This window comes from Nocardia sp. NPDC024068 (assembly GCF_040638875.1).
GTDB lineage: Bacteria > Actinomycetota > Actinomycetes > Mycobacteriales > Mycobacteriaceae > Nocardia.
In genome coordinates this window covers 367,301-424,971 of sequence record NZ_JBEZYU010000001.1, presented here as the reverse complement: position 1 = coordinate 424,971, position 57,671 = coordinate 367,301, and the positions used below count along the sequence as shown (strand labels likewise).

The following is a 57,671-nucleotide window of genomic DNA, read 5'->3' as shown; positions in this document are numbered from 1 at the left end:
TGCGCGCCGCTTTCCTACGCAGGCGTGAGCGCCGCGTTCATCCCTGAACTGCAAGGAGGCACGAAATGAGCTGCGTGGTCCCCGATCGAGAGGCCACCGATGCCGCTCTGGGGCTCGCGGTCCGCGCGCCCTCGGTCCACAACACCCAGCCCTGGCTGTGGCGGACCACGCCGGCCGGGATCCAGCTGTTCGCCGATACCGCTCGCCACCTCCCCGCCACCGACCCCCACCGGCGCTCGCTGGTCGTCAGCTGCGGTGCCACGTTGCACCATATGCGGGTAGCGCTGGCCGCGATGGGCTGGGCGAGCACCGTCGAATACTTCCCGGACCCCGCCGATTCGACGCATCTCGCCACGATCGTCACCACCCGGCGACCGCCCACCGACGACGATATCGAGATGGCCGGGGCCATCCTGCTGCGCCATACGGACCGCCGGCACTACATTGCCCGCCCGATCCCGGTCGGGCATATCCGCACCATGGCGTCCCGGGTGGCCGCCTGCGGCGCCGCGGTTCGTCAGGTGCCCGAGCAATTCCTGCCACGGCTGGCGATACCGATGCGCAGATCCGCCGCCCAGCATGCCACCGACCGGGCCTACCAGGACGAGATCGCCCGCTGGAGCGGTCCGGACCGCAGATACGACGGCGTACCGTCCCGCAACGCACCCGCACCCTTCCCCGCGGGGGAGATCCCGGTGCGGACCTTCGCGGAACCGGCCCTACGCGACCCGAGCGATCACCCCGACGCCGCCCAATGGCTGGTGGTCGGCACCGCCCACGACGACCGGCTCGCCCAGTTGCGCGCCGGGGAAGCGGTCAGCGCGCTGCTACTGACCGCCACCGGTCTGGGCCTGGCCACCAGCCTGCAGACCGAACCTCTCGGCCTGCCCGATTCGCGGAAGGAGATCCGCACCGGCCTGCTCCACGACTGCGCCCACCCGCAGGCCATGGTCCGGGTCGGCTGGAGCCCGCCCACTGCCGCCCCGCTCGCCGAGACACCCCGGCGGCCCGTCGCGGAAATCCTCGAAGTCTGACCGTTGCCGAGCGGTCGGCGCTGTCGGGCAAAGACCGGCCCGGTTCAGTAACCGCGCTCGGGCTCGACCAACGCCAGCAACGGCTGCCCAGCGGCGAAACGGGCCACATTCTCCGCCACATGGTCGGCGAGGAATCCGGTCAGCCCGGTCCCCGGATTGGCCAGGTGTGGTGTGATGAGCGCATTGGGCAGGGTCCAGAGCGGATGGCCCTCGGGGAGAGGCTCCGGATCCGTCACATCCAGCGCCGCCCCGCCGATCGTGCCTGCCCGCAGCGCGGCCACCAGGGCATCGGTATCGATCAGCGATCCACGGGCGATGTTCACCACCCACGCCGTCGATTTCATCGCCGCCAGCGCCCCGGCATCCACCAGCCGCGCGGTTTCCGCCGTGGCCGGCGCCGCCACCACGAAATGATCCGCGCGCGACCAGAGCTCGGCGGTCCGATCCGCGGTCACCGTCTCCGCCACACCCGGGACCGGCGTACCCGACCTGGTCACCGCCAGCACATCGGCGCCGAACGCGGTGAGCAGCGGAATCATCGCCCGCCCGATACCGCCACAGCCGATGATCGCCACCGTGGCGCCGTACAGCGTCCCCACCGCCGGATCGAACTCCGCCTTCCGCCAGGACGTCGCCCGCGCCTGCCCCGGCAGCGCCCGTACACCCGCCAGCAGCAGCAGCACCGCGTGCTCGGCCACATTCCGCGCATAGGCCCCCGCCGCCGACGTCCACACCCGCCGCTCGTCCACGATCCCCGCCGCGAACCACCGCTCGATCCCGGCGCTCGGCAACTGCACCCACCGGACCGCATCCGGCAGCCGCTCCGGAAACGTATCCGGCCCGTTGCCCCACACCACCGCTTCCGCCTGTTCGAGCGGCACCAGCACCCCACCCCCGCGTTCGATACCCCGCGCCAGGGTCGCGTCATGTGACGGGCCGAGATGGATCAGAGGCGCTGCGGTGTCGGGCACAGTTCATTCCTATCGCGAATTCGGAAACGGCGTGCGCACGCCGTGCTGTCATCGGCCGCGGACCCCGTCGTCCACGACCGCATTATCTCTTTGTCGGCCGGTGGCCGCCGGATCAGGCCGACACCGCGGCACGCGCTCCCGCAACCGCCCCACCGTCGACCAGCAGATCCACTCCGCTGATGAAACTCGCCGCCGGCCCGAGCAGGAAGGCCGCCGCGTCCGCGATATCGTCCGGAGTCCCGAGCCGCCCGGTACCCGACCGCTCCACCAGCGCCCGCATCCCCGCGCCGGATTCACCCGCCAGCTCCGCGCGCCCCATCGGCGTAGAGATGACCCCCGGGCTGATCGAATTGATCCGCGCCCCGCGTCGCCCCCACATTCCCGCCGCCGCCTGCACCCGCGCGATATTCCCGCGCTTCGCCAGCGCGTAGGCATGCCCCGGAGGCGCATCGCGGTCGAGGAACGGCAGCGACAACAGCTCCCCGGCCGGCGTCCCCGCCAGCGCCGCCACCTGATCGTCCGGCAACGGCGCCAGATGCGCCGCCATACTCGCGATCACCACCCCCGCCCCACCCTCGGCCACGACCTCCCCGAACGCGTCCAGCACCAGCGCGGTCCCCAGCAGATCGATCTCCAGCACCGCATCGGTCGCCGCCTGCGTCGGAGACACACCCGCGGTATGCGCGACCTGCGTGACCCGCCCCAGCCCCGCCGCGGTCTCGGCAAGTGCCCCCACCGACCCGGCATCGGAGACATCGACCTGCCGCCCTGTCACGTCGTGCCCTTCCCCCGTCAGCACCTCGACCACCGAATCCAGATTGGCCTTGTCGAAATCCGCGACCAGCAGCCGCCGCCCACCCCCGATACGGCGAGCGATCGCCCGCCCCATACCGCCGACCCCGATAACCACCGCCACATCGCGTCCCACCGGGCACTCCTCACCACATCGGTCACCTTGCGCAACATAATCTACCGACCGGTCGACCGGTCGAGGCCGGAACGCCGGACAGGGACCATCGGCCGATTGAATATCCGCAGGTCGACCCCGCGATTTTGCCCCGGTGGCACGATCCGATACTCTTGCTGAGCACACCGGTCCGGGTGGCGGAATGGCAGACGCGCTAGCTTGAGGTGCTAGTGCCCTTTATCGGGCGTGGGGGTTCAAGTCCCCCTCCGGACACATATTTCCCTCTTTCTACCTGCTGCTATGCGGTGTGAGCATCAATTGTTCGAACCATATGTGCAGGTCAGCGGCGTGGGGGTTCAAGTCGGGTTCAGTTGAGACAGTCCTGAGAACAAATTCGCGTGTGTGTCCTTTCGCGGCGGCCAACCCACCTCGCGGCGCTGCCGTTGCCGGAAACCTGAGTCCGCGCCCCGCATCGGGACGAGATGCGGGCGTTCTCGCTGGTTGTGGGGTATTTCGTTGGGAGGCCGGGCGAACGGCAGCATGTAGAGCGTGACCAGTGGGGTGGGGCGACGAATCGACCGCGGCATCGTCGGGATCGGGGAGCCGATGCCCGACTGTGAATCCGTGGGCTTGCGAGCTGGATACCCGGCTCGGGCGTCGGCACCCAGAGCGCCATATCGACCGGCGTGCTGGCCTGGTGTGCTCGATGCTGCGGCCGTCCACTCTGAGTGGCGTCTGCTGTCGGTTTTGGTTCGAAAGATGCTGAGCCACAAGCATTGTCCTGCAATATGTCGGGTCGGGGCGATACTGTTCAGGCATCACCTGTAGCAGGGAGGGGTGATCCTGATGCTCGTCATCGCCAACAGGCCCAATTCCGGAACCGAATCGCGTGTCTTCGGTTGTTTGAAGGGGTGGGCGGGGGAGTTCAAGCTCCTGGTATCGCGATCACCAACGCTTATGTTGCCGGTCAAGAGGTCGATCTGATCGTCGTTACCCCGTTCACCGCGATCGCGATCGAGATCAAAGGCACTGCGCCAGGGGTTCCCGGCGACGGTGTGCTGATCTGTACGTCGAACAGCCGATGGCAGGTTCCCGGCCATGTTGGTGACTCGGTCCATGTTCGCGCCAACGACACAACCCTCTACGGCCAGGCCCGCGACGGCGCGTTGAACTTGAAGCACGTGGTCAGCCGGGTGGGCAGCGCCGTGTATGTCCCGGGACTGGTGGTGGTCGTTCCTCCGCGGGGTTCGGCGATGCGGCTCGATAAGAAATCGGCGCCTGACGGCTGCAACGTGCTGCCGTGCGAGGACCATAATCCGCTGCGGGCGTGGTTCCACAGAGCCCACCGCTCCGGCGGCATCGCCTGGCCCGCGAAACAGGCCTGTGCACCACCGTCGCCGAACTGGCAGCAGAAGGATTCCCTGGCCAGGTTTGCTGTTCCCCGCAGACGATCATCCAGTCGATAACATCGACGAGGGCAACAATCCCGGAACGACTCGTAGGGAGTCCAATCCTGACGAATCGGTGTCCGCGATCGCGCGTCTGCTCGGGATCTCGCGCACCACGCTCTACAAATACCTGCCGGAGCTGACCGCTGTTGAGGAGTAGTGCTGCGGGCAGCGGCCGGGCGCAAGACGACGGAGACAGGGGTGTCCCATCAGCGGCTGGGTTCGGTCGCTGATCATTACTCGGTGAGTTCGATGTCGGGCAGGTGCCATGTCTTGTCGACAAAGGCTTTCTCCGGGCCGAAGAAACGCATCAGGATCTCGAAGGGTCGGCCCGGCGCGGTGGGGATCCAGTTGCCGCTCCCGGCGGCAGGCTCGGCCGGACCGAATGCGAGGGTGACCGAGCCGTCGGTGTTCGTCTGTAGCCCGGTGGTGTGTGAGGAGCGGCTCGACCAGGGTTGCTCACGGATCAGGGCGTGGGTGTCACGGTCGTATGCGGTCGCTGACCAGTACAAGCGAACCGGCACATGCGGCGGCACGGTCAGCCGGTAGGTGTGTGAGCCATCCAGGACGTGGCCGGTGTTGTCACGGGTGGACATGAGGTAGAACTGCCCGGCGCCCAGGTGCTTGACGCTGGAGAACGCCCACGCGTAGGCGGCGGCGCGCGCGTCGAGCGGGTAGCTATCGGGGTCTGCGTAATGCGTAGCGGTCGACTGCACCAACTGTGTCGATGCCGGTAACGCCCACTGGGTTCCGGGGAAATAGGGTTGGGCGAAGAACGCCTCGTAGAGCGCGTCGGTCCATGCTTTGGCCTGCTGGGCAGCGGAATCGAGGATCTCGCGGGTGTCGACGTCGGGTGTGAACGTCGTTCCCTTGGCGATTCCGAGCGTGCTCAGCACGTCGATCATGGCCTTGTCCCTGCTCAACCACGGTTCGTCTTGCACGAACCGGTTCAGCGAATCGAAGAAGCCGCTGTGATATGGGATGGTGGAATCGAATAATGCCCCGGCCGCGTCGTGATAGGTCGTAGGGGGAGGGTCTGCGATCGCGGAGAGTGGATAGACCATGATGCGTCGCGCATAGTCCAGCGCTGTCGCCAGATCCTGCTCTGTGCCCCCGGCCAGGTTCGAACGCAGCAGCGCGTAGCCGCCGAAAGTTTCGCTGGGCAACGCGATACAGTCCGCGGGCAAGCGATCGCCGTAGCCGGGTGGTAGGTACACGTACTTGCCACCTCGGCCTTCGTCTACCCCCGCCGGGCCCACGTCTTCCAGCGGTACCTGCCACGCATCCATGGCGGTGCCGGTGATCGATCCGCCCTCGGCCGGCGGGATCTCCAAGACCACCGGGCCGCCCGAGGTATTGATGAAGGGCATCAGATAGATCGCGTCGGGGTTCGGAGTCAGGGTCTGATTCTTCCAGTCCAGCAGCGTGGACCAGTACACGATCTGATTGTCCCGAGAACCCAGCGAGCGCGCCGCATACCGCATCAGCTCGTAGTTGACCGCGGGCATTGCCCAGATGACGGCCGCGAAGCCACGTTGTTGCACCACGTGGGACCAATGGCGTGCCAGATCCCGAGCAGAGATATCACTGACCATTTCGCGCTCCCCTACCTGGCTCGCCTGGGTTTACCGGCCGGTATTTCGACAGCGATCCCGCGCCGCTCTGGTGCGATAGTGACGGGAAGGCAGTGCGGGTTCATCACCCGACTCGGGTGAACCCAGTCCCCGGCGTACCCCCACCGTGAGCGAGATGCGCCTACCCACCCGTCACACACGCGAAGTCTTCCCGGTGTGTCCATCGGGGTGCGCCCTCTCGTGTCGTCTCCCCGGCCGAGGTCAGTACCGCACACCGCGCGTGTCGTCGACATCACCCGCCGGGGGTGAGCGTTCGATGTGTGGATCGGGCCTTCGTGTGGGGAGGGGCGTTGTTGCCTGCGTATTGTCGAGTGCTTAACCAGGGTTTACATAACACTTCGGAGAGGTGCGAGATGCCGAGTCCCCGGGTGGCGGTGCGGAGGCGGCCGAAAGACCGGAAAGCGCAGATCGTCGAGGCGGCGCGCACGCTGATTGTCGAGCGCGGGTTCCGGAATGTGTCGATGGCCGAGATCGCCGAGGAGGTGGGGATCACGGCGGGCGCTCTGTATCGGCACTTCTCGAACAAGGCCGTGCTGCTCGCCGCGGTGATCGCGTCGAGTTTCGACGATGTGACGCCCCCGTCCGACCCGGCGGAGTCGCTGGCCGCTGTGGTGGCGCAAACCTGCATGTACGTGGCGGGCCGACCGGATGTCGGGGCCCTGTGGTGGCGGGAGGCGCGGAACCTCTCCGATGAGGCGGCAGAGGATCTGCGGGCCCGCCTACATACGCTGAACCAGCGCTACGCCGATCTCGTACGGCACGAGCGTCCGTCGCTGCAGGAGTCCGGCGCCCAGAAATTGGCGTGGGGTGTGCAGTCGATCGTCGCTTCGCCGGGCTTCCATTCGTCCAGGCTGCCACTGCCGGAATTCGCGACTCTGCTGACCGAGATGTGCCTGGCGGTCTGCGCAGCGGAGGTATCCCTGCCGCGCATCGTTGCGGAGCGGCGAGCGTCCCGGTTGTCTCCGGTGTCCAGACGGGAGCATCTACTCGCCTGCGCGGTTGTCCTGTTCGATGTGAAGGGTTACGAGGCAACAGGTTTGGATGATATCGGCGCTGCGGCCGGGGTGTCGGGGCCGAACCTGTACAGCTACTTCGACAACAAAGCCGATATCTTGCAGGCCGCGCTCGACCGGGCGACCAATGCCCTGTGGTTGCTCCTGCACGGGGTACTGCGGGAGAACGACGACCCTCGGTCGGCCCTGGCCGCCCTGGTGCGAGGCTACACCCGCATGGCGGTGGAAAAAACGCTCCTGACCTCGTTGTTGCTGTCGGAACCGGTCATGCTTACCGATAACGCTCGCGCTCGCCAGCGTGAATACGTCGCGGAATGGACGGCCCTGCTGCGGGCGGCGCGTCCCGAGTTGGCGAAGACCCCGGCCCGGATCCGTGTCCACACCGCGCTCGGTCTGATCCACACCATGGCACGAATCGAACAGCTGCGGGCCGATGCTGCGCTCCTGGACGACCTGACGGCGATGGCGTCCGCAGTCTTGTTCTCGACCTGACCTGGGCTGTTGGGTCGTTTCGGGTGCCCTCTTCCCAAATAAGTAAATAGTCGTTAAGGTGACAGCCATCACCTGATCGAAGAGGATGGCAATGACCAACGATGTTCTCGTAGCCGGTGTAGGAATGGTTCCCTTCACGAAACCGGGTAAAAGTGCTAGTTACGCCGATATGGGCGAGGCTGCGGCACGTGCCGCGCTGACCGATGCCGGGCTCGAATATTCGGGCGTCCAGCAGGCCTATGTCGGATATGTATATGGCGATTCAACTTCTGGGCAGGCGGCGCTGTACGGGCTCGGTCAGAGCGGCATCCCGATCATCAATGTCAACAACAACTGCTCGACCGGCTCGTCGGCACTCTGGCTGGCCAGACAGGCGGTCGCGAGCGGTACCGTGGACTGCGCGCTCGCCCTGGGTTTCGAGCAGATGGTTCCGGGTGCGCTGGGGTCGGTGTTCACCGATCGTCCTGGTGCGATGGCGCGGCAGGAGGCGGCTCGCGACGAGCTGCAAAGCGTGGATCCGCATTCGCCCATGGCGGCGCAGTTCTTCGGCGGCGGTGGTCAGGCCTATGTCGATGAATACGGGATCGACCCGGCTGTGTTCGCGGAGATCTCGGTGAAGGCGCGTCAGCATGCCGCGAACAACCCGAACGCAGTATTCCGCGACCTCGTCACCGTCGAGGAAGTACTCGCTTCCCCGAAGATCTACGGCCCGCTCACTCGGCTGCAGTGCTGCCCGCCCACCTGTGGCGCCGCCGCAGCGGTGGTGTGCAGCCCGGAGTTCGCCGCGAAACACGGCTTGAACGCCGAGGTCGCGATCCGCGCCCAGAGCCTGACCACCGATACGCCCAGTACCTTCGAGTCCAAGGACATGCGCAAGGTCATCGGCTACGACATGGCAGTGGCCGCGGCGAACAACGTGTACGAGGCGGCCGGTATCGGTCCCGAGGACATCCGCGTGGTCGAACTGCACGACTGCTTCACCACCAACGAGTTCCTCACCTACGAATCGCTGGGCCTGACTCCCGTCGGCACGGCCGAGAAATTCATTCGCGACGGTGACAACACCTACGGCGGACGAGTAGTCACCAACCCCTCGGGTGGCCTGCTCTCCAAGGGGCATCCGCTGGGCGCGACCGGTCTGGCGCAATGCGCGGAACTGGTGTGGCAGTTGCGCGGCCGGGCCGGCGCACGCCAGGTCGAGGGTGTGGAGGTCGCTCTGCAGCACAATCTCGGACTCGGCGGCGCCTGTGTCGTCACCCTCTACCAGAAGGTGGATGCCCGATGAGTGCGGATCGTTGCGTGATCGGCCGCGAATTCCCTCCGGTGTCGCTGCTGATCGACCGCAGCCGACTGCGGAATTTCGCCGAGGCCACCGGCCAGCTCGACCCGGTCTACACCGATGTCGATGCCGCGAAACAGGCCGGGCACCGTGACCTGCCGGTGCCTCCGACCTTTCTGTTCGGTATCGAACTCGAAGCGCCGGACCCGTTCGCCTATCTCGGCGAGCTCGGTATCGACCTGCGCACCATCCTGCACGGCGAACAGCAGTTCGACTATCACCGGATGGCCTATGCCGGAGACGTATTGACCGCAGCATCCACGATCGTCGACCACTATGAGAAAAAGGGCGGTCTGCTCGAGTTCCTGGTCCGGGAAACCACTGTCACCGACCAGGACGGCGCCACTGTCGCGGCGATGCGCAACGTACTCGTCGTGCAGAACCGGCCGGGAAAGGACGCGTGATGACGTCTTTCACCCCCACCGTCGGCAGCGAATTGCCGCATCTGCGTATCGAACCCATCTCGCGCACCTCCCTTGCGCTGTTCGCGGGCGCGTCGGGTGACCACAACCCGATCCACATCGATATCGACATCGCGAAAAGTGCTGGGCTGGAAGATGTTTTCGCACACGGCATGCTGTCGATGGCCTATCTCGGCAGGCTGCTGACCGATCTGGTTCCGCAGCAGCGACTGCGCTCCTACAAGGTACGGTTCGCCTCTGTCACCCCGGTGTACGGGCAGCCCACCTGTACCGGCGCCGTCACCGCCGTCGAGGAAAAGGGCGGCGAGCGACTGGCCGCCCTCGATCTGAAGGTCGCACTCGCCGACGGCACCGTCACCCTCCTCGGCGAGGCAGTCGTCGCGCTCGACTGACCGTACCGAAACCGCCGCGGAAATACTGCCACCACCGTCTGTCCCGATTCTGGGGCCGTCGGCGGTGGCGCATGCCCGCATTTCTCTTCTCGAAAAGGAATACCGATCACCATGGGCAAGCTCGAAGGCAAGACAGCGATCGTCAGCGGATCCGGACGCGGCATCGGCCGCTCGATCGCACTCACACTCGCACGTGAAGGTGCCAATGTCGTGGTCAACGATCTCGACCCGGACCCCGCCCGCGCCGTGGTCGACGAGATCACCGCCGCCGGCGGCAATGCCGTCATCTGCGCGGGCAATGTCACCGCGGCCGATTTCGGTGAGCGGTTCGTCGGGACCGCGACCGAATCGTTCGGCGGCCTCGACATCATCGTCAACAATGCGGGCTACACCTGGGACACCGTCATCCAGAAGATGGGTGACGATCAGTGGGACGCGATCCTCGATGTGCATCTGAAGGCGCCGTTCCGGATCCTGCGCGCGGCCCAGCCGGTGATCGGCAAGGCGGCCAAGGCGGAGAAGGAAGCCGGTATCCGGGTGCACCGCAAGGTCGTCAATATCTCCTCGGTCGCCGGTCTCTACGGCAACGCCGGTCAGGTGAACTACTCGTCGGCGAAGTCGGGCATCATCGGCATGACCCGGACACTGGCCAAGGAGTGGGGCCGCTACAACGTCAACGTCAACGCTGTCGCGTTCGGGTTCATCGAAACCCGGTTGACCGAGGTCGCCGCCGATGGTGACGGAACCATCGATATCGAGGGCCGCGAGATCAAAGTAGGCGTCAATCCCCAGGTGCTGGCCGCGGCCAGGGCGATGATCCCGCTGGGCCGGCCGGGCACCCCCGATGAGGCCGCGGGCTCGGTCGTGATGCTGACCTACCCCGAATCCGACTACGTCAGCGGCCAGATCATCGTCACCGGCGGCGGCTACGAAGCATAGGAACGACAACAATGCCCTCCACCACCTACACCTCGGCATGGCGCGATGCCGACACCGCCGCGCTGGGCGATCTCGCAGATAAGTTCTTCGCGCGTGAAATCACCCCGTACCGGGAAAAATGGGAACAGCAGCACTACATCGACCGCGATCTCTGGAACAAGGCCGGGGAGCTGGGGCTGCTGTGCTGTTCCATTCCGGAGCAATACGGCGGTGGCGGCGGAACATTCGCCCACGACCTCGCCGTCATCGAAGCGCAGAGCCGCGCCCTGGACAGCGGATTCGGCAATACCGTGCACAGCGGAATCGTGGCGCACTACATCCTGGCCTACGGCACCGAAGAACAGCGCCGCCGCTGGCTGCCGAGGATGGCCGTCGGTGCGGCCGTCGCCGCGGTCGCTATGACCGAACCGGGTGCGGGGTCGGATCTGAAGAACATCAAGACCACCGCACTGCGTGACGGCGACCACTATGTGCTCAACGGCGCGAAGACCTTCATCTCCAACGGTTCACAGGCCGACCTCATCGTGGTGGTCGCGAAAACCGACCCGTCCGCCGGGGCGAAGGGCATATCACTGCTGGTCGTCGAGACCGCCGACTGCGCGGGATTCACGCGCGGCCGGATCCTGGACAAGGTGGGCCAGCCCGGCGCGGACACCTCCGAACTGTCCTTCCAGGATGTGCGAGTACCCGCCGGCAACCTTCTCGGCGGTATCGAAGGGCGTGGCTTCAGCCAGTTGATGACACAGCTGGCACAAGAGCGATTGTTGATCGGGGTCGCGGCGGTCACGATGATGGAAGCGGCCGTTGCCGAGACTGTCGCCTACACGAAGTCGCGCAATGCGTTCGGCCGGTCGATCTTCGACTTCCAGAACACCCGATTCGTCCTCGCGGAGTGCCGGACCGTGGCCCACGCTGCCCGGGTTTTCATCGACTCGTGCATCGAGCGGCATCTGGCGGGCAACCTCGACACCACGACCGCGGCGATGGCGAAGTGGTGGCTCACCGAGCAGCAATGCCAGGTGGTCGACCGGTGTGTGCAGCTGTTCGGCGGCTACGGATACATGCGCGAATACCCGATCGCCCGCATGTATGCCGACGCGCGGGTCCAGAAGATCTACGGCGGCTCCAACGAAATCATGAAAGACCTCATCGCGCGGGCGCTCTGACACGCCTTGCTGGAACGGAGATTCGAATGAGCACACCCGCGGTGATCCGATGTGGCTCACAGATTCGCACACATACCGAGATACGGGACCGCGCAGCGCGATTGGCCGCCGCGCTGGCCGAGCTGGGATTGGGATATGAGGACCGCTACGCGATCGTGATGCGCAACGAGATCGGCTTCGTCGAGGCGACCCTCGCCGGTGCCGCCCTCGGTGCGATCCCGGTTCCGGTGAACTGGCACTGGACAGGCGACGACCTCGCCTACCTCCTCACCGACAGCGACAGCAGAATCGTGCTGGCGCACACCGATCTGCTCCCCGCGGTGGAAGCGGTACTACCCCCCGGCGCCACGATCGTGGAAGCACCGGTGCCACAGACCCTGGCCGAAGCGTACGGGTTCCATCGCCCTGCGCTCACCACCCGATACGCCGATACCGACGAATTGATCGGCTCCCACGAGCCCCATACCGGCACAGTCCCGTCGCCGCCGCTGAGTGTCATCTACACCTCCGGTACGACGGGCAGGCCCAAGGGGATTCTCCGGCAACCGGTTGCGCCGCAGGACACTGCCCGGCTGGGCGAACTGGTGGTCGCCGGACTGGGCGTCGGCACCGCAAGATCGACACTGGTCGCCGCACCGCTCTATCACACGGCCCCCAATATCCACGTGATGTTCACATTCGCGATGGGGATCGACGTGGAAATCATGCCGCGATTCCACGCCGAAGGCCTGCTACGAGTCGTACAGGACAGAAAGATCGAGCACCTGCAGGCCGTACCCACGATGTTCCACCGGCTACTGAAGCTGCCCGCGCATATCAGGGAAAGCTACGACATCTCGTCGCTGACCGGGATAGTCCACGCGGCCGCGCCGTGTCCACCCGAGGTGAAACGCGCGATCATCGAGTGGTTCGGGCCCATCGTCCACGAGTACTACGGCGGATCGGAGACCGGCGCCGCCGTCCTGTGCGACAGCGCCCAATGGCTCGCACACCCCGGCACCGTCGGCCGAGCACTGGGAGACTCGGAGGTGCGGATCCTGGGTACCGACGGCCGCGAACTGCCACCCGGGACTCCGGGCGATATCTATATCAAACCGTTCTCCATCTGGCCCGACTTCACTTATCTGGGCAACGACGCCGAACGCCGGGCGATCGAAAAGGACGGCTTCCTCACCGTCGGCGACATCGGATACCTGGACGAGGAGGGCTTCCTGTATCTCAGCGACCGACGCAACGACATGGTGATCTCCGGGGGCGTCAACATCTACCCGGCGGAGATCGAATCGTGCCTGCACGGCCTCGAGGGTGTCGCCGATGTCGCGGTGTTCGGGATACCGGACCCGGAATTCGGCGAGGCATTGGCGGCGCATGTCCAGTTGGCTCCGGGAGCCACCCTGGGAGTCGAGGCCATCCGCGCGCATGTGGCACATCATCTCGCCAAGTACAAGGTCCCCAAAGTCGTCGTCCTCGAAGGCGCACTGCCACGCGAGGACACCGGCAAACTGTTCAAACGCGAACTGAAAGCCCCGTACTGGGGGTCCCGCGCCGACGCCTGACGTGGCAGTGGAACCGCGCGCCTACGGCGTCGGCTCCTCATCACGCTCGACCGGCCCGCGGAACTCGACACACCCACCAGCCAGGATCACCCCGCCGACCGCGACATTCAGCGGTCGCGAACACCGGCCGCTGCCGTAAGCACGTCCTGATTCGCCCGTGAACTGGTTCAGCGATCCCGGCTCGTCTACGAAACTCCGAGGTAACCACCATGGCCCCAACCCACATCCGTCGCGAGGACCCAGCCCCCGGGGTGGCCCGAATCGTGCTGGCCCGACCGCAGACCCGCAACGCCCAGAGCCCTGAGCTGCTCTACCAACTGGACGCCGCGTTCGCCGAGGCCACCACGGACAACCGCGTCAAAGTCATCGTTCTGGCCGCCGACGGACCCGACTTCTCCTCGGGCCACGACCTGAAGGCAGGCTTCGAACTACCGTGCGCCCCGGTCGCGACCATGCAGGCCGGACTCGGCGCCCCGGGCGCCGAGGGCCACTACGCCTTCGAATGCGAGGCCTTCCTCGGACTGTGCAAACGCTGGCGCGATATTCCGAAACCCACCATCGCCCAGGCCCAGGGCCGCACCATCGCCGGCGGTCTCATGCTGCTGTGGCCGATGGACATCATCGTCGCAGCACAGGACGCGACCTTCTCCGACCCAGTCACCGCGTTCGGCGTCAACGGTGTCGAATACTTCACCCACGCCTGGGAACTCGGCGCACGGAAGGCCAAAGAAATCCTGTACACGGGCCGAGCGCTGAGCGCCGCGGAGGCGCGAGAGGTCGGGATGGTCAACCACGTGGTCGAGGCCGCGGCGCTGGAGGAATTCACCACCGAACTGGCCGTGACCGTCGCCGGCCGCCCGGAGTTCGGACTGCGACTCGCCAAGGAGAGCGTGAACCGCAGCCTCGACGCCCAGGGGCAGTCCACCGCAATGGACTCGGCCATCGCTCTGCACAACCTCGGACACGCCAACAACCTCGCCAGGTACGGCCAAATTCTCGACCCCACCGGCGCCGAAATCATCCGGGCCGGCGCGGCGCCCCGACAGGTTCGGGACCGATGACCGGCCCGCTCGGCGGACTGCGGGTGGTCGAACTCGCCGGTGTCGGCCCCGGACCACACGCCTGCATCCCGCCGACGTGACTCGCGACGAACGCCGCACCCGCACCGACATTGCCGGTATCGCTGCCGAACACGACGCGACCGTGCGTGCACGGCACGTCGTTCGAGCCGATTCGAAGAACGCGGACAACGGCTCGAGGTAATCGCCGCTCATCAGCGGTCGGCGTGAGCTCGGGCGTATCCTCCGCGACGACGACTGGCGACCATCGCAGGGTGGGGACAGACGGTCCGCAACCCGCGACAGTTCGGTTTTCTCACCCGGCGATGATGACGGGGCGGTGGACTATCTCGTTAAAGGCTCCTCTCTGGTCGTCGAGGCTTGACACAGAGAGGAGCCCTTAAATCCGCAGTCCCCGTGACTTGTGGGCCGTTCGGCTCGTTTCCGGGGCGGTGGATTCGGAAGCCGCAGGCGATCCACCGGTACGGCACCGCGATCCCGATCGCGGCGCCACCGCCGTGGCCGGTGTGGACGGCGATGTGTTCGGACAGGGGTGTGGAGCCGGTCTCGGACGGAACCGACGATCGTCGGAGAACGATCGGCCCGTGGCACCGGGGCCACCGGAGAACGGGGTCCACCCGAAAGAGGCGTCGGCCCGCCCACCCAGGCTCAGAACGCCGTTTGCAGCTCGCGTTATCATCACGCGACGACGAGAACCTGCTGTTGGTGGAGCGCGTGGGCGTAGTGTTCGATTCCCCCTCCGGACACAACTACTCTTTCGTGTCACGCGCTCTACCTGCGGTTATGTATGCGGGTAGAGGGAAGCGTTGAGTTGGATGGAAGCAAAACTGCAGGTAGGGGCTTGTGGGGGTTCGATTCGGGCTAATCTGAGCGAATGCTGAGAAATCGGCAGGTTGGCGTAGCGAATCGCCTTCGCCGTATCGCGGTGTTCCCCAGGCTCTGGAGGATATCGGTGGAGGCACCGTCATTGGGGTATTTCCTCGCCTCCTGCCACTCCGCTCAGAAGGTGGCGTCACGCGGCACAGCGAACAGACAGATACTCCTCGGTCGACTAACGCCCGCTTGCCGCAAAGCAGCAGGAGATCAGGGAAAATCCAGGTCATCGTTCCGGAGGATCCGCCCGAACTCAACCCAGCCGCTGCTCGGGCTTTGTTGCATCTGATCCAAGAAGTCGCGAGGAGGTCGGAATAGCCCCGACTTCACTGGACAAGTACAAGAAATGTGCAGCGCTGGAGAATCTTTCGTTATGCACAGCAGATTCGTCACCTGGGCCTCGACGCGCCGATGTTGCGCGGCTGTCGGCGTTCATCCGCTCCCACCTCGGTCTCGAAGGGCCTCAGCTTTGTGCCGGCCGATTTCACTGGGCGGCGCCGGCTCCCGAGACGCCTTCTACTTCCGGGTCCGCTGCGGGGCTCCGCCTCCGTAGTAGTCCGCGGTTGTGCCCGGCGAGTTCGGCGAAGGGTTCGGAGTTTGGACCAGTTCTCGTAGTCGCCGATCATTATCAGGCAGCGGCGGGCGCGGCCCTGGTCGGCAATCCCCGCACCGTGGACATGATCCGTAACCGGAGACCATCTCGATCTCCCGATCATGTGTCGCACGGCGGAATCCACCAACCGCGCTACGCCGCCGTTGATCTTCTTCCCGGGTGTCCAAGCGCCGATCCGAACACAGCTCCGCCGGGGTGATCGCTCACCACAACGTGCTGATGCTTTGGATGATCTGCTCGATTCGATCCGGCGTTGCTCGCGCTGTCGGCATGGTCACCGCGATGGCGGCTCGTCGGCTGTCCGGGGACGGTGGAAGAGCGCGAGCGACGCTCGAAACTCCTTCGTCGTACTCCTCCCAGGTCCTTGCGAGCCCGTCCGCCCGAACAGTCGTGAGATGTTCGAGAAGTTCCGGCCATGTCCCCACGGATGCGGCGGTCCTGCGTTCGTAGGGGCCGGGGCCCATCACTGCCTGCAGTTCTGATAGTCCCAACTCGGCGAGCAGGGCCTTGCCTGCGGCCACCGTGTGGGCGTGCGCACGTGTTCCAACCGGTGTACTGACATTGAGCGACCGGCCTCCGGGGAGGCTCTCGACGTAGAGGACGTCGGCGCCGTCCAGCACCGCCATGTTGATGTCCTCCTCGAACTCGTCGCGGAGTATCTGCATCCATCGGCGTTCCGTATCGCCTGACACGGGGACCAGGACCTTGCTCAGTTGACGGAGTGTCGGCCCCAGTAACAGCCGGCGCCCGGATTCTTCACGTTCGAGAAACCCTTCGTCGCACAGTGCTCGGCACAGGCGGCCGATCGTCGGTAGCGGCACACCGAGCCGCGCCGACATCGCAGCCTGCGTAATCCCGTCCGCACCGTCCTCGAAGAGCCTGAGGATCCGCAGTCCGCGGACCAGGGTGCGTGAGCCGGCGTCGCCGTCTCTGGTCGGTGTCATGTATCCCCCTCGGGTTCCAATGCCTGAGAAGCCTCCAAAAACTTTCACTACATGAAAGCACTTTCTTCTGTTGACAGCAACCTTGTTCGGCGCTTACCGTTGGGCGCATTGCCGCTGGTGACTCACACCACAGCACTCACAGGCGACTGGTTTGCCGATCTCATACGAATTCCAGGAGGTGAAATGACATATCGCGAATTCTGGTCGTACTACCAGTCCGACCTGCTCCGCCAGATGGGTGAGCACTTTGCGGTCGTTGCTATCGCGGCAGGGATTGCCGCCGTTCTCGGCATCGCCATGTCGATGGCCGTGTACCGCCGAGATGGAGTCTCGGAGTTACTCATCCGAATCACCAGCACAATGCTGACGATCCCGTCCTTGGCGCTGTACGTGCTATTACTCGGAATCACAGGGCTCGGATGGTCGCCGGTGCTGGTAGCCCTTACGATCTACGCCCTCTGCCCGATCGTTCAGAACACGATCGTAGGGCTGCGTGGCGTGGACCCGGCCGCGATCGAGGCCGCCACCGGAATCGGGATGCTGCGGTGGCAGACTCTCGCCCGCGTCGAGATTCCCCTGGCGTGGCCGCTGATCCTGACGGGAATCCGTATCGCCGCGGCCTTGCTGGTCAGCACTGCGGCGATCGGCGCGGTAGTACTCGGCCCGGGTCTCGGCAACGCCATCTACGCGGGCCTCAACCGTATCGGTTCACCCGTCGCTCTCTACTTCGCGCTTTCCGGCCTCGTCGGTGCCGCAATCGTAGGCCTTCTACTGAGCGGAGCCTTCTCAATTATTCAGAAACTGACCGTATCGCGAGGAATCCGTGGCTGAAGCAATCGAACTCAAGAACATCACCAAGCAATACCCCGGCCATGGGAAGCATGTGGTCAAGGATTTGAACCTCGATATTTCTCGCGGCGAGATCGTCATGCTCATCGGTCCCTCGGGATGCGGTAAGACGACAACATTGAAAATGATGAACCGATTGATCGAACCGACCTCGGGCAGCATTTTTGTCAACGGAGCGGACGTCACCACCACCGACCCCACCGAACTGCGGCGAAGTATCGGGTATGTGATCCAGCAGGTGGGCCTGTTTCCCCACCTGCGGGTCGGCGAGAACGTCTCCGCCGTACTGCGCCTGCTGAAATGGCCGAAAAACCGGATCACGCAGCGCGTCGACGAGATGCTGGATCTGGTCGGTCTCGACCCGTCCCTCTACCGCGACCGCTTCCCCAAGGAGCTCTCCGGAGGGCAGAAACAACGCGTCGGTGTGGCTCGTGCACTAGCGGCGGATCCGTTGATCCTGTTGATGGACGAACCTTTCGGAGCAGTCGATCCCATCACCCGCAGCCACCTCCAGGCCGAGCTGCTCAGGCTGCAACGGGAAATCCAGAAGACCATCGTTTGCGTCACCCACGACATCGACGAAGCCGTACTGCTCGGTGACAAGATCGCCGTATTCGGCACCAGCGCGCGGATCGAACAGTATGCGGCTCCCGCCGAGCTACTGTCACAGCCTGCCAATGAATTCGTGGAGAACTTCATCGGAGGCTCCAACAGCATCCGGGTCCTGTCGCTGCTGCCGGTCACGCCCGACCAACTTCGCCCCGGGCGCACCGTCGATGCCGGCTCCAACACCGGTCAGCACGGTGTTCTCGACGAGGACGCGATTGCGCTCGACAACGGCCGGCCCGCGGGCTGGGTGTTCGGCTCGCGCGGAGACCGCGAGATCACCACCACTGAAACGATCCCACTGGCGACTCGGCCGACGTATGCGGACGCGCTGGACCTGATCATGAAAACCGGCGAACCCGGCGCCATATTCACCCATGCGGACGGTGCCTACGCCGGCATCCTCGAACTGGGGCAGGTGCACGCGGCGATCGCGACGACGCTCGAACCGGCACCCATGATGGACGCTGCCTCATGACGACCATGGCGGCGGCGGCCCCACACCGGCTCGATAAACACCGAAAGGGCGGTCAACGGGCGCGCGGCGCGCGCCCCACCCTCGGCCAGGTGCTGGTCACACCCACGGTCCTCGCGGGTGTGCTGGCGATGCTCTACCTGTGGGTGCAACATCGGGGGCTCGACTCCGTGGAAGCACGGGCACTCAGTCCGGCCAGTCTCATTCAGGCAGTTACGCGGCACCTTCTTCTTGTCGGTGTCTCTACCTTCCTCGTTGTCGGCCTCGCAATTCCGCTCGGAGTGGTCCTGACCCGCAAGGCCGCCGTTAAGTTCCGGCCGGCGGTGACCGGGGTCGCCGTGATCGGCCAGTCATTGCCCAGCTTCGGCCTGGTAGTGGTCTGCGTCCTGCTGTTCGGCATCGACATAAAATTCGTCATCCTCGCCCTGACGGTCGCCGCGTTCCTCCCCGTCCTCACCAACACCATCGAGGGCCTCGAGGGGATCTCTCCGGAACTGAAGGAATCCGCGGCCGGTATCGGAATGAACGGATGGCAGGTGCTGACGCGAGTCGAGCTCCCGCTGGCCGTACCCGTAATCCTGGCCGGCCTCCGCACATCACTGGTCTGGAACGTCGGGACGGCGGCCGTTGCCGCGCTTGCGGGCGCCGGCGGGCTGGGCGGCGTCATCGTGGCCGGCCTGATCCAGTACCGCGACATCATCACGTTCGTCGGAGCGGCCCTCACCGCGATCCTCGCGTTGCTCCTGGACTATCTGGCGAAACACGTGCAACACCTCCTGACTCCGCGAGGGCTGTGAACATGAGATATTTCATTCGTCGGGATCGCTACCGGAACGACCGAAACCGTTTTCTGGCAACCGCCGTGTTCGCTCTCACCGCGATCCTCCTGTCGTCGTGCTCATCGCTCGGCCCGTCGGTCAAACCTGCACCCGGGTCACTCGCCTCGACTATTGACTTGAGCGGAGTATCCATATCGGTCGGGTCGAAGAACTATTCCGAACAACGAATGCTCGGGGCGCTGTACGTAACCGCTCTCCGCGCCGCCGGTGCCGACGTGGTCGATCGAACGGGAATCGGCGGAACCATGCTCGCCTATTCGGCCCTGGAATCCAACCAGATCGATCTGTACAGCGAGTACACGGGAACGGCCTGGTCGACCATCCTCGGTCAATCGGAGGTGGTCAGCGATCCGGATCTCCTCTTCGGCAAAGTGAACGCCATGTCCGGCGAATCCGGGCTGACCTGGTTCGCGATGTCGCCGGCCAATTCGAATTATGCGATCGCCGCGCCGGAGAACCTTTTGCAGAGGCTGGACATCAATAATTTGTCCGATTACGCCGAACTCGCCCGCACCAACCCCGCAGCCGCCAGGCTGTGCTCGAGTACGGAGTTCGCAACCCGCGACGACGGGCTGCCCGGTGTGGAGAAGACCTACGGATTCACATTGCCACGCGAGCAGGTACTCATCCAGGAAAGCAGCATTTCCGTCGCCACGATGACCACCCAGCATCAGTGCGAATTCTCGTCAGTTGTCGCCGCCGATCCACGGCTGCCCAACTATGGGTTACGGCAACTGGTCGATGACCGGAAGTCTTTTCCTTCATATAACCCGGCAATTGTGATGCATACCGAAAAATACGAATCACATAAATCTGAGTACGACGCCCTTCTGGGTGAGATCAACTCACTGATCACCCAGGACGTGCTGGTGAAATTGAACAGCCGCATCCAGTTGGACGACCAGCCCGAAGCCCGGGTGGCAACCGAATTCCTTCGCGAGAACAACATCATCTGAAACCGATCCACCGTATCCGAAGAATGGAAAGAGAGAGATGGCAAGCGAGCTGGAAACCGAAGTAAGGGAATGGGCGATCGAGACCCGGCAGGAGCTGAACAGCCGCGGAGAATTCTCGATCAACGGATCGCCGTCCGATGTCGATTCCCGATACGTCTACAAAAAGATGGGAACCTCCGGCCTGATCGGCGTCCATTGGCCGACAGCAGTCGGTGGCCGCGATGCCGATATCGAACAGTCCATCGCCCTCGAGGAGGAACTCGGTTACCACTGGCTACCGATGTGCGGGTTCCTGCTCTCGGTGAAAACAATCGGTAACGCGCTGCTCCGGTTCGGCACCGAAGAGCAGAAGTCCACACTGCTACCTGAGATCGCGCGGGGCGATCTGCTGTTCTGCCAGGGCTTCTCGGAGCCCGGCGCTGGGTCCGATCTTGCCTCCCTACGGACTCGAGCGGTACCGGCCGACGGAGGCTGGCGAATCACCGGCCGCAAGATCTGGACGAGCAGTGCCACCGAAGCCGACTGGATCTATGTCGCCGCGCGTACCGATCCGGATGCACCCAAGCACCGTGGACTCTCGGTGTTCGTCGTGGACATGAACGAACCAGGCATCACCCCGACCAAGCACGACACCTTCGGTGGCGGCAATCTCGGCGAGGTCGAGCTGGTGGACGTTTTCGTCCCGCACAGCGGAGTTGTCGGCGAGATCGACCAGGGCTGGTCGGTGCTGATGGGCACGATGGATTTCGAGCGCGTCACCAGTGAAAAGATCGGTGTCGTCCGCTGGCTACTGGACAATCTCGAACCGCTGGCCACCGATCCCGCACATCGACATGCGCTGCAGGTACTCCAGGGTGAAGCTCGCGCGGCCCGGCTGCTCGGGTTGGAGACTTCCCGGATGCTCGACCGCGATATTCCGGCCTCTGCGCCGGCCTCGATGTGCAAACTGTCCATCGCGCTGATGATGCAGAAGCTTGCGGCACTCGCATCAGAGATCGTCGGACCCGCAGCGCTGATCGAAGGAACCGACGGCGGTGCCGACAAGGTCCTTGAGGGCAGGATTGCCGCATTCGCGCGCTCCTCACTAGCGACCACGATCGCCGGCGGCGCATCCGATATCCAGCGGAAAGTCATCGCGCAGCGTGGACTGAACCTGCCCCGCCGACCCGCCCCCGTGTCTTGAAAGAGCTTAACGTGCAGTCTCCCGCCGACCAGCAGCCACTCGCCGGAATACGTGTCCTCGACTATTCGCAGTTCGTCGCCGGCCCCCTCGCCGCGATGATACTGGCGGACCTCGGAGCCGAAGTGATCAAGGTCGAGGCACCACGCGGTGATGCCTACCGCGAGTACGAGCCACTCGGTAACGGACAGAGCCGACGGTTCATGGCACTCAACCGGGGAAAGCGATCCCTGTGTCTCGATCTCACCACCGAGTCGGATCGGTCGACGTCACGTGCGTTGATCCGGACCGCCGACGTGGTGGTACACAATATGCCGCGAGAGCGGGCCGAACGATTCGGCCTCTCGCGGGAGTCGATTGCAGCGCTGAATCCGAATGCGGTCGTCACTTCGATCAGCGCCTTCGGCAACGAGGGGCCACTCGCGGCGCACACAGGCTATGACCTCATCGCCCAGTCCTATTCGGGGTTGCTGTTCGCCGACCCCCGGCCGGGCCAGACCGTCCCGCAGCGCTGCGGCTCGATCCCCCTGGCCGATATCACGACCGGACTGATGACAGTGATCTCGGTTCTGACGGGTTTGGTCGATCGGCCACGCCGCGCAACCGCTGCCCACTTGAGCGTTTCACTGCTGTCCTCCGCGCTGCTGACCCAGATACAAGACCTGGTCCGGCTCGACAGCGATCCGCCGCCGCCGCCTGCCACTGCCGAACTTCTACACGAGCGTGGTGAAGCCAAGCGCCGGGCAGACGATCTCGAACCGTACTACGGATGCTACGAAACCGCCGACGGCTTCATCGCCGTTGCCTGCCTCAATATCGCGCAGCGAGAGCGGATGGGCGCCGTGCTCGCGATCTCCGACCCGTGGCTGCGGGACCCGCAGGCGCCCGCGGCGAGTGCGACCGAATACCGGCAGCGCTGGGAGACGAAGAAATCCGTTGCCGAACGGCTGCGCAGCGAACGCTCCCGCCACTGGGTTCAAGTGTTCCGCCAGGCCAACGTGCCCTGCATGGAGGTTCGAACACTCGAATCCGCTTTCGGAGACACCCAGGTCGAAGACAACCACCTCACCCAGAAGATCCACCAGCCCGGCGTCGGCGAGGTCGAACTACTCGGCTCGCTGCTGACCATCGACGGAGAGCCGCTGCCGCAGACGTCGCGACCGGCTCCGGGCCTCGGAGAACACAACCACGAAATCCTCACCGCACTGTCCACACCCCATGCTTCGTCTGGAGAAAACCGTGAATCTCACGCTGCCCTACCCCGCTGATCTCGCTGCCTTCGCGGAATCGATCCGACGCCACGCCGAACGGCATATCCCAGACGATGCGTGGGTGCCGGGGGCAACCGTCAGCGACCACAGCACAGCCATGATGTCGGCGCTGACCGAAGCCGGATGGTTCGACCTGGTGGAAGAAAACGAGGCGGGCAACGACTACTTCGGCCTCGGCGGACTCGAGCTGGGGCGTGCCGGTGCGCCGTACAGCTGTGTAGCGGCCCTCCTCGGCGGAGGTGTGGCAGCGTCCGGCCTGGTTCTCTACGGCGACGAATTCCCGATCGCCGCCAACGTCACCACCGACGGCAGGCTGCTCCACCGGGAGGTGTTGCGCGCACACCCTGTCCCTTACACTGACAGTCTCGGTGTTCACGTCGTCGATGAATTCGGTCCGAGCCAGATCGTGGAGGCCGAGCACAGGGTACGAGCTTGGCGCACGGCCACCACGGGATACATCGCTGGTCTGGCCCTCCGGAGTCTCGAACTCGCGGTCGACCACGCGCGCAACCGTGAAGCATTCGGGGCGCCCCTCGCCACACTGGACGCGGTGCAGATCAAACTGGCAGATGCTGCTCTGACCACCGAATCGCTTCGCCTGTGCGCAATACAGGGCTCGGGGTCGGCCGAGGAACTCGCGTACGCGGCTCACGCGGCCAACCAGGTGGCAGCCAACGCTCATCAGGTTCTGGGCGCCATGGGATTCACTCTCGAGTTCGAACTCCAGCGATTCACGCGCCGGATCCGCGCCCTGTCGCTGTTGTCCATGCACTGGACCGCCGCGATCGACGGCGGAACGCAGGGGCCGCAGTGAGTACGAGCACCGCACCGAAGACCATTCTGGTGACCGGCGGATCGGCGGGAATCGGCCTGGCCATTGCCGAGCGACTCGGACGGGACGGAAACAGGGTCGTGCTGGCCGCCCGGAACGAAGAGCGCCTCGCCGCTGCGCAGGCATTGCTCCGGGCACAGAACATCGACGTAGGCATCATCGGCCTCGATGTCCGGGACAACGCGGCTGTCTCCGAGGCGATCGACAATCTCGATACGATCGACGGCGTCGTGAACAACGCGGCAGGCAACTTCGCGTGCCCCGCCGAAGAGATGAGCCTCAACGGTTTCAGAGCGGTCGTCGAGATCTCGCTGTACGGGACGTTCAACGCCTCGACTGCGCTGGCCCGCAGACTCATACGTGAAAGCAAGTCGGGTGCGATCTGCAACATAATCACCACCTACGCCTGGACCGGTGGACCCGGTGTCGCGCACTCGGCCGCGGCCAAGGCGGCAATGCTCGCATTCGGGAAGTCAGTGGCCGGTGAGTGGGGCGCCCACGGGATCCGGGTCAACTCGGTGGCGCCGGGTTTCGTGGAGACGGAAAACGCCACCGACAACATCCTCTCGGCTCCCGGCGCTGCAGCTGCAATGCTCACGAAAATTCCGCTGGGCAGGTTCGCCCAGGCCGACGAGGTGGCCGGCTCGGTGTCCTATCTCATGGGCGACGAGGCGAGCTACGTGACCGGCGCCGTTCTCACCATCGACGGTGGCCGCAGCCTCGGGCAGGCCATGCACGCTGCGCAACCAAGACAATCCCCGGTCAGCCGATGACCTACCAATTCCTCTCCGTGACAGATAATTCGGCGCCCGGCGTACGCGTCGTTCGAATCGATCGCCCCGAGGCCAAGAACGCCTTGGATCTAGCGACCAAGAGGGAGCTGATCGACGCGTTGACAGATGCCGGCAGCGATCGGACGGTGCGAGTGTTGGTCCTGACCGGATCAGCAGAGGTGTTCGTCGCGGGAACAGATATCAAAGAGATGGCGAGCCTGTCACCAACCGACCACATCGTAGAGGAGACCGGACGGGTGTTCGATCTCCTCGATGATTTCGGCAAACCCACGATCGCGGCGGTAGACGGCTATGCACTCGGCGGCGGATGTGAGCTGGCGATGGCTTGCGATCTCGTGGTGGCCGGCCGCTCCGCGAAACTCGGGCAACCCGAGATCCGAGTCGGTCTCATTCCTGGGTCCGGTGGGGTCAGCCGACTGGTCCAGAGAATGGGGCGCGCTCGAGCGCTGGCGCTGGTTCTCACAGGCGACCTCATCGAGGCGGATACCGCGTTTCTGGCCGGTATCGTCAGCACGGTCTGCCCGGACCGGGAAGCCGAGAGAACGGCCGTCGACATGGCACGGGGGATCGCGTCGAAACCCCAACTGAACGTGCGTGCGATCCGCAAGATCGCACGGGCCGCCGAGAACGCTCCGCTGCGCACTTCCCTGGATCTGGAGAGATCCATGTTCCAAACCCTTTTCGATACCGAGGATCACCTCGAAGGACTGACGGCTTTCATCCAAAAGCGGGACCCCGCCTACGAAGGACGGTGACAATATGCCCATTCCACCAACCGTGCGGGTTATCGGCGCTGGAGCGATGGGACGCGGTATCGCCCAGACAGCCGCAGTTGCCGGATACCGGGTCGAACTCACCGACATCGACGCCGAGACGTCGAGGCAGGCGTTGGCCGCCATTGAGCGTGACCTCGACGCGGCGATGGAGAAAGGACGCGTGCGGCCCGAGGATGCCGCAGCCGCGTGCGCTCGTATAGACCCCCGGCCCGAGCCCACCGGACGCAACGCTGATGTGTCGATCGTTGTCGAGGCGATCATCGAGGATGCCGGGGCGAAGATCTCCCTGCTGAAGGACCTCGAAGTCGCCACACCGAACGCCGTGCTGGCGACGAACACGAGTGCTTTGTCGATCGCAGGCCTCGCGCGCGACCTGAAGCGGCCCGAAAATCTGGTGGGAATTCACTTTTTCAACCCGGTTCCTAGGATGAAGGTCGCCGAAGTCGTCCCGAGTGTGTTCACCGCCCCGGATGTCATACGCGAGGCGACCGAATTCGTCCGCACGCTCGGCCATGAACCGCTACCGGTCCGTGACTCACCCGGGTTCGTGATCAACTTTCTGGGCCGCGGACTGCTCACCGAGGCGCTCGCCGTTCTCGCTCACAGCGCCACCGGAGTCCCCGAGGTCGACGCAATCGCCCGCGATGTACTCGGATTGCGGATGGGACCGTTTGAGCTCATGGACCTGACCGGGCTCGATATCTCGCACGGGGTGATGGAGAACGTCTGGAACGGATACTACGCAGATCCCCGGCTCCGGCCGTCCCCAATCGCCGCGGCCCGCGTCACCGCCGGTGTATTGGGAAGAAAGACCGGGGTCGGGTTCTACACGTACCCACGAATCGATGTCCGCCCCGAGCCCGTCCAAACCGGTCCCGTGGGTGTCGACCTGAACTTCCACTTGAGCGAGGAGTGGATGTCCAGTGATCCGATCCTGTCGAAGGTCCGCACGGTCGAAGAGGTGACACCTGACGCCGTCCATATCGTCTGCCCGGTCGGTGAACCGGCCTATCGCGCGGCACTGAGAGCGAACCTCCCGGTCGAGCGAACACTCGGAATCGACCCGTTGAGCATGAGAACGGGTAAGCGGCTGGCGGTCTCGGCGCCGCTGCCGATGTCGGCGCCAGTCCGAGCGGCGGCGGCGTCGGCACTCGAAGCGACCGGGCTACCGGTGACGATGGTTCCCGACGGACCGGCCCCGGTAGCCCAGCGGCTGCTGGCATCGATGGTGAATGTCGCATCCATACTCGCTGCATCCGGAACCGGTGAGCCGACCGATATCGATCGGGGCGCACGCCTCGGTCTGGGGTACCCATCGGGCCCGTTCGAACTCGCCGACAGTCACGGCTTGCCGACGATCCTGCGGATCCTGGACGGCCTATTCGAATACACGCACGATCCGCGATACCAGGCGACACCATGGCTGCGGACTCGTGCAGATCTCGGCGTGCCCTGTGTCGGTCGGGGCTGTTGAAAGCCTCGCCTCGTGGACAGGGAAGAACACAGGATTCGCTGTCCTGACGGCTGAAATGCCCGCCCGATGACTATTCCACGGCGGGCATTCGGTGGTAACGGTGAGCTGTGGGGAGCGGCGCCGTCGACCCGTTCTCTCTGGAGGTGCTGCGCGACCCGCTGCCGTTCCAGCATGTACTCCGGGAGACCGGGCCGGTCGTCTGGCTGGAGCTGCCCGACGATGATCACTTGTTCAACGCTTTCGGCCCGGTCGAATAACCTGGTGGAGTGGGGTGTCGCGCGGATCGTGGAACTGTCGGCGTGGGTAAACGCGCAGTGCGCCCGCGAGAAGCTGTCGCTCTGCGGGTTCGGTGCGCAGACCTGGAGCGCAGCCGAGATCGGGGACCTCACCGAGGAGCAGCCCCGCTCATGGTGCGCTCGCTGCTGTCGGCCTGGATGGACACCACAGTCAATGGGCTTGCCGCACTTCTGTACGCGTTCCCGCGGCACCCGAGCCCATCGCCTCCCGCCGGACACGCGTGGCCGCTCATGACCCGTCTGCTCGAACACGTCGCCCACCGCAGCGCTTCCTCCGCGCCAGCCCGACACCAAATTCTGCGCCACATCGCATGAGCGAGACGGCCAATCGTGCCATCGTCACCGTCAGGTATCGGCGTCTGTACCCGGGAGTCGTGTTTCCCGGTTGCCGCAGCGCTGGTCTGGGCTTATGGGTGCCGGATCCTCGGTGATCGGTCCTCGAATGGCTCAGTTTCGGCAGCGAGGGGCCGTCTGGGTTTGCCTTTCGCGTCGGTGGGCTGGAACGAACCCAGATACTGTTCGAACGCGTCGATAAGTTCCTGGTGGGCGGTCCGGACGCCGATTCCGTGCTCGAGCTGAAGAAATTTCGGGATACCGGTGATGAGTAGCAGTAGTGCGCCCGGGGTGAGCTTTTGGCCGAGGGCCTCGTTTCGGTCGAAACCGTGGGACAAGGCGTCGAGTTGTACCTTGCGTAGCCGCTCAGTCGCTTCCGCGATTTCGGCTCGAACCGATTCGCGATGATTTCCCAACGCCATGAACTCCGTGGTCAACGCGCTGGTTGCTTCATCCCAGCTGTATTCCCAGAGTGCGCGCGGCAATTGGTCGGGGGGCACTTGCTGAGCTTCGGTGAGGTGTCGGATATTGCGGTCGGTGTATCGGCGGATGGCGGCACGGAAGATGCTGTCGAGTGTCCGGAAGTAGTACCAGGCTCGAGGTGACACCCGCTCTGGCGGCTACCGCGCGGAACGTCACCGCCGCGTAGCCCTCGTCCAGCATCAACTGCTCCACGCAGTCCAACAGGACGCCCCTGGTCTTCGACGTCTCGGCGCCCATGCGCCGTGCCGATGCCGCCATGCGTGCCTCCTGATCTCCCGGTGACACGCATCCTCCCACCTCTCCTGCTAGACGATCGTATAGCACCGCGGTGTGACCCTGGACGGACAACCCGTGCTCGCTACCTGTCACAGAGGAGAGACATGACCACCGACATCGATTTGGCAGTGCTTCAGCGAGATGTTCGATACTTGATGAACCGAACCGCGATCCTCGATTGTGTAGCGAGCGGCGGACCCGAAACCCGGCGAGACCGTTCTCGTGCACGCCGCCGCCAGTGGGGTCGGGCATTTCGCCGTCCAGTTCGCCGAATGTCGCGGCGCGCACGTCATCGGCACCGCACGGGCCGGTAACCATCGGTTCGTGCGCAGTATCGGCGCGGCCGTGGTGGTCGACTACACCACGACCGACTTCGCCGAGGCGATCGACCGGGTCGACGTCGTGCTCGATCTGGTCGGTGGTGAATACGGCAGGCGATCGCTGCGTGTGCTGCGAGACGGCGGTCGCTACATCACGGTGCAGGAATCCGACGCCCGTGGTGATCCGCGCTACCGGATGGTCACCGGGAAGCCATCGCCTGCCATGCTGACGGAAGTCGGGTCAGCAGTCGCTCGGGGGCAGGTGCGAGTCCATGTCGACCGTGTACTGCCGATGAACGAGGTACGGGAAAGTCATCGGTTGAGTGAATCCGGACGAGTACGCGGAAAACTCGTACTCACTCCGTGGTCTTGAGGTCGGTCGGATGGTGTTGTGACAACAGCGTGCAGGTGACACGACTTCCTCGTGTCGAGCATGCGATGCTCGTCTCGCGAAGCGAGAGGAGCGTCGATGTCGATGGCTGAGCGTCGGACAAGTGCGGCGCGTCGCAAGGGGGAGATCCTGGATGCGGCGTTGGCGGAGCTTGCGGCCCACGGATATCAGGGGATGACGATCGGTGCTGTGGCCAAACGCGCAGGACTGTCTCAGCAAGGCCTACTGCATCATTTCCCTACCAAAGAGACACTGCTGCTCGCGGCGCTGGAATTTCTTGCCGAACGCGATTCGGCACAGATGCCGACTGCGCCGGACAGGCCGGCGTCGCCGCTGTCGTATCTGCCCGGTCTGGTCGAGCTCAATCAATCCCGGCCCGAGGCTGTTCGGGCTCGGACGGTGTTGTCGGCCGAGTGTCTCACCGACGACCACCCTGCGCGGGACTACTTCGCGGCGAGATTCCGGATGGCGAGGGTGTCGATGGCACACTCGGTTCGCCGCGAATTCGGATCCGGTCTTGCTCCGGGTATTACGCCCGAGGAAGCTGCGACTCTCCTGTCGGCCACGATGAACGGACTTCTGCAGTTGTGGCTGCTCGACCCCTCGATCGGAGAACCCGCCGAGTTGGTTCGGAAGATGTTGCATCTCGTCGCTCCTTCGGCAGGTTGGAACACTTCGTCGGTGGGCGAAGAAAACGCTGATGCCGATCCCGGCGCGGAGGGGAGCCGACCGGGCGAGATGCGCACCTGACATGCATGAATGTTGGAGGAAGATCCGAATAGTAACAAACAGGTAACGTTACCTACTGATTGGTAGGTGAGCGGGCTATGGTTTCTCTCGGACTTGCTCGTGTCGTTCAGAGGTAGCCCATGTCGATTCGCCACAACCAGCCGCGTCCGAGCTCCGGACCGCGGCGCATCGGGCGTCTGCTGTGCACTATCGCGCTGGGCGTCGTGATGGTGTCGGCAATGGTGACGATTCCCGGCGCGAGGGTGGCTGCCGAACCGGCGCTGTGCGTGCCTCCTGCGGCAGGTGGCCCCGTGTGGGTGAACGCGGACTGTGTCGATCCGGAGTTCGATACACCGGTGATCGACCAGGTGGAGGATGTCGCCACGCCTGTGCCGCATCACCGGGTGTCGGGCTACTTCGAAGGTACCGACAAACGATTCAATTTCTATTTTCCGGCAAAAGAGAAATGGCAGGGACGATTCTTCCAGCTGGTGTATCCGCTGGTCGATGAGAACGCCGAGCCTGGAGACATCGAGTTCGGGGCGGACAGCGGCGCATACACCGTTCAGACGAACGGCGGGAGCGGATACCGCGTAGACGCTGCGGCCGCGAAGTTCTCCGAACAGGTCGCGGCGGATTACTACGGAACGACCGAGACGATCCACGGGTACCTCTGGGGTGGCAGCGGTGGTTCCTATCAGACCATCGGCGCGATGGAGAACACCGTCGGAGTGTGGGACGGAGCGGTACCGTTCATCCCCGGTGTACCGGCTTCTATTCCGAACTTCTTCTTCATCCGGGCCTTCGCCCGGATGGTTCTGCACGACAAGGCCCCACAGATCGCCGATGCGGTGAGCCCGGGTGGCAGTGGTGACCCGTATGCGGGGCTCGACCCGACCGAGCGCAGCGTCCTGACCGAGGTCACGAAGCTGGGGATTCCGCTTCGCGCCTGGGAAGACTACTCCTATGTACTCGGTCTGGACGACGAGCAGGGCCTGCTCGGGTTCGCCGATGCGGTCCGAGGCGCCGATCCCGGCTATGTCGAAGACTTCTGGAATCTGCCCGGTTATCTCGGCACCGAGCAGTCGCCGCTGGGCGAGTTGTTCCGGGCCGCAGTTGTCGATGAGACGGTCACGATCACCCGGGTAGAACGCGACGGCCGGAACGCACCTACCGAATTGATCCTGGATTCTGTACCTGTCGTGCCCGAATACACGCGTCCGGACTTTGTCCTCTACGCCCCTGACGGCACCGAAGTGGGTTCATTGACGGGTGTCCTCGACCCTGCCGGCAGGTCGTTCGCCATCGGCAGTGGCAGTTCCGACGATGTGCTCCGAGCGATCGACGACGTCGGTGCCCGGCTGCGGATCGACAACCGATGGGACGTTGCGCTACCTGCGTACGCTCGCTACCAAGTGCCGCAGCGCGAGGCTTCTACGCTTTCGACCAGTACCGGAAAAGCGACGGTTCGCCGAAGTATCCGCAGCGGCCCACTGAGGTCGGCCCGGGCATCTCGACAGGTGTCAGCGGCGGCGGCGTACACACCGGCAAGATCAACGGGAAGGTTATCGTCGTCGCGAATCTGCTGGACACCGATGCCTTTCCGTGGGACGGCGACTGGTACTCCCGCCAGATCCGCCAAGCCTTGGGAAAAGACTTCGATGCCAACTTCCGTGTGTGGTTCAACGACAACGCCGACCACATCGGCCCACGGACCGATCGTCTCGTCGACTATCGCGGAATTCTCGAGCAGGCGCTACGCGATGTAAGCGCGTGGGCCGAGGAAGGGCGAATTCCGCCGGCTTCGACCCGATACGAAATCACACCCGAGAGCCAGGTCTTGGTCCCGGAAACGGCGGGGGCGCGCCACGGTATTCAGCCTGTGGTCGACCTGACCGTGGACGGAAGAGATCGAGTCGAAATCAGCGCAGGCGAGAGTGTCACATTGCGGGCGAAAATCGAGGTACCTCCGGATGCCGGAAAAGTCGTGCGAGCCGAGTGGAGCCGCACTGGCGGACCGGATTTCGTGGCAGCGGAAATGGACGGCTCGGCTCGCACCTCGGTGGAGGTGACACAGTCTTTCACCTATGAGACGACGGGCACCTACTTCCCCGCTCTGCGCGCGACTTCCCAGCGCCACGAGGAGGCGAACACCTCTTTTGCCCAGATCCCGAATCTCGGCAGAGTGCGTGTCGTGGTCCGGTAGTCATCCGCGGTTCGGTCGGACTGCTTTGGCTGTCCTCGGGCGGAAAGACGAGTGCTGAAGCGGTGGATGGTATGGGTATTGCGGTGCGGTGTAGGCGAATTCGGACAGAAGTCCGTGTCCAGCTCGTTACTGCGCAGTCCGGTCGAGGAATGCTGTGGCAAGTCCGTGCAACCGCTTGCCAACTATATTGCGGCCGTGTTTCTCTGGGGTCGTTCGAATCGGTCGTTGTCGGGTCGTAAGGAGATCGCGGTGTTCCTGTTTGCACGGCATCGGCAAGTTCGCGTCTCTATCCGTCGGTGAGACTCATGCGCTTATTCGTACGCATCCGCTGGTCGAGTTCGCTTGTGGTATCGGTTCGAAGTATTCGGATAAACCGCTGAAACAACATATGGTCGGACGTCTTTTGTGGGCGCCCGCACGATCGGAAGTCAATGGCAAGCGATTTTCATCGCTAGCGCAAATCTCCAACTGAATGTGGAAGACCCCGGAAGGATCTCGATGCTCAAACCTCGAGTCACCGCGACTCGCGAACTGGTGAACCTGGACGGTATGTGGCGCTTCGCCATCGACACCCGCCTCGTGGCCGAACCGTGGAAGCGGCCGTTCGATGCCGCCTACGAGGCTCCGGTGCCGGCCAGTTACAACGACCTCTTCCTCGACCCCGAGGTTCGTGACCATGTGGGCTGGGTGTGGTACCAGCGTGAGGTACGGGTCCCGCGCGGCTGGGCCGGGGAACGGATCCACCTGAGGTTCGACGCGGCAACTCACCACGGCAAGGTCTACGTCGGGGACGTCCTGGTGGTGGAGCATTCCGGAGGCTATACGCCGTTCGAGGCGGATATCACCGATGTCGTTACCGCAGGCCAGGAGTTCCGGCTCACCGTGGGCGTCAGCGGTGAGCTGACCGAGACCACTATTCCGCCGGGCCATATCGAGATCACCGAGGATGGGCGGCGTCGGCAGAAGTACCACCACGATTTCTACAACTACGCGGGACTCGCGCGGTCGGTCTGGCTCTACAGCACGCCCGGATCCCATATCGACGATGTCACGGTGGTCACCGATGTCGATGGTGCCACCGGGCTCGTCGACTACTCGATTACTGCAGTGGGAGAAGGGGAGATTCGGGTTCGGCTTCTCGATGAGCGGGGCGGGGAAGTAGCCACCGCTGAGGAGACATCCGGCACTCTGCGTGTTCCGGATGTTCGGCGCTGGCAGCCCGGCGCGGCCTACCTCTACACACTCGTTGCGGAATCTGTCGTCGACGGCGTGGTGGTGGACGAGTATCCCGTACCGGTCGGCGTGCGGACGGTCGAGGTCCGGGGGACGCAGTTCTTGATCAACGGAGAACCGTTCTACTTCACCGGATTCGGTAAGCACGAAGATACGCCGGTGCGCGGCAAAGGCCATGATCCGGCATATCTCGTACACGACTTCGAACTGCTGAAATGGATCGGCGCCAACTCGTTCCGTACATCGCACTACCCGTACGCCGAAGAGGTCCTGGAGTTCGCGGACCGGCACGGCATCGTGGTCATCGACGAGACTGCGGCCGTGGGCCTCAACCTTTACGTCACCGCGGGACTTCTGGGCGGTGCGCCGAAACCCACCTTTTCCGAAGAAACTTACGGCCGGGCCACCAGGGCCACGCATGAGCAGCACCTCCGGGAACTGATTGCCCGAGACAAGAACCACCCCAGCGTCGTGATGTGGTCGATCGCGAACGAGCCGGCGACGAATGAACAAGGTTCGCGAGAATACTTCGAGCCGCTCGTCGCGCTCACTCGCCGCCTGGATCCGTCGCGGCCCGTGACCTATGCCAATTACATGTTCGCGACACCGGAGGACGAGTTGATCGCCGACCTGTTCGATGTTGTGATGATCAACCGTTACTACGGCTGGTACATCGACAACGGTGATCTGCGGAGCGCCGAGCTGAAACTCGAAGACGAATTGCGCCGGTGGGTTGCCGAGTACGGTAAGCCGATCATCATGGGGGAGTACGGGGCCGATACCGCGGCCGGGTTGCATTCGCTGTTCGGCAGCAGCTGGACGGAGGAGTACCAGGTCGCTCACCTAGAGATGCATCATCGAGTCTTCGACCGCTGCCCGGCATTCGTCGGGGAGCACGTATGGAATTTCGCCGACTTCGCAACCGGGCCGGGAATACACCGTGTAGACGGCAACAAGAAGGGCGTGTTCACGCGGGACCGACGGCCCAAGGCGGCCGCCCACGCGTTGCGGACTCGGTGGTCGAACCTGCGGAACCGGAAACCGGATGCCACCGGTGCGGACCCCGGCTGACGGCCCGCACACCTTGACGAATGCAACCCGCGGCAACTGCTTGTGGGTTCGTGGGGCGAGAACGCGTAATTGACGCACGTCACAGCAGAAGGAAGTTCGACATATGTCCGGTCCAGTGCCACGACCAACGCTGTTCGCGCGAATCCTCGCCTTTGCCACCGTTCTGATCACGGGTGCGGCCCTCACTACCGGGTGTGCCGGGCAGATGGGCTCGAGTTCGGTCCCGGAGGGGACGCTGGCGATCTCCGTCCTGGGCGCCCCCAATTCGTTCGATCCGGCCCACCTCTCCGAGAGCGAGCCGGCCCTTATCTGGAGCGCCGTCTACGACACCCTGCTGTTCACCGACAATTATGGAAAGTTGCAGCCCAACGCCGCGGCGAGCTGGGAATACACCGACGAGGCGCATACCTTGACCCTGCGGCTGCGCCCCGGGATGAGGTTCAGCAGCGGGGCTCCGGTCGGCGCCACCGCGGTAAAAGTGACGATGGACCGCACCAAGGCGACCCCCGGCCAGGTCCAGGGCCTGCTGAAGAACGTGGCCGCGATCCATGCACCCGACCCGCTGACCGTGGTGCTGGAACTCGCCCGGCCGGATGCGGGGTTGTTGCCCGCACTGGCCTCGAGCGCAGGGGTGATCGCCGATCCGGCGACGGTGAGCAACGAGCGCACCCCGCTGAATCCGGTTGCGTCAGGGCCCTACACGTTGGACACCGAGCAGACGGTGCACGGTTCGAAGTACGTCCTCCAGCGCCGTGACGACTACTGGAACGCCGCCGCCCTGCCGTTCCCGACCATCGAGGTCCGGGTGATCGCGGACCGCACGGCGGCGCTCAATGCCCTCCAGTCAGGGGAACTGAATGTCGGCAGTGTGGAGGGCGCCTATGTCGATCGATTGAAGGCCTCCGGCTTCGCGGAGTTCCGGATCGAGGCAAACTCGCTCGCTTATGTGGCACTGGTCGACCGGGCCGGCGAAATGTTGCCACCGCTCGGCGATCTGCGGGTGCGCCGAGCCATCAATCTCGCGTTCGATCGTTCGCGGATCATCGAGACGCTGTTGCGGGACCAAGGGACCGCGACGAGCCAGCCGTTCAACCCGGACGGCCCCGCCTACGATGCGGCTCTCGAGAAGACCTACCCGTTCGATGTCGACGAAGCGAAACGGTTGTTGGCGGACGCCGGATACCCGAACGGGTTCGCTGTCACGATGCCGGAAATCTACTACTCCAAAACATTCGTGCCGACGGTGACGCAGTCGCTGGCTGCGATCGGGATCGAGGTGACCTGGGAGCCGGTCCCGCCGCAGCAGACCAACGCGGTGCTGTCCTCGAAACGGTATCCGATGTATGTCGCCGTCGAGGGGGTCAATGTCTTTCCGCAGGAGTTGGCGTGGCGGTATCTGGTGGACAGTCCGCGAAATCCGTTCGACAGCCGGAGCCTGGAACTCACCGCATTGATCGACAGGTACAACCAGGAGCTCGACGAGACCTCGAGCACGGCAATCGCGCGGCAGATCAGTGCATTCATGGTGGAGCAGGCGTGGGATGCTCCGCTGTTCGCGGTGCCGCGCCACTGGGTGACCAAAGACGGCGTGGTTCTGCTCGGCGACGGGACACGGATCATCTCGACCGTCCGGCAGTTCGGGCTCGCGCAGTGAGGGGCCCTCGAATCGAGTACCGATCTCGTGTCCGGCCGGTTGCCCTCATTCGGCCGGGAGCCGAGAGGGTTTTCGCCGCAGGCAGTCTCGAGTGGACTTCATGACGGTGATCGTGGTGATGGGGGTGTCCGGTTCGGGTAAAACGACGGTCGGGGTCCGGCTCGCGGAGCGGCTCGGTACGGGCTACGCGGACGCGGACGCCTTTCATCCGCCGGTGAACGTCGAGAAGATGGCCGCCGGTATCCCGCTGACCGATGAGGATCGCGCGCCCTGGCTGCGTTCGACCGCCTCCTGGATTGCGGACCGGGGCGAGCGCGGTGGGGTCGTCTCGTGCTCGGCGCTCAGACGCCGATATCGCGACGTACTGCGTACCGGCGGCGACGTGTGGTTCCTGCACCTGGCCGGTCCGATGGCCATGCTCACCCCCCGGATACAGGCGCGCACGGATCATTTCATGCCCGTCTCGCTGCTGGAATCCCAGTTCGCGGATCTCGAGCCGCTGGAATCCGACGAATTCGGCCGCGTCGTCCAGGTGAGCAACTCCGTCGCCGGTGTCGTCACCGAAGCGGTCGCAGCCTATCGCGGGGCACGAGCCGATATCGAAGCGCGGCGGGCCGGCCGATGACCCTGGCATGGATCGATGCTTCGGCCGGAATCGCCGGCGATATGTTGCTCGCCGGCTGTGTCGATGCCGGTGCTCCACTGGAGGTGGTGCAGCGGGCGATCGATGCCGTTGTCCCTGGCTCGGTCGAATTGCGCCGGACAGAGGTGATGCGTGCGGGGATGCGCGCCTGCAAGATCGATCCGGTGGTCCTGGCCGATGATCCGCCACACCGGCATTGGTCCCGGATCCGGGAGATGCTGGAACGTGCGGAGTTACCGCAGGCGGTCCGGGCCGGCTCGCTCGGAGTATTCCGACGGCTCGCCGAGGCCGAAGCGGGGATCCACGGCACCACGGTGGATGACGTGCATTTCCACGAGGTCGGTGCCCTCGACGCGATCGCCGATATTGTCGGAACCTGCGCCGCCCTGTATCACCTCGGTATCGACCGGGTCGTCGTGAGCCCGATCGCGGTCGGCTCCGGAACGGTCGGCGCCGCGCACGGGCAGATACCGGTGCCCGTCCCCGCGGTCCTGACCATGACCCGAGGATGGCGAATCCACGCGGGTGGATGCGGAGAACTGGCGACGCCGACCGGGGTCGCGCTGGTTACCGCGCTTGCCGTCGAATGCGGTCCGATCCCCGATATGCGGCCGGATGCTGTGGGTATCGGTGCGGGTACCCGCGATTTTCCCGGCCGTGCCAATGTGGTCCGGATCGTCGTCGACTCCGGCGTCGCGGACTTCGGGGAAAGCCTGACCACACGGGTGCTGATCGAAGCGAATATCGATGATCTCGACCCCCGGGTATGGCCGGTGGTGGTGCAGCGGCTGCTGGACAGCGGAGCCGACGACGCCTGGCTCGTCCCTGTTCTCATGAAGAAGGGCAGGCCGGCTCACACTGTCACCGCGCTTGTTCCGGCCGAGGCTGTGACTGCCGCGTCGGAGGTGCTCTTCGCCGAGACCAGCACGATCGGCGTGCGGTACCGCGAAGTCCGGAAAACCGAGTTGGCCCGGACCTGGGTACCGGTACCGGTGGATGGCGGGCAGGTACGAATAAAGGTCGCCGGCCACCGCGGCGGTATCGACCAGGCGACGGTGGAGTTCGAGGACGCCTTCGCGGTGGCCAGGGAAACGGGGCGGCCGGTTCGAGCGGTCCTCGACGAAGCCGGTGCAGTAGGCGTCGCCCGCGGGCTGGTTGCGGGAGCGCCCTTCCCCTTTGCGGGGAAACCGGCACATCCGGCCGAATGAAGGCCTGCTGCGGACTTCCGCGAAGAGGTCGGGTTGCTCCGCCCGTGTCAGGCGTGCGGTTCAGCTATCTGTGCGGCGAGATGTCCTGCGCCGTAACCGTTGTCGATATTCACCACACCGATACCGGGCGAGCACGAGTTGAGCATCGACAGCAGCGGCGCGATACCCCCGAATGCCGCACCGTATCCGACGGAGGTGGGTAAGGCGATCACCGGTGCGGTCACCAGGCCGGCCACGACGCTGGGTAGTGCGCCGTCCATACCGGCCACCACCACGAGCGCCCGCGCGCGGCGCAGCACCTCGAGATGAGCGAGTACCCGGTGGAGTCCGGCTACTCCGACATCGGCGATCAGCTCGGATTCGCGGCCGAGATAGGTCGCGGTGAGATGTGCTTCGAGGGCTACCGGCAGATCGGAGGTGCCGGCGGTGAGGACCACGACGCGGCCCCCGCTCGGTCGTGGGGGCGCGGGTGGCCAGGCGACCAGACGAGCATCGGCGTGGTGGGCGGCGTCGGGAAGCACGGTCCGGATCGCCTCGGCTTGTTCGGGCTCGGCCCGGGTGAACAATGTCGCCGTATGCGGGTGCTCACGGACCTCGGCCGCGATGGCGGTGAGCTGCGCAACCGTCTTGCCGCGACAGAAGATGGCCTCCGGGTACCCTCTCCGGCCGGCGCGGTCGTGGTCGAGCCGGGCGAAAATCTGTGGTGCCGGCCAGGACGCAGTCACCGGATGTCCACCAACGGCAGGGTGAACGCGCCGGACTGAATGCCCGCGAGGTCTAAGGTGACGAAACGGAATCCTGCCGCTCGTATCGCCGTACGGATCCGGGTGCGGGCCGGCTCGACGACGGCTTTCTCGAACTCGTCGTCCGATAGTTCGATGCGTGCGATATCGCCGTGATGTCGCACCCGGAGGTCACGGAAGCCCAAACATCGCAGCGCTTCCTCTGCGCGTTCGACCTGTGCGAGTTTTTCCGGGGTGACTTCGGCGAAATGCGGTATCCGCGAGGCCAGGCACGGTGCGGCCGGTTTGTCCGCACAAGGCAACTCGAGAGCGAGCGCCAGCTTGCGGACGGTGATCTTGTCAACGCCCGCCTCGGCCAGCGGACGCAGGACATCGAATTCGGTGGCCGCCCGTGCCCCGAGCCGATCAGGTCTGCGGAGATCGTCGGCGTTCTCGCCGTAGGCAACGGCTTCCAGACCTTCCTGGTCCAGCACTGTTGCCGTGATGCCCTGGAACAGTGCATGTTTGCAGTGGTAACAGCGGTCCGGGCCGTTGGCACGGTAGGCGGGCGCAACCCCTTCATCTGTCGTCAGCTCGACGATGCGCACGCCGAGAATGGCTGCGAGTTCGTGTGCGCTGCGGCGTTCGGACTGCGCGAGGCTCGGGGATACGCCGAGAATCGCTACCACCTGGTCCGGGCCCAGTTCCCGTACGGCCAGAGCCAGCAGCACTCCGGAGTCGACGCCCCCCGAGATCGCCACTCCGAGCCGTCCGCAGTGCCGTAACCGGGCGGCGACCCTGCGTTCGGCCCGGGCGAGTGCGCCGGAAAGCTGGATCGGTGCCGCGATGTGCCGCTGGCTCATATGCCGTTCTCCCTCACATCCGGAAACTCCGTGTGTTCGCCTATTCAGACCCAGGCCGCCCAGAGGCGGCAAGCGGTTGCCCTGACTTGTTTTCCCGGTGCGGAGTCCACGCAAAGTGGTCATACACGCAGTCTCGGCACGCTAAATTCTTGTAGTGCTAAATTTTGGTGCCCCTGAGTATGCACGCGGCGCCGCGGCCACGGAACCGGTGCGACACCGGACCTCGTCACCGACCATCTACGACATCGCGCAAGAGGCCGGTGTCGCACCGTCGACGGTGTCACGCGCCTTCTCCCGGCCGGGCCGCGTGAGCGCGGCGACCTCGGCACATATCCACGAAGTCGCTGAGCGACTGGGCTACCGGACCGCCCCACGGACGGTCGCACCGGCGAAGGGCCGGACCGGCACACTGGCACTCGTCGTTCCCGACGTGACGAACCCAGGCTTCTTCGCCACTATTCGCGGTGTGGAAGCCGCGGCGGCGGAGGCGGGCTACCTGGTTCTGCTGGCCGAGACACAAGAATCCGCGATGCTGGAGCGCAAGTTGCTGGACCGCCTCATCCCGGATGTCGACGGGGTCGTACTGGTCAGTTCACGTCTCCCGGACCGCGCCGTGCGCACGATTGCGAGCCAATGCCCGATCGTCGTCCTGAATCGGATCGTTGCCGGGATGCGCTGTATCGTGCCCGACACCGCCGTCGGTGTTCGTGGCGCGCTCCGGCACCTGGCCGGACTCGGGCATCGGTCGGTGACCTACATCGCCGGACCGGAGGCGTCCTGGGTGGACGGTATGCGGTGGCGTTCGGTGCAGGATCTCTCCGCCGAGTTCGGCTTGAAGGTGAGCAGACTCGGGCCGTGTCCGCCGACGATGTCGGGCGGGCGGGATATCACGACAGCGGTACTGCGCCAGTCGTCGAGCGCCGTACTGGCCTACAGCGATCTGATCGCTATCGGCCTGTTACGCGGACTGCGCGGCCGCGGGATGCGGGTACCGCACGATATGAGCGTGATCGGATTCGACAATGTCGTCGGTTCGGACTTCTGTTCGCCGCCGCTGACCACCGTGGCCGCGCCGCTGCGCACGATGGGCGCGGCGGCATTTCGCGAACTGCGTCACCTGGTTCGCAGCGAATCGGCCGATTCGCGATCGGTGGTCTCGGTACCGCCGCAACTCGTCGTCCGGGAATCCACCGGGCCGTGCGGGTGACCGCGGACCTGTCCTGGGACGGCCGGCTGTGCCATCAGGCCTGGTCACCGCCCGGGTCTGTGCGACGGGAGCACATGGCGACAAAGGTGTCGACCATCGCCGTCATATCGATCGACGAATCCATGAGCCACTGGAGCTGTAGACCGTCGATCACCGCGAGGAGAAGGCGGGCCATATGCTCGACGGGAACGTCCTCGCGCACCCAGCCGCCCTGCTTGCCGTCCTCGAGCGACCGGGTCACCGATGTCCCGATGGTGCGATACCGGTCGACGAAGTAGCCGTGTGCGTGATGTCCGGGATCGGTAGCTGCCGCCGAGAGGGCGACGAACAACTTGATGATGCCGGGCTCGTCGAGTTTGCGTCGTACGGATTCGGTGGCGGCGGCGATCGGATCATCGGACCGGCGGGCGATCGCGATCCCGAGTTCGTCGCGCCGTTGCAGGATCGCGAGCAGCAGCTCCTCGCGCGACCCGAAATAGTGCAGCAGCGCAGGCTGGGTCACTCCTACCCTGTCGGCGATCTCCTGGAGCGAAGTACCACGATCGCCGTACTCGGCGAAAACACTCAGTGCGGTCTCGAGAATCTGTTCCCGCCGTTCGAGCCCCTTACGGTAAGGGCCACGCCGTTGTCGCGTCGTCACCGGGCTGACGCTACCCCCGGTCCCAACCTCGTTGTCGCGGTTGTCGTTCATTGTGCGTCCTTCACCCAGAGCCGGGAATCTCGGCAGATCCACTCTGCATGGACGATCGGTACTGACAATTCAGCGGGGATTTCGATCGTCAGGGCAACGGATTGCCGCCAGTTGCCCGCACATGGCAATCGGTTGCTACCGAGGTAGCCGCGGGGCTAGCGTCACCCACATCATGACGAAAGCCGGGCGCGCACCCACGATCTACGATGTCGCCGCCGCTGCGGGGGTTGCGCCGTCGACGGTGTCACGGGCGTTCGCACGGCCCGGCCGGGTGAGCGCAGCGACCGCCGCACGAATCCATCGGGTCGCCGAGGATCTCGGGTATCGGGTGAACCCCCTGGCCCGCGCGCTGCAGAACGGGGCGTCGTCCACCGTCGCGCTGGTGGTCTCCGATGTCACCAATCCGGTCTTCTTCGCCATAATCCGCGGTGTCGAGGCAGCGGCCGGTGCGGCCGGCTACACGATGATGCTGGCGGACACCCAGGAATCGGAACCCCTCGAACGGACCCTGCTCGACCGTCTCCTGCCCGCCGTCGGCGGGATCGTGCTGGCGAGTTCCCGCCTGTCCGACCGGGCGATTCGAGCAGTGGCCACCCAACGGCCCACCGTAGTCCTCAACAGGGTCGTCGCCGGGACTCGATCGGTTGTCCCGGACACCGCCTCCGGTGTCGAAGCAGCCCTCCGGCAACTGTCCGATATGGGACATCGGTCGGTGACCTATGTGGCGGGGCCCGAGGCATCGTGGGTCAACGGTGCCCGCTGGCGCGCGGTTCTCGACGTAGCCGGTGAACTGGGGCTGCGAGTGGCCCGTACCGGACCCAATCTGCCGACGGTGTCCGGTGGGCTGGCGGCGGCCGAGGCGATGGCGCGCCGGGTGCCGTCGGCGGTGCTGGCCTATAACGACCTGCTGGCCATCGGACTGCTCCGGGGCTTCGGGCAGGCCGGCATCCGCGTACCCGACCGGACGAGCGTTATCGGGTTCGACAATGTCTTCGGCTCGGACTTCTGCTCTCCGCCGCTCACGACTGTGGCGACGCCGTTGCGAGCGATGGGTACCGCCGCGTTCCAGGAGTTGGAGCGGGCGATGAAGGCGGAACCGCTGCCCGCGTCCCCGGTGGTCTCGCTGGCCTCTCAGCTGGTCGTGCGTGGGTCGGCCGGTCCACGCAGCCGGAAGAGGACTTCGCCGGCTTCGCGAACGACCAGAGTATCGGCGTCGGCTTCCCAGAGTCCCGGCTCCACCGTGGCGGGGTCGGCGTAGTCCAGATTCGCTGCTCGCACACGCTGTTCCGGAATGCCGGTGGCCAGCGCAACGGTGACCCGGCACTGTTCGCCGGTGTGCTCGTCGTAGGTGCCTGCCCCGCGGAGGTGGGTGGAATGTGCGAGTACGCCCCAGTGCAGATGCCGGAAACGGTCCCATTGCTTCACGAAATAGTCGCGAGTGTGGTAGCCGATCTCCTCGATCTCCGGATGCATCTGTGAGATCACGGAGATATGCGGGGCGTACAGGACGACGGACCCGCCGTCCGCCACAATCGGTTCCACCTTGTAGAAGCCCTTGGCGGCCGTCCACATATCGTCGTACTTCGCCGGGATCAGGGAGAGTACGCGACGTACCGGTGCGTCGAGGTAGCGCACGTGAGTATCCGCCGATACCTCTGCCGCGGCGGCCCAGGCGGAGAGGGGGTCGCCGAACGTCGCGCTGCGCAAGCGTCCGGTGCCGGATTGCACTACGAGGCACAGCGCATGGTGTTCGCCGGGTACCAGCGCAGCGGCCTCGTGAATGAGCGCCCGGACCGGTGTGATGCCCGTGGTCCCGATGATGTCCCGGCTCGTGATCAGGGCGCCCAGCCAGTGCGATACATCGATCACCTCCGGGCCGGACAGCCCGGGAAAGAAGTATTTGTACCCGCCGGAGAATCCGACCACTTCGTGTGGAAAGACCGGTCCCAGAATAATCGTCATATCGTGTTCCACAACTGCCCGGTTGATCCGCACCTCCACGTCGATGTGCAACAGACCGTCGGACAGTTCCCCGATGCGATCGGCCGGGATTCGGCCCACGGTGACGAAAGTCGCCGGATCCCACCATTCGTGGTTGCGGACGGTGAGACCCGGGTATCGGTCCGCGCAACCGCCGGGCGGATAACCCAGCCAGGTGGCCAGCCGGTCCTCGTCCATTGCCGCATGGGTGCCGAGCGCGATGAGCACGGTGATCCGGCTCGCGCGGCCGGACAATTCGGCGTGCAGAATCGACAGCAGCATCGGTAGCGGACAACTGCGGGTCGCGTCGGGAACCACGAGGCAGACGCTGCGCCCGTCGAGGTGCAGCCCGTCCAGTTGCTCCGCGAGAAAGGCGCGCACATCGTCTTCGGACAGGTCGGCGCCGTTGTGGCCGGTAAGGGAGAGGCAAGGCACGGTCACACCCTCGCTTTCTACGCATGGTCCGGTCGGACGATGCACGCCGGCGAGCGAATCGGCAACGTACTGCGGCAACTCGGGGCAAGGGGTTGTCGGTCACTACCGGTTCCGCAGAGCATGGCGGACATGGCTGCTGATTCCCGGCCGTCCCGCGGGACACATCCGGATCGCTTGTTCCCGGCCGATCCCGGCGTTCGCGCACTGGCGCGCCGCCTGCACGCGACCGTGCGGGACGAGCCCATCATTTCGCCGCACGGTCATGTGGATGCCCGGCTGCTGGCGGACAACGAACCATTTCCCGACCCGGTGAGCCTGCTGATCACGCCGGACCACTACGTCACGCGTTTGCTGCACGCGCATCGCGTGCCGCTGAACGCACTCGGGGTAGGGCGGGAGGTCCTGGACGAAGCCGAGGCCCGCGCGATCTGGCGGATCGTCTGTGACCACTGGTGGGTGTTCCGGGGAACACCGGTCCGCTACTGGCTGGAGAGCGAGCTCAGCGAGATATTCGACGTCGCCGCCCTCCCGGGCCGAGGTCGGCCCGACGCGATCTACGACCGGATCGCCGAATGCTTGCGGCAACCGGAATACCTGCCGCGGCGGTTATACGAGCGATTCGGCATCGAGGTACTGGCCACCACCGACGATCCCTGTGACGACCTGTCGGCGCACAGACAGCTACGCTCGGATCCGACATGGCGGGGCCGGGTGGTACCGACCTTCCGGCCCGACCGATATCTCGAACCGGCGCAGCCGCAATGGAACCGGGACGTCGATCGGCTCGCCGCCGTCACCGGTGTCGACACCGGTGACTATGCCGGGTACGTGACGGCCCTCGAAGAGCGCCGACGCTACTTCGTTTCCCACGGTGCCACTGCGAGCGATCACAGTCACGAAGACGTGCGCGCCGATCCTCTGGCGCCCGCCGAAGTTCGCCGCATCTACCGTGATGCCCGATCGGGCACCGTATCCGAGGCGGCGGCGACGGCTTTCCGGCGGCATATGCTGTTCGAAATGGCCCGGATGTCGACGCAAGACGGCCTGACCATGATGCTGCATCCCGCGATCCGCCGAAATCATCACCCGCCGACCGCGGTGGCCTTCGGCGCGGACACCGGACACGATATTCCGTTGCGGGTGGAGTTCACCGACGCCCTGCGCAGTCTGCTGGAGAACTTCGGTACTCATCCGAATTTGAATCTCGTCCTGTTCACCGCCGATGAAACCGCGTTCTCCCGGGAGATCGCACCGCTGGCAGGCTTCTATCCCACTGTGTTCGCCGGTGCGCCATGGTGGTTCCTCGATGCTCCGGACGCGATCGGGCGATTCCATCGGGCGGTCACCGAAACCGGCGGATTCGGTAAACTCGCCGGGTTCGTCGACGACACCCGCGCTTTCTGCTCGGTGCCGGCTCGGCACGATATGTCCCGGCGGCTCGATGCGAGCCGGCTTGCCGAGCTGGTCGCCCGGCATCAGCTGTCCGAAGAAGAGGCGACATCCGCACTCGAGGGACTCGTGCGCGAGCAGCCGCGCCGGGTCTTCAAGCTGTGACGCCGCGGCTGGGGCGCCCGTTGCCGGGCGCGCCGGTGCGAATGATTCACCTCGGGCTGGGCAATTTCTTCCGCGCCCATCAAGCCTGGTACACCGCACGGGCCTCGGACGCCGAGGAATGGCGAATCGCCGCATTCGCGGGCCGCGGTTCGGATCTCGCCGCGAGACTCGATGCCCAAGGTGGGCTGTACACATTGATCACCCGAGGTAGAACGGACGAATTCGAGATCGTCTCCGCTATTTCCCGGGCACACCGGGCGACCGACAATTCCGCTTGGCAGACCTACCTGGCGGAGCCAACGGTGGGTGTGGTGTCGCTGACTGTCACCGAGGCCGGTTACACCCGGAAGGCCGACGGCGGTCTCGATCACTCCGACCCGACGGTGCGGGTCGACCTGGCGGCACTCCGCACCGAAGTGAAGGCGCCGGGAGCCACCGCCGTGGCCCGCCTGGTCGCAGGTCTGGCGGCGCGGGCCGCCGCGGCGGCCGGGCCGATCGCGTTGGTGCCGTGTGACAATCTGCCCGGAAACGGGGCGGCTCTGAAACGGGTAGTTCTGGAGTTCGCCGGATATGTGGCTCCCGATCTCGCGACGTGGGTAGAGTCGAACGTCTCCTTCGTCACGAGTGTGGTGGATCGGATCACGCCGGCCGGCAGTGGCGGGGATTCATTACTGGCCGAATCCTGCACGGGTTACCACGATGCGGCACCGGTGGTGACCGAGCCTTACCACGAGTGGGTGTTATGCGGCGAGTTCCCGGCCGGTCGTCCGCACTGGGAAACGGCGGGTGCCGTCTTCACGCGGGATATCGCCGCCTACGAACAACGAAAGCTGTGGGTGCTCAACGGTGCTCATTCGCTACTCGCCTACACTGCGCCGCTCCGCGGGCATCGAACCGTGGCATCCGCCGTGGCGGATCCGGTGTGCCGGGCCTGGGTCGAACAGTGGTGGTCCGAGGTGACACCCCATATCGATCTCCCGGCCGGAGAACTGCATCGCTACCGAAAGGAGCTGATCAGCCGTCTCGCGAATCACCGTATACAGCATCATCTTTCCCAGATCGCCGTAGACGGTACGCAGAAGCTCCCGGTGCGGATCCTGCCGGTGTTACGCCGAGAACGGGCCGCCGGGCGCCTGCCGGCCGGAGCCGTCCGGGCGTTGGCGGGCTGGGCCTGCCATGTCGGGGCGCGCGGTGCCGGCTTGTCGGATATTCGCGCGCCCGGGCGACCGGAAGTTCGGTCTGCCCTGGTCGGCCTGGATCCCGCGCTCGGCGTGGACAGCGACCTGATGGCGGCCGTCGTCCGGGAAGCCGAACGTTTGTGCGGCAGAGTATGACTGCGCCGGAACTGTTACGAGTGGTGGAGGTGGAAGTCGGGGTTCCGCGACAAGAAATGCACACGTCCACCGCTCGAAAAGGGTGATCGGTAGTGGTCAGCCGAGGCTGAACGGTTGACCCCATACCGTGACGACCTCTTTGGCGGTCCCGGTCTCCACCTCCGCCTCCACGAATGCCCGGGCCTGCGCGTAGCCCGCGCAGCCGGCGAGGCCGATCGTACTGTTGCTCCAGGTGACGCTACCGGTGGTGCCGCGGAACGGCGCGAAATTCCGATGCGATTCCGCGCCGAAGGCATCGGGTGCCTCGAGGTCGAGGAGGTAGAACTTTTTCGCCTGTCCGGGGCCGAGGCTGAGATTCCCGCCGAGACTGCCGCCGGCCGATGGGCTCTGACCTGCCCAATCGGAACTGTAGTTCGCGCCGCCGTTCGCCCCGCCGCCGGCGATATTGACCTGGCAGCCGACGACGTACCCCGGTTTGATCTTTGCCGTGCGGGCCGGTGCGGAAAGCTCGACCTGTGCGCTGGCCGATACCCATACATTGCGATGCAAGGGCGTCGCGCCGAGCGACGGGCTGATCGTGGCGGATTCCGCGGCTATGCGCACGACGACGGTGGTGCCGTCGCCGAGGCTTTCGGTGACGCTGCCGCCGGGTAACGGGACGAAGGTGTCGGCTTCGGCGACACCGGTGGCCGCGAATCCCAGAATTGCCGTGGCGGCAAGTCCGATGAGTGTGGATTTCCTGTGGTGGATCATGATGCTAACCCCTCCGGGTTCGAATCGGCCAGGCCGAGAGCTGTGCTGAAGATGCGTTTTGATCAGCCGATACTGAACGGAGCCCCGTACAGAGTGGTCTTGGAATAGTGGTCCCCGATGATCTCGACGACCGTGTAGGAGCGGGCCTGGGCGTAGCCGCCACAGCCCTGGATCTGTATTTCGACATCGCGGTAGCCGAGGCTGTAAACGCCTGGCCCGAGAATGTCCTTGAAGCCGATACGGACGAACTCGACGTCACCGGGACCGAGTTGGATACCCGCGGAGCCACTCAAGCCGCCCCCGTTGGTGCTGACATTGCCCGACAGGCCCGCGGTGATGGCCTTGTCGCCGATGCTGACCTGGCAGCCGACGATGTAGCCCGTGTTCACCTGGCTGGCGCCATGGGTGGAGGAGTTGTTGGTACCGGGCTGGTTCCCGGGGCTGCTGTACGGGCCGGGGCGCTCGACGGTAGGAGTGGCGCGGACATCGGCGGTGACGGTGCCGGACACCCACACCACCCGTCCCGCGCCGTTGGCTGCCATCGAAGGAGATACGACAGCCCGCTCGGCGGTTCGGGTGAGCGTGGCCCCAGGGGCATCCGTTCGTCCGTCGGGCAGCGGTACGAAGGTATCGGCGTCGGCTGCGCCGGCGGACAACAGGCCGACGATCACCGTGACGGCCGTACCGATTCCTGCCAGGCGTGCGCCGTTACGGAATGCGGCGGTGCACGCGCGGTCCGGGATTGTTGCTTTCATTTGCTGGACCCTCATCTCGATGGGAAACCGGTTGTGCCGGAGATCGGAAAGTGCCTGTTCCGGCGGATGACGCCGGAAGCTCGTGACGGGCGAAGTTCCCGGATTTTCTTGAATGGGTGGTCTTTTCCGGGCTGAGCGCCGCACCGCCGGAAAGCGGTCTGCCGGATCGAGTGGCGCCCGTCACACGGTGTGGTCATGGTTGATGACGGGTGGGATCAGGGGCAACCAGTTGCCGCGAGTTGCCGTAAGGCGCGGGTGGGCACGTGGCCCAGGAGCTGGACGTCTGTCCGGTGCACTGCCAGGCGCGGCAACACACGGCAACTCCTTGTGTGACGGGGGTCTCCGGCCGCGTAATGGACCCACATCGCAGAACAAGGAAGTTCGCCCCATATGTTTGATCAACCGCCCAGTCCACGGTTGCTCGTGCCTTCCCTCGCTGCTCGGAACGCGGGAACCACCTGCTCCTCTTTCGTTCGCCTCCCCGCGCCAGCTGTGGCCGGACGGTCCCCCGCACACACTTTCCGCCCGGAGACGGATCGGCTTACGAGACGCGCCGACGACAAGGCCGGCCGGTCCGCCGCACCGACCGGCCCGGTGGCGGGTGCTACCGGCGTCCGCGGACCTGGAAACGAGGCCCCACGATGATCGGATATGCCGGGCGTCGCCTCGCTGCCGGTGTTGTGCTTGCGTTGCTCGTCACGATGATCACCTTCTCGATGCTGAGCCTGACCTTCGATGACGTCGTGGCCGGCCTGCTCGGTCCGGCCGCCACGCCGGAGACCATCGAAGCGCGGAAGGCCGCCATGGGGCTGGACCGGCCGCTGCCGGTGCAGTACGTCGACTGGCTGCTGCACGCTGTGCGTGGTGACTTCGGCGTCTCCTATTTCACCAGCGAACCGGTCGAATCCGCGGTCACCGCACGGTTGAGTGTCACGCTGTCCATCGTGGTGGTCGCCCTGTTCTTCACCGCGCTCGTGAGCCTGACCCTCGGGGTGCTGGCCGCCACCCGGGGTGGTGCGCTCGACCGGATTACACAAGGAATCTCGATGACCGGCCTGCTGGTGCCGAACCTGTTGCTGGCCATCGTTCTGGTCTATGTGCTCGCCATCTGGCTGCGCTGGTTTCCGGCTACCGGCTTCGCCCGCTTCGGCGACGATCCCGCGCGGTGGGCGAGCACCATCGCCATCCCCGTGATGGCGCTGACAGTGGCCGGGATAGCCGGCCTCACCGCGCAGGTGCGTGGCGCGATGATCGACGAATTGCGCAAGGACTACGTCCGCACCCTGCGGACACGGGGATTGCCGATGCGATCGATCGTGCTCCGGCATGCCCTGCGCAACGCGGTCGGGCCCGCGCTGACGGTTCTGTCCCTCGAATTCATCACCATGGTGGGCGGCGCTCTCATCATCGAGAATATCTTCGCCCTCCCCGGGTACGGCAGCTATGCCTTCAACGCCTCACTACAGGGTGACGTGCCGGTCATCATGGGCGTGACGACCTTCGTGGTCATGCTGGTCGTGGGGGTCAATCTCGTCGTCGATCTGTTGAACGGCTGGCTCAACCCGAAAGCGAGGATCCATTGAGCACGAAGTTCCCCGGTCCAGAGAATGCCGCCTCGCCCGATACCGTCGCACGGACCTCCGTACTACGCAGACTTTCGCGGGATCCGCAAGCAGTCGTCACCGCCGGGTTGCTGCTGGTCATTGTGCTGTCGGGAGTGATCGGCTCGGTAATTGCCGCACCTGAGCCGAACGCCGCGTCGCTCGATGCCATCAATGCAGACCCCGGTAGCCCGGGCTACCTACTCGGCGGTGACAAGGACGGCCGCGATATCCTTGCGCGACTTCTCCATTCGATCAATACCAGCGTGGTTTCCGCGCTCATCGCACCGGGGATCGCACTTGCCATAGGAATAACCTTCGGGCTCGTAGGCGGATACTTCGGCGACCGCGTCCGAGGCGCCACGGAATGGGTGTTCAACCTGTTCATGACCTTTCCCGGACTCCTGCTGCTGATCATCCTGATGCCTGTCACCCACGGCGACTATCGGGCCAGCATGGCGATACTCGGCGTCATACTGTCTCCGGGCATCTACCGGATCGTGCGTAACCAGGTACTCGGGGTGAAGAACGAGCTCTTCATCGATGCCGCACGGGTGTCCGGGCTACCGGACCACCGGATCCTGGCGAGGCACATCCTGTTCCGGGTACGTGGACCGGTGATCATCGCCTCCGCTTTCCTGGCCGCCACCGCCATCAACGTGCAAGCCGGACTCGCCTTCCTCGGAGTGGGCTCCAGCACCACCCCGAGCTTCGGTGCGATGATCGCCGAGGGATTCGCCAATATGTACGTCGAACCGGTGCAGTTGGTCTGGCCCAGCATTCTCCTCGGGGTGATCACCTCGGCACTGGTCCTGTTCGGCAACGCGCTACGCGACACCCTCGAAGGCGGTACGAAACCCCGGCCACCGCGGCTCACCGCGGCGCCCGGTCCGACGGCACGTCCATCGGCGGCCGACGGATCCGGCGGCGTGCTGACGGTGCGGAACCTGAGCATCTCCTATCCGGCACCGACCGGCGAGTTGCGTGAGGTGGTCAGCGATCTCAGCTTCGACCTGCATGAGGGAGAGACACTCGGCCTGGTCGGTGAATCCGGTTCCGGTAAAACGCAAACCGCGTTCGCCGTGCTGGGTGTCCTTCCCGGCGAAGCCGTGGTGACCGGCGGTTCCATCGAGCTGGACGGGCGCGAACTGCTCGGGTTGCGGGAGCGGGAGTTGCGCGTACTCCGCGGACGCACGATCGCCTATATCCCGCAGGAGCCGATGAGCAATCTGGACCCGTCTTTCACGGTCGGAGCGCAACTCGTGGAATCCGTGCGAGCGGCCACGCCGATATCGCGGCGAGACGCGCGGCGCCGGGTGCTGTCGATGCTCGACCAGGTGGGAATCACCGACCCCGAACGGACTTTCGATTCCTATCCGCACCAGATCTCGGGAGGTATGGCACAGCGGGTCCTCATCGCCGGCGCCGTGGCCGCACGGCCGCGGGTGCTCATCGCCGACGAGCCGACCACGGCGTTGGACGTCACCGTTCAGGCCGAGATCCTCGATCTACTCCACGACCTGCGGCAGCGTTTGAATATGTCGGTGTTGCTGGTAACGCACAACTTCGGGGTTGTGGCGGATCTGTGCGATCGCGTGGCGGTCATGCAGCGGGGTGCGATCGTCGAAACCGGGACCACACCGGAGCTGTTCGCCGGTCCGCGGCACGAATACACCCGGACGCTGCTCGACTCCATTCTCGACGACACCGTGGTGCGCGGCGAATCACCCGGCAGTGAACCGGGGGACGAGGCCACAGCGATCAGGGAGACGGTGCGATGAGCTCGTTGCTGGAAGTGAACGATCTGCACGTCACCTATCCGGGCCGTGGTATGCGGGCGCGGCCGGTGGAGGTGCTGCACGGTGTTTCGCTGACGGTCGGTGTCGGCGAAACATTGGGACTGGTAGGAGAATCCGGTTCCGGAAAGTCGACAATCGGCCGCTCCGTGCTCGGGCTGGCCGCTGCGAACGCCGGGACCATTCGGTTCGGCGACAGAGATATCACGCATGTGAAGGGAAAGCGCCGCCGGGAGCTGGCCCGCGATATCCAGGTGGTGTTCCAAGACCCTTACAGCTCGCTCAATCCTTCCCTCACGATCGGTGAGATCTTGAGCGAACCGCTGGTGGTACAAGGAATCGCGCCGGCAATCGCGCGGTCGCGGATATCCGAACTGCTCGATCAGGTCGGATTGCCCGGTAATTCTGCCGCTCGGCTGCCCCGGGAGTTCAGTGGCGGCCAGCGCCAGCGGATCGCTATCGCTCGTGCGCTGGCTCCCGAGCCGAAACTCATAGTCTGCGACGAGCCGGTGTCGGCGCTGGACCTCAGCACTCAGGCCCGAGTCCTCAAGCTGCTCGACGGAATACAGCGGCGGACCGGAGTGTCCTACCTGTTCATCTCTCACGACCTGGCGGTGATCCGGCACATCAGCCATCGTGTCACCGTGCTGTACCGGGGCGACATTGTGGAAACAGGCCCTGCTCGGGTCGTCACCTCGACCCCGGGCCACCCGTATACGCAGCGCCTGCTGCTCGCCGCCCCGGTCGCGGACCCGGTGGGGCAGCGGATCCGCCGGGCCGAGCGTCGCCGACTGGCGGAACAGACCGGCCCTGCTGCGGGCCGGTCGGCTGCCGAATGACCCGAGCGGATTCCGTCCGGGTGAATTCGAGCGCGGCCGATACCGGTTACTACCATGGGAGCGAATATCGTGGTCGATCTGTCAGCCGGCCCTGCCGGTCGAAACGCCTGGCGTGTGTACTCGGGCGAGGGTAAAGACAATGGCATGGCCCGAAGGCGAACGCTGCGGCCGCGACTGGTCGCCCTTGCACCGACCGCCGGCACGGTGGTGCGTGACGCCGGGGGATGGCTGTTCGACCGGGCGATGTCCGGCTGGGATGTGACCGTGCTCGTCGCCGACTGCGCCGATACGCGCCCACTGGATATCCTCGGCGTGCGCGTGCTGGATATCGAGTTCGGCCTCACATCCGCGAAGCCCGGAGCCAGACCACAGGCTGTCGCCGTCGACGCCGGACTGCTCACCTCGGACACGCGCGTCAACGAGGGAATGCTCCGGCTCCTCGACAAGTTGCTGGCGCAGGAGGTGACACTGTGGGGAACTCGCTGGCCGGGGGAGTTCCGGGCACATGCGATACCGGTGCGGCATCGACTGACCGCGGCCGCCCGGGCATTCAAATCCGCGGCCCTGACCGCCGCATGCGAACCCGTTCGCACCGACACAGTCGAACTGTTCCGCCGATGTGAACTCTCGGCCGGCGGTGATCGCGGATGAAGACCCGCGTGTCTGGTTGCTTGTTCACAAGGATCGGATCGGATCCCTGCCGTCCCACTCTTCGCAGGCGTTTCGGACCATCGCGGCGAGTTGGGCGGTGCCGGGGGTGTATTCGCTGACCTCGATGATCGGCGCGGGACCGGACGGCGGTTCGAAGTAGGCGTAACGGGCGCCCCCAGGTGCTCCGCCCGACCAGACCACGGGACGGCCGGCGGCGTGAATCGCTTCGATTGCCACATCGAAATCGTCTGCCCACCAGGCGAGCTGATGAAAGCCACCGTTTCCGCCGCCGCGGAACTCGGTGTAGATACTCGGGGCGTCGTCATGCTGCTGAATGAGCTCGAGCTGAAGGTGTCCCGAGTGGGAGAACGCCATCGTGACCGTCACTTCGCAGGCCGATCCGCGATAGAGCGACTGCTGCGACAATCCTCGCAGGATGTACCACGGACCTATGCCGAGGCCGAGCCACGAGTGTCGATCTGCTCCTCGATATCGGTGACCACGTAGCCGATCTGCCGTACTGGGCCGGGCAACTGCACCGGCACGCTCGAACTTCTCATGGACCTATCGAATCATTTGTGAGCGCTGTGACTTGTGAACACTGCGGAGAGTATGACAATCTCACTGAGAAGAATTTCATTCTTGAAATAGAGAGTGTCAGTCTGAGGCCTCGTCCGGCGACGGCGAGGTGACCTCCCGGTCCGAGTTCGAGGTGAAGGTGTCATGGGCTATGCCGACAAGCTGTTCGATCTGAGCGGGCGGGTGGTATTGATCACCGGCGGTAGTCGGGGCCTCGGCCGCGAGATGGCATTCGCGACTGCCAGGTGCGGTGCGGACCTGGTGATCGCGAGCCGCGACTACGACAGTTGCGCGGCGACGGCTGCGGAGATCGAGCAGGAAACCGGGCGGTCAGTGCTGCCCTACAGTGCACATGTAGGCCGATGGGGCCAGCTCGACGGTCTGGTCGATGCTGCCTATGCTCGTTTCGGCAGGGTTGATGTACTGATCAACAACGCGGGTATGCAGCCGGTCTACGATTCGCTGAATACGGTGACCGAGAAGCTGTTCGATTCCGTGGTGAATCTCAATCTCAAGGGTCCGTTCCGGCTCTCGGTGCTGGTGGGGGAACGTATGGTCGCCGCAGGGGGCGGCTCGATCATCAATATCAGTTCCTCGGGTTCGATTCGGCCGCGTCCGTCGATCGTTCCGTACGCCGCCGCCAAAGCTGGGCTCAATGCGATGACGGAGGGACTGGCGCTGGCATTCGGCCCGACGGTGCGGGTCAACACCTTGATGGCAGGCCCCCATATGACCCAGGCGACCGCCGGCTGGAAGCTGGAGGACATCGCCCCCGAGGACAATCCGTTCGCCTCCCACGCACTGCAACGTCCAGGACGTCCCGAGGAGATCGTCGGCGCCGCAGTGTTCCTCGCCTCGGACGCCTCCAGTTTCACCACCGGTGCAACGCTGCGCTCCGACGGTGGCATGCCCTGACGGGTCTCATTTTTCTTCGATCGAACAGGAGTCGATATGGCATGGGGATTTCGAAACCGATCCCGACTACCAGGCGAAGCTGTACTGGGCGGATGAGTTCGTGCGGACCGAGGTCGAGCCGCTCGACCTGGTGTGGCCGCATGAGCAGTTCGTACCGCTGACCGGCAAACGTCGTGATGCGATAGTCCCGTTGAAAGAAAAGGTACGAGCACAGGGGTTGTGGGCCACCCACCTCGGACCGGAACTCGGAGGGCAGGGGCACGGACAGCTGAAACTGGCACTGCTGAACGAGATCCTGGGCCGTTCCTCGTGGGCGCCGATCGTATTCGGCTGTCAGGCACCGGATACCGGTAATGCCGAAATCCTCGCCCACTACGGCTCACCTGAACAGAAGAAGCGGTATCTTCGTCCGCTGCTGGACGGAGAATTGTTCTCCTGTTACCCGATGACCGAGCCGCAGGCCGGGGCGGATCGGCGGCAGTTCCGCACGACGGCGGTCCGAGATGGTGACGATTGGATCATCGACGGCTGGAAGTATTTCTCATCCAACGCCAGGACGGCCACCTTCTTGATCGTCATGGCCATCACCGACCCGGAAGCAGGTGCGTACAAGGGAATGTCGATGTTCCTTGTGTCCGCCGACACGCCGGGTGTCGAGATCGTCCGCGAAGTGCGTCTCTATGGTGAGCCGGAAGCGGCGGGTCAGCACGCCCTGATCAAGTACAACGGTGTGCGGGTGCCGAATTCGGCGCTGTTGGGCGGGGAAGGGCAAGCGTTCGTGATCGCGCAGACACGGCTGGGCGGTGGCCGAATCCACCACGCCATGCGCACTATCGGTCTGGCGCAGAAGGCGCAGGACATGCTGTGCGAACGGGCACTGAGTCGCGAAACGGCGGGCAGCAGGCTTTCCGACAAGCAGTTCGTGCAGGGATATATCGCCGACTCCTACGCTCAGCTGGAGCAGTTTCGGCTGCTCGTCCTGAATACGGCGTGGAAGATCGACAATTACAACGACTACAAGAAGGTCCGCAAGGACATCGCCGCCGTCAAATCGGTCATGCCGACGGTGCTGCACGATATCGCGTGGCGGTCGATGCAGGTACACGGAGCGCTCGGAGTCACCGATGAGGTGCCTTTGATGAAGATGATCTCAGGTGCTGCGGTGATGGGTCTGGCCGACGGCCCTACCGAAGTGCACAAGACCATCGTCGCCAGACAGGTGCTGCGCGATTACAGTCCGGCCGAGGACGTCTGGCCCAGCGAATGGATCCCGCGCAAACGCGTCGCGGCCCATACGAAGTACGCAGGCTACCTCGAAGACGAGGCGCACAGCCGATGAACACGGGAATCCTGGACGTCGACCGGTTGGCCGCATGGATGGATCGCACCGGAATCCCTGGCGTCGGCGCACCTGTCGAAGTCGAAAAGCTTTCCGGTGGCGCGCAGAACGAGATCTACGATATTCGCCGCGGTGACCACCGTAGTGTGCTGCGTATTCCACCAGCGGCCGCACCGGCCGAGCGGGACAAAGGCATACTGCGCGAATGGCGCATCACCGAGGCGCTCGACGGCACGGATGTTCCGCATGCGAGAGGTGTCGCCATGTGCGATGACCCGCAGGTACTCGGCCGGAATTTCTACCCCATGGGTTTCGTCGAGGGCTGGTCACCGATGAACCACCAGAAGGCGTGGCCGGAGCCGTTCTCCGGTGACCCGAAGGAAAAGGCAGAGCTTGCCTATCAGCTCGCCGAAGGGGTCGCACTCATGTCCAAGGTCGACTGGAAGGGCCGCGGTCTGCACGACCTCGGCCGGCCGGACGGCTTCCACGATCGGCAGGTGCAGCGCTGGACCGGCACGTTCGAACGCATCAAGGGCCGGGAAATCGACGGTATGAACACCGCCACACAGTGGCTACGTACCCATCGGCCCCTGGACTTCGTGCCGGGACTGATGCACGGTGACTACCAATGGGCCAACGTCATGTACGAGGACGGGGCGCCGGCCCGGCTCGCGGCCATTGTGGACTGGGAGATGGGTACGATCGGTGATCCGAAACTCGACCCGGCCTGGGCGCTCAAGGATTGGTCCGAGGACACCCGATCCGAGGAGGCAGCCCATGCCAGCTATGTCGACCTACGCGGTATGCCGTCCCGCGACCAGGTGGTGGCCCGGTTCACGGAGGTGTCCGGGCGTCAAGTGGACGACCTGGACTACTACCTGATCTTGGCCCGATGGAAGCTGGCCATAGTCCTGGAGCAAGGGTTCCAGCGCGCCGCCGGCAATCCGAAACGACAGGCGTTCGGCGCAATAGTTCCCCGGTTGATGCGGGCTGCCTCCGACCTCGCCGAAACCACGGACTATCGCGGATGACTGGATGCCGCTGGGAATCCGCCGCGTAATCGACAACGAGTCCGGGCACGTCGACCGAACCACTGGTCGTGGATCGGTCGGCGCGTCGTCGGTTGCGGTCGAAATCCTCGGCGAAAACTCCAACGGAAGCGGACATCCCGCGGGGCCAGGGCTGGGAATTGATTCGGCCGACGAACCGGGCCGGTTCCCGGGTTCGGACCGTAACAGAAACCCCCGCGTCGGCGGAGAGGCTCTTTCGTCGCAACCGCAGGATGTCCGCGACCGTAGTCTTCGGCGATGCTCATCGACTGGCTCGAGGAGCCGATCCGATCAGAACAGCAAGTACTGATCGGATTATCTCGGGATGATCGACCTGCGTACGGTCGAGCAACCACTGTTGTTTCAGGCCATCGAGGAGCGCGAGCAGTGCGGTCGCCGCGGCGAGTGGTGTGAGTCCACTGGGTAGCGTTTCGCCCCAGCACTCGGTGAAACTGTGCGTCATCTGGTCTCGGACCTGCTGGTAGTGGTCCCGGAAGTGGGCGTGTGCGGGATGGTCCGGCGTGACGCTCTCCGCGAGGAGTACAGCATATGCCTGGGCGAAAGCCGGATGTTCGCGATTGCGGGCCACGACGGCAGCGAGCAGGTCCGGGAGGTCCTCTCGGACCTGCGTCGCCGGGATGTCCCCGCGTCCCAGCTCGACGGTCCGCTGGAGCACCGCGTCGAGCAGATGTTGCTTGCTGGGGAAGTAGTGCAGCACGCCTTGGCGGCTCAAGCCGACGCGATCGGCGATCGCGTTGAGCGACGTGCCCCGAAAGCCGCGTACCGCAATCATGTCGAGGGCGGTCCACAGGATCTCATCCGCGCGCGCGGCCGCCACCGCGCCGCCACCGCGGGATTGTCGTCCGATGTTCATGGCAGTGGGGCGGGCTG

General features: G+C 64.9%; 52 protein-coding genes, 1 tRNA gene and 3 pseudogenes (1 of these 56 cut by a window edge). 42 read left to right on the top strand and 14 right to left on the bottom strand.

The features are described 5' to 3' along the window. Nucleotides 1-65: 65 nt before the first annotated feature. Entirely contained in the window at nucleotides 66-1,034 is a 969-nt protein-coding gene (locus AB0F41_RS01800; protein ID WP_357420762.1) for a hypothetical protein, read from the top strand. A 44-nt stretch (nucleotides 1,035-1,078) separates the two neighbouring features. Here the strand turns inward: AB0F41_RS01800 and AB0F41_RS01795 are convergent, their stop codons facing one another. Both AB0F41_RS01795 and AB0F41_RS01790 read right to left on the bottom strand, forming a co-directional pair. Then, complete coding sequence (locus tag AB0F41_RS01795; RefSeq protein ID WP_357420761.1) at nucleotides 1,079-2,005, bottom strand: D-isomer specific 2-hydroxyacid dehydrogenase family protein; 927 nt, start codon at nucleotides 2,003-2,005, stop codon at nucleotides 1,079-1,081. Nucleotides 2,006-2,117: 112 nt separating this feature from the next. Beyond that, nucleotides 2,118-2,933: an SDR family oxidoreductase gene (locus AB0F41_RS01790; RefSeq protein ID WP_357420760.1), complete on the bottom strand. Its 816-nt coding sequence runs from the start codon at nucleotides 2,931-2,933 to the stop codon at nucleotides 2,118-2,120. Nucleotides 2,934-3,100: 167 nt separating this feature from the next. Here AB0F41_RS01790 and AB0F41_RS01785 point away from each other — a divergent pair. From AB0F41_RS01785 to AB0F41_RS01775, 3 genes are all read left to right on the top strand, one after another. Next, a tRNA-Leu gene (locus AB0F41_RS01785) sits at nucleotides 3,101-3,185 on the top strand. A gap of 638 nt (nucleotides 3,186-3,823) precedes the next feature. Next, nucleotides 3,824-4,378 carry a hypothetical protein gene (locus AB0F41_RS01780; protein WP_357420992.1) on the top strand — a complete coding sequence of 185 codons (555 nt, stop codon included), beginning with the start codon at nucleotides 3,824-3,826 and terminating at the stop codon, nucleotides 4,376-4,378. Continuing rightward, nucleotides 4,296-4,520, top strand: coding sequence for a helix-turn-helix domain-containing protein (locus tag AB0F41_RS01775; protein WP_357420759.1), 225 nt, complete (start codon nucleotides 4,296-4,298; stop codon nucleotides 4,518-4,520). Before AB0F41_RS01780 ends, AB0F41_RS01775 begins: the two co-directional genes overlap by 83 nt. A 76-nt stretch (nucleotides 4,521-4,596) precedes the next feature. On the opposite strand, the gene AB0F41_RS01770 is transcribed toward AB0F41_RS01775, so the two are convergent. Next, entirely contained in the window at nucleotides 4,597-5,955 is a 1,359-nt protein-coding gene (locus AB0F41_RS01770) for a DUF1254 domain-containing protein (RefSeq protein ID WP_357420758.1), read from the bottom strand. Between the two features lie 392 nt (nucleotides 5,956-6,347). Here AB0F41_RS01770 and AB0F41_RS01765 point away from each other — a divergent pair, with 392 nt between their 5' ends. The 8 genes from AB0F41_RS01765 (at nucleotide 6,348) to AB0F41_RS01730 (ending at nucleotide 14,374) form a co-directional block, all read left to right on the top strand. After that, entirely contained in the window at nucleotides 6,348-7,499 is a 1,152-nt protein-coding gene (locus AB0F41_RS01765) for a TetR family transcriptional regulator (RefSeq protein WP_357420757.1), read from the top strand. Nucleotides 7,500-7,590: 91 nt separating this feature from the next. Beyond that, nucleotides 7,591-8,784, top strand: coding sequence for a lipid-transfer protein (locus AB0F41_RS01760; RefSeq protein ID WP_357420756.1), 1,194 nt, complete (start codon nucleotides 7,591-7,593; stop codon nucleotides 8,782-8,784). Beyond that, nucleotides 8,781-9,242, top strand: a complete 462-nt coding sequence (locus AB0F41_RS01755; RefSeq protein WP_357420755.1) for a MaoC family dehydratase N-terminal domain-containing protein — start codon at nucleotides 8,781-8,783, stop codon at nucleotides 9,240-9,242. Before AB0F41_RS01760 ends, AB0F41_RS01755 begins: the two co-directional genes overlap by 4 nt. Beyond that, nucleotides 9,242-9,652: a MaoC/PaaZ C-terminal domain-containing protein gene (locus tag AB0F41_RS01750; RefSeq protein WP_357420754.1), complete on the top strand. Its 411-nt coding sequence runs from the start codon at nucleotides 9,242-9,244 to the stop codon at nucleotides 9,650-9,652. The genes AB0F41_RS01755 and AB0F41_RS01750 overlap by 1 nt, the downstream gene beginning before the upstream one ends. 111 nt (nucleotides 9,653-9,763) lie before the next feature. Continuing rightward, entirely contained in the window at nucleotides 9,764-10,591 is an 828-nt protein-coding gene (locus tag AB0F41_RS01745; protein ID WP_357420753.1) for an SDR family oxidoreductase, read from the top strand. A gap of 11 nt (nucleotides 10,592-10,602) precedes the next feature. Beyond that, nucleotides 10,603-11,757, top strand: coding sequence for an acyl-CoA dehydrogenase family protein (locus AB0F41_RS01740; RefSeq protein ID WP_357420752.1), 1,155 nt, complete (start codon nucleotides 10,603-10,605; stop codon nucleotides 11,755-11,757). Between the two features lie 26 nt (nucleotides 11,758-11,783). Next, nucleotides 11,784-13,313 (top strand): AMP-binding protein, encoded by a 1,530-nt coding sequence (locus AB0F41_RS01735; protein WP_357420751.1) that lies wholly within the window; start codon nucleotides 11,784-11,786, stop codon nucleotides 13,311-13,313. Nucleotides 13,314-13,522: 209 nt separating this feature from the next. Then, complete coding sequence (locus AB0F41_RS01730; RefSeq protein WP_357420750.1) at nucleotides 13,523-14,374, top strand: enoyl-CoA hydratase; 852 nt, start codon at nucleotides 13,523-13,525, stop codon at nucleotides 14,372-14,374. Between the two features lie 1,707 nt (nucleotides 14,375-16,081). Here the strand turns inward: AB0F41_RS01730 and AB0F41_RS01725 are convergent. Further along, nucleotides 16,082-16,822: an IclR family transcriptional regulator gene (locus AB0F41_RS01725; RefSeq protein WP_357420749.1), complete on the bottom strand. Its 741-nt coding sequence runs from the start codon at nucleotides 16,820-16,822 to the stop codon at nucleotides 16,082-16,084. Nucleotides 16,823-16,873: 51 nt separating this feature from the next. Here AB0F41_RS01725 and AB0F41_RS01720 point away from each other — a divergent pair, with 51 nt between their 5' ends. The 11 genes and pseudogenes from AB0F41_RS01720 to AB0F41_RS01670 all read left to right on the top strand — a co-directional run. Continuing rightward, nucleotides 16,874-17,653 carry an ABC transporter permease gene (locus AB0F41_RS01720; RefSeq protein WP_357420748.1) on the top strand — a complete coding sequence of 260 codons (780 nt, stop codon included), beginning with the start codon at nucleotides 16,874-16,876 and terminating at the stop codon, nucleotides 17,651-17,653. Continuing rightward, nucleotides 17,646-18,755 (top strand): ABC transporter ATP-binding protein, encoded by a 1,110-nt coding sequence (locus AB0F41_RS01715; RefSeq protein ID WP_357420747.1) that lies wholly within the window; start codon nucleotides 17,646-17,648, stop codon nucleotides 18,753-18,755. Before AB0F41_RS01720 ends, AB0F41_RS01715 begins: the two co-directional genes overlap by 8 nt. Continuing rightward, on the top strand, nucleotides 18,752-19,549 hold the full coding sequence (locus AB0F41_RS01710; protein ID WP_357420746.1) for an ABC transporter permease: 798 nt from the start codon (nucleotides 18,752-18,754) through the stop codon (nucleotides 19,547-19,549). The genes AB0F41_RS01715 and AB0F41_RS01710 overlap by 4 nt, the downstream gene beginning before the upstream one ends. A 2-nt stretch (nucleotides 19,550-19,551) precedes the next feature. Further along, nucleotides 19,552-20,547, top strand: a complete 996-nt coding sequence (locus tag AB0F41_RS01705; RefSeq protein WP_357420745.1) for a glycine betaine ABC transporter substrate-binding protein — start codon at nucleotides 19,552-19,554, stop codon at nucleotides 20,545-20,547. Nucleotides 20,548-20,584: 37 nt separating this feature from the next. Then, nucleotides 20,585-21,730 carry an acyl-CoA dehydrogenase family protein gene (locus AB0F41_RS01700; protein ID WP_357420744.1) on the top strand — a complete coding sequence of 382 codons (1,146 nt, stop codon included), beginning with the start codon at nucleotides 20,585-20,587 and terminating at the stop codon, nucleotides 21,728-21,730. A gap of 11 nt (nucleotides 21,731-21,741) precedes the next feature. Then, nucleotides 21,742-22,995: a CoA transferase gene (locus AB0F41_RS01695; protein ID WP_357420743.1), complete on the top strand. Its 1,254-nt coding sequence runs from the start codon at nucleotides 21,742-21,744 to the stop codon at nucleotides 22,993-22,995. Continuing rightward, a complete protein-coding gene (locus AB0F41_RS01690) occupies nucleotides 22,967-23,812 on the top strand; it encodes an acyl-CoA dehydrogenase family protein (protein WP_357420742.1) in 846 nt (281 codons plus the stop codon). The genes AB0F41_RS01695 and AB0F41_RS01690 overlap by 29 nt, the downstream gene beginning before the upstream one ends. Then, complete coding sequence (locus tag AB0F41_RS01685; RefSeq protein WP_357420741.1) at nucleotides 23,809-24,603, top strand: SDR family oxidoreductase; 795 nt, start codon at nucleotides 23,809-23,811, stop codon at nucleotides 24,601-24,603. Before AB0F41_RS01690 ends, AB0F41_RS01685 begins: the two co-directional genes overlap by 4 nt. Further along, nucleotides 24,600-25,379 carry an enoyl-CoA hydratase-related protein gene (locus AB0F41_RS01680; RefSeq protein ID WP_357420740.1) on the top strand — a complete coding sequence of 260 codons (780 nt, stop codon included), beginning with the start codon at nucleotides 24,600-24,602 and terminating at the stop codon, nucleotides 25,377-25,379. The genes AB0F41_RS01685 and AB0F41_RS01680 overlap by 4 nt, the downstream gene beginning before the upstream one ends. 4 nt (nucleotides 25,380-25,383) lie before the next feature. Then, a complete protein-coding gene (locus AB0F41_RS01675; RefSeq protein WP_357420739.1) occupies nucleotides 25,384-26,874 on the top strand; it encodes a 3-hydroxyacyl-CoA dehydrogenase NAD-binding domain-containing protein in 1,491 nt (496 codons plus the stop codon). A 209-nt stretch (nucleotides 26,875-27,083) separates the two neighbouring features. Beyond that, nucleotides 27,084-27,365: pseudogene (locus tag AB0F41_RS01670) on the top strand (cytochrome P450); the annotation flags it as partial. Between the two features lie 212 nt (nucleotides 27,366-27,577). Here AB0F41_RS01670 and AB0F41_RS01665 read toward each other — a convergent pair. Then, a pseudogene (locus tag AB0F41_RS01665) lies at nucleotides 27,578-28,244 on the bottom strand (TetR/AcrR family transcriptional regulator). Nucleotides 28,245-28,484: 240 nt separating this feature from the next. Here AB0F41_RS01665 and AB0F41_RS01660 point away from each other — a divergent pair. From AB0F41_RS01660 to larC, 8 genes are all read left to right on the top strand, one after another. Further along, nucleotides 28,485-28,955, top strand: a complete 471-nt coding sequence (locus AB0F41_RS01660) for a zinc-binding dehydrogenase (RefSeq protein ID WP_357420738.1) — start codon at nucleotides 28,485-28,487, stop codon at nucleotides 28,953-28,955. Between the two features lie 96 nt (nucleotides 28,956-29,051). Further along, complete coding sequence (locus tag AB0F41_RS01655; protein WP_357420737.1) at nucleotides 29,052-29,723, top strand: TetR/AcrR family transcriptional regulator; 672 nt, start codon at nucleotides 29,052-29,054, stop codon at nucleotides 29,721-29,723. Between the two features lie 119 nt (nucleotides 29,724-29,842). Next, a complete protein-coding gene (locus AB0F41_RS01650; protein ID WP_357420736.1) occupies nucleotides 29,843-31,471 on the top strand; it encodes a hypothetical protein in 1,629 nt (542 codons plus the stop codon). 113 nt (nucleotides 31,472-31,584) lie between these two features. Further along, on the top strand, nucleotides 31,585-31,908 hold the full coding sequence (locus AB0F41_RS01645; protein WP_357420735.1) for a hypothetical protein: 324 nt from the start codon (nucleotides 31,585-31,587) through the stop codon (nucleotides 31,906-31,908). A gap of 498 nt (nucleotides 31,909-32,406) precedes the next feature. Next, nucleotides 32,407-34,212, top strand: a complete 1,806-nt coding sequence (uidA, locus tag AB0F41_RS01640; protein ID WP_357420734.1) for a beta-glucuronidase — start codon at nucleotides 32,407-32,409, stop codon at nucleotides 34,210-34,212. A gap of 103 nt (nucleotides 34,213-34,315) precedes the next feature. Beyond that, nucleotides 34,316-35,866 carry an ABC transporter substrate-binding protein gene (locus tag AB0F41_RS01635; RefSeq protein WP_357420733.1) on the top strand — a complete coding sequence of 517 codons (1,551 nt, stop codon included), beginning with the start codon at nucleotides 34,316-34,318 and terminating at the stop codon, nucleotides 35,864-35,866. A 100-nt stretch (nucleotides 35,867-35,966) separates the two neighbouring features. Beyond that, complete coding sequence (locus AB0F41_RS01630) at nucleotides 35,967-36,491, top strand: gluconokinase (RefSeq protein ID WP_357420982.1); 525 nt, start codon at nucleotides 35,967-35,969, stop codon at nucleotides 36,489-36,491. Next, entirely contained in the window at nucleotides 36,488-37,717 is a 1,230-nt protein-coding gene (gene larC, locus AB0F41_RS01625) for a nickel pincer cofactor biosynthesis protein LarC (RefSeq protein ID WP_357420732.1), read from the top strand. Before AB0F41_RS01630 ends, larC begins: the two co-directional genes overlap by 4 nt. 47 nt (nucleotides 37,718-37,764) lie before the next feature. On the opposite strand, the gene larB is transcribed toward larC, so the two are convergent. Both larB and larE read right to left on the bottom strand, forming a co-directional pair. Next, nucleotides 37,765-38,442 (bottom strand): nickel pincer cofactor biosynthesis protein LarB, encoded by a 678-nt coding sequence (gene larB / locus AB0F41_RS01620; protein WP_357420731.1) that lies wholly within the window; start codon nucleotides 38,440-38,442, stop codon nucleotides 37,765-37,767. Next, nucleotides 38,439-39,302, bottom strand: coding sequence for an ATP-dependent sacrificial sulfur transferase LarE (gene larE, locus AB0F41_RS01615; protein WP_357420730.1), 864 nt, complete (start codon nucleotides 39,300-39,302; stop codon nucleotides 38,439-38,441). Before larE ends, larB begins: the two co-directional genes overlap by 4 nt. A gap of 208 nt (nucleotides 39,303-39,510) precedes the next feature. Here larE and AB0F41_RS01610 point away from each other — a divergent pair, with 208 nt between their 5' ends. Then, nucleotides 39,511-40,509: a LacI family DNA-binding transcriptional regulator gene (locus AB0F41_RS01610; protein ID WP_357420729.1), complete on the top strand. Its 999-nt coding sequence runs from the start codon at nucleotides 39,511-39,513 to the stop codon at nucleotides 40,507-40,509. A gap of 34 nt (nucleotides 40,510-40,543) precedes the next feature. Here AB0F41_RS01610 and AB0F41_RS01605 read toward each other — a convergent pair whose 3' ends face one another. Further along, on the bottom strand, nucleotides 40,544-41,149 hold the full coding sequence (locus AB0F41_RS01605; protein WP_357420728.1) for a TetR family transcriptional regulator: 606 nt from the start codon (nucleotides 41,147-41,149) through the stop codon (nucleotides 40,544-40,546). 223 nt (nucleotides 41,150-41,372) lie between these two features. On the opposite strand from AB0F41_RS01605, the gene AB0F41_RS01600 reads away from it, so the two are divergent. Continuing rightward, nucleotides 41,373-42,458, top strand: coding sequence for a LacI family DNA-binding transcriptional regulator (locus AB0F41_RS01600; protein WP_357420727.1), 1,086 nt, complete (start codon nucleotides 41,373-41,375; stop codon nucleotides 42,456-42,458). 599 nt (nucleotides 42,459-43,057) lie between these two features. Here AB0F41_RS01600 and AB0F41_RS01595 read toward each other — a convergent pair. Next, nucleotides 43,058-43,561, bottom strand: a pseudogene (locus tag AB0F41_RS01595) (lactate racemase domain-containing protein); the annotation flags it as partial. Between the two features lie 183 nt (nucleotides 43,562-43,744). Here AB0F41_RS01595 and uxaC point away from each other — a divergent pair. Next, nucleotides 43,745-45,169: a glucuronate isomerase gene (uxaC, locus tag AB0F41_RS01590; protein ID WP_357420726.1), complete on the top strand. Its 1,425-nt coding sequence runs from the start codon at nucleotides 43,745-43,747 to the stop codon at nucleotides 45,167-45,169. A gap of 41 nt (nucleotides 45,170-45,210) precedes the next feature. Further along, nucleotides 45,211-46,503, top strand: coding sequence for a mannitol dehydrogenase family protein (locus tag AB0F41_RS01585; RefSeq protein WP_357420981.1), 1,293 nt, complete (start codon nucleotides 45,211-45,213; stop codon nucleotides 46,501-46,503). 96 nt (nucleotides 46,504-46,599) lie between these two features. On the opposite strand, the gene AB0F41_RS01580 is transcribed toward AB0F41_RS01585, so the two are convergent. Then, nucleotides 46,600-47,256, bottom strand: a complete 657-nt coding sequence (locus AB0F41_RS01580; RefSeq protein ID WP_357420725.1) for an MspA family porin — start codon at nucleotides 47,254-47,256, stop codon at nucleotides 46,600-46,602. A gap of 62 nt (nucleotides 47,257-47,318) precedes the next feature. Continuing rightward, entirely contained in the window at nucleotides 47,319-48,011 is a 693-nt protein-coding gene (locus AB0F41_RS01575) for an MspA family porin (RefSeq protein ID WP_357420724.1), read from the bottom strand. Nucleotides 48,012-48,652: 641 nt separating this feature from the next. Between AB0F41_RS01575 and AB0F41_RS01570 the strand changes: the two genes are divergently transcribed. The 4 genes from AB0F41_RS01570 to AB0F41_RS01555 all read left to right on the top strand — a co-directional run bounded on the left by AB0F41_RS01570 (nucleotide 48,653) and on the right by AB0F41_RS01555 (nucleotide 52,898). Beyond that, nucleotides 48,653-49,594 (top strand): ABC transporter permease, encoded by a 942-nt coding sequence (locus AB0F41_RS01570; RefSeq protein WP_357420723.1) that lies wholly within the window; start codon nucleotides 48,653-48,655, stop codon nucleotides 49,592-49,594. After that, on the top strand, nucleotides 49,591-51,393 hold the full coding sequence (locus AB0F41_RS01565) for a dipeptide/oligopeptide/nickel ABC transporter permease/ATP-binding protein (protein ID WP_357420722.1): 1,803 nt from the start codon (nucleotides 49,591-49,593) through the stop codon (nucleotides 51,391-51,393). Before AB0F41_RS01570 ends, AB0F41_RS01565 begins: the two co-directional genes overlap by 4 nt. Continuing rightward, nucleotides 51,390-52,247 (top strand): ATP-binding cassette domain-containing protein, encoded by an 858-nt coding sequence (locus AB0F41_RS01560; RefSeq protein ID WP_357420721.1) that lies wholly within the window; start codon nucleotides 51,390-51,392, stop codon nucleotides 52,245-52,247. The genes AB0F41_RS01565 and AB0F41_RS01560 overlap by 4 nt, the downstream gene beginning before the upstream one ends. 144 nt (nucleotides 52,248-52,391) lie before the next feature. Next, entirely contained in the window at nucleotides 52,392-52,898 is a 507-nt protein-coding gene (locus tag AB0F41_RS01555; RefSeq protein WP_357420720.1) for a hypothetical protein, read from the top strand. A 24-nt stretch (nucleotides 52,899-52,922) separates the two neighbouring features. Here the strand turns inward: AB0F41_RS01555 and AB0F41_RS01550 are convergent, their stop codons facing one another. Continuing rightward, nucleotides 52,923-53,324, bottom strand: coding sequence for a VOC family protein (locus AB0F41_RS01550; RefSeq protein ID WP_357420719.1), 402 nt, complete (start codon nucleotides 53,322-53,324; stop codon nucleotides 52,923-52,925). Between the two features lie 297 nt (nucleotides 53,325-53,621). Between AB0F41_RS01550 and AB0F41_RS01545 the strand changes: the two genes are divergently transcribed. The 3 genes from AB0F41_RS01545 to AB0F41_RS01535 are packed head-to-tail and all read left to right on the top strand — an operon-like array spanning nucleotide 53,622 to nucleotide 56,762. Then, nucleotides 53,622-54,392 carry an SDR family oxidoreductase gene (locus tag AB0F41_RS01545; RefSeq protein WP_357420718.1) on the top strand — a complete coding sequence of 257 codons (771 nt, stop codon included), beginning with the start codon at nucleotides 53,622-53,624 and terminating at the stop codon, nucleotides 54,390-54,392. A gap of 34 nt (nucleotides 54,393-54,426) precedes the next feature. After that, nucleotides 54,427-55,731: an acyl-CoA dehydrogenase family protein gene (locus tag AB0F41_RS01540; RefSeq protein WP_357420980.1), complete on the top strand. Its 1,305-nt coding sequence runs from the start codon at nucleotides 54,427-54,429 to the stop codon at nucleotides 55,729-55,731. Further along, the gene (locus AB0F41_RS01535; protein ID WP_357420717.1) at nucleotides 55,728-56,762 is read left to right on the top strand and encodes a phosphotransferase family protein; all 1,035 of its coding nucleotides are present in this window, start codon (nucleotides 55,728-55,730) and stop codon (nucleotides 56,760-56,762) included. Before AB0F41_RS01540 ends, AB0F41_RS01535 begins: the two co-directional genes overlap by 4 nt. 280 nt (nucleotides 56,763-57,042) lie before the next feature. Here AB0F41_RS01535 and AB0F41_RS01530 read toward each other — a convergent pair whose 3' ends face one another. Both AB0F41_RS01530 and AB0F41_RS01525 read right to left on the bottom strand, forming a co-directional pair. Next, on the bottom strand, nucleotides 57,043-57,618 hold the full coding sequence (locus AB0F41_RS01530) for a helix-turn-helix domain-containing protein (protein ID WP_357420716.1): 576 nt from the start codon (nucleotides 57,616-57,618) through the stop codon (nucleotides 57,043-57,045). A 32-nt stretch (nucleotides 57,619-57,650) separates the two neighbouring features. Beyond that, nucleotides 57,651-57,671 carry the final stretch of an SDR family oxidoreductase gene (locus AB0F41_RS01525; RefSeq protein WP_357420715.1) on the bottom strand. It continues 687 nt past the right edge of the window, so the window shows 21 of its 708 coding nt (coding positions 688-708); its start codon lies beyond the right edge, outside the window; it ends in the stop codon at nucleotides 57,651-57,653.

Coding starts and splice junctions, on each gene's coding strand:
- AB0F41_RS01650 (WP_357420736.1), top strand. CDS start 29,843: ATGTCGATTCGCCACAACCAGCCGCGTCCGAGCTCCGGACCGCGGCGC.
- AB0F41_RS01765 (WP_357420757.1), top strand. CDS start 6,348: ATGCCGAGTCCCCGGGTGGCGGTGCGGAGGCGGCCGAAAGACCGGAAA.
- AB0F41_RS01655 (WP_357420737.1), top strand. CDS start 29,052: ATGTCGATGGCTGAGCGTCGGACAAGTGCGGCGCGTCGCAAGGGGGAG.
- AB0F41_RS01770 (WP_357420758.1), bottom strand. CDS start 5,955: ATGGTCAGTGATATCTCTGCTCGGGATCTGGCACGCCATTGGTCCCAC.
- AB0F41_RS01755 (WP_357420755.1), top strand. CDS start 8,781: ATGAGTGCGGATCGTTGCGTGATCGGCCGCGAATTCCCTCCGGTGTCG.
- larE (WP_357420730.1), bottom strand. CDS start 39,302: ATGAGCCAGCGGCACATCGCGGCACCGATCCAGCTTTCCGGCGCACTC.
- AB0F41_RS01735 (WP_357420751.1), top strand. CDS start 11,784: ATGAGCACACCCGCGGTGATCCGATGTGGCTCACAGATTCGCACACAT.
- AB0F41_RS01570 (WP_357420723.1), top strand. CDS start 48,653: ATGATCGGATATGCCGGGCGTCGCCTCGCTGCCGGTGTTGTGCTTGCG.
- uidA (WP_357420734.1), top strand. CDS start 32,407: ATGCTCAAACCTCGAGTCACCGCGACTCGCGAACTGGTGAACCTGGAC.
- AB0F41_RS01730 (WP_357420750.1), top strand. CDS start 13,523: ATGGCCCCAACCCACATCCGTCGCGAGGACCCAGCCCCCGGGGTGGCC.
- AB0F41_RS01555 (WP_357420720.1), top strand. CDS start 52,392: ATGGCCCGAAGGCGAACGCTGCGGCCGCGACTGGTCGCCCTTGCACCG.
- AB0F41_RS01630 (WP_357420982.1), top strand. CDS start 35,967: ATGACGGTGATCGTGGTGATGGGGGTGTCCGGTTCGGGTAAAACGACG.
- AB0F41_RS01675 (WP_357420739.1), top strand. CDS start 25,384: ATGCCCATTCCACCAACCGTGCGGGTTATCGGCGCTGGAGCGATGGGA.
- AB0F41_RS01710 (WP_357420746.1), top strand. CDS start 18,752: ATGACGACCATGGCGGCGGCGGCCCCACACCGGCTCGATAAACACCGA.
- AB0F41_RS01800 (WP_357420762.1), top strand. CDS start 66: ATGAGCTGCGTGGTCCCCGATCGAGAGGCCACCGATGCCGCTCTGGGG.
- AB0F41_RS01635 (WP_357420733.1), top strand. CDS start 34,316: ATGTCCGGTCCAGTGCCACGACCAACGCTGTTCGCGCGAATCCTCGCC.
- AB0F41_RS01700 (WP_357420744.1), top strand. CDS start 20,585: ATGGCAAGCGAGCTGGAAACCGAAGTAAGGGAATGGGCGATCGAGACC.
- AB0F41_RS01745 (WP_357420753.1), top strand. CDS start 9,764: ATGGGCAAGCTCGAAGGCAAGACAGCGATCGTCAGCGGATCCGGACGC.
- AB0F41_RS01740 (WP_357420752.1), top strand. CDS start 10,603: ATGCCCTCCACCACCTACACCTCGGCATGGCGCGATGCCGACACCGCC.
- AB0F41_RS01705 (WP_357420745.1), top strand. CDS start 19,552: ATGAGATATTTCATTCGTCGGGATCGCTACCGGAACGACCGAAACCGT.
- AB0F41_RS01545 (WP_357420718.1), top strand. CDS start 53,622: ATGGGCTATGCCGACAAGCTGTTCGATCTGAGCGGGCGGGTGGTATTG.
- AB0F41_RS01560 (WP_357420721.1), top strand. CDS start 51,390: ATGAGCTCGTTGCTGGAAGTGAACGATCTGCACGTCACCTATCCGGGC.
- uxaC (WP_357420726.1), top strand. CDS start 43,745: ATGGCTGCTGATTCCCGGCCGTCCCGCGGGACACATCCGGATCGCTTG.
- AB0F41_RS01680 (WP_357420740.1), top strand. CDS start 24,600: ATGACCTACCAATTCCTCTCCGTGACAGATAATTCGGCGCCCGGCGTA.
- AB0F41_RS01585 (WP_357420981.1), top strand. CDS start 45,211: ATGATTCACCTCGGGCTGGGCAATTTCTTCCGCGCCCATCAAGCCTGG.
- AB0F41_RS01720 (WP_357420748.1), top strand. CDS start 16,874: ATGAAAGCACTTTCTTCTGTTGACAGCAACCTTGTTCGGCGCTTACCG.
- AB0F41_RS01725 (WP_357420749.1), bottom strand. CDS start 16,822: ATGACACCGACCAGAGACGGCGACGCCGGCTCACGCACCCTGGTCCGC.
- AB0F41_RS01760 (WP_357420756.1), top strand. CDS start 7,591: ATGACCAACGATGTTCTCGTAGCCGGTGTAGGAATGGTTCCCTTCACG.
- AB0F41_RS01575 (WP_357420724.1), bottom strand. CDS start 48,011: ATGAAAGCAACAATCCCGGACCGCGCGTGCACCGCCGCATTCCGTAAC.
- AB0F41_RS01580 (WP_357420725.1), bottom strand. CDS start 47,256: ATGATCCACCACAGGAAATCCACACTCATCGGACTTGCCGCCACGGCA.
- larC (WP_357420732.1), top strand. CDS start 36,488: ATGACCCTGGCATGGATCGATGCTTCGGCCGGAATCGCCGGCGATATG.
- AB0F41_RS01750 (WP_357420754.1), top strand. CDS start 9,242: ATGACGTCTTTCACCCCCACCGTCGGCAGCGAATTGCCGCATCTGCGT.
- AB0F41_RS01535 (WP_357420717.1), top strand. CDS start 55,728: ATGAACACGGGAATCCTGGACGTCGACCGGTTGGCCGCATGGATGGAT.
- AB0F41_RS01600 (WP_357420727.1), top strand. CDS start 41,373: ATGACGAAAGCCGGGCGCGCACCCACGATCTACGATGTCGCCGCCGCT.